This window comes from Streptomyces sp. YIM 130001, from assembly GCF_003574445.1.
GTDB lineage: Bacteria > Actinomycetota > Actinomycetes > Streptomycetales > Streptomycetaceae > Streptomyces.
In genome coordinates, this window is record NZ_KZ984567.1 from 1 (window position 1) to 57671 (window position 57671).

Consider the following 57671-nt stretch of genomic DNA (forward strand, 5'->3'; position numbering starts at 1 on the left):
CCCCCGGCGGTACGACCGCGACAGGCCGGCCCTCCCCCAGGTTTCCCGGCGGAGCGCCACCCCTCCGGCGCCCCACACCGACCACGAACGCACCCGGAAGGTCAGGGGCTGAGCGTTCTCATCTGATGGGAGTGACGAGGTCGAGTGCGTGGTCGGTCGTGACCGGTAGTGATCTGCTGCTTGGGTGTCGTTGCTCCAGCCGACGAGGTTGGCCAGGGCGATCGCGAGGTTGCGGAAGGTGGCCAGGGCTCGGGGAGCGTTACGGCAGGCGTCCTCCTGGAGGGTGGTGTCGCGGATGTGGTGCAGGGCCTCCACTTGCCAGTGTCCGCGTACGGCTGCGGCGAGTTGAGCTGCGGTGGCCTGCTCGGCGGCCAGGCCGGCGACGGCGTAGACGCGCTCGATGGTGACTTTGCCGGTGCGGATGTCGCGTCGGCGGCGGACGATCTGCAGTGCCTGAACGGCGTGCGGGAAGGCGAGCCCGGCGACGGTGGCGGCCTTGAGCCGGCGGATCTCGTCGCGGCCGTAACCGGCTTGGCGAGTCTTGTCCAGCAGCGGAACGTCCCGCCAGGGCAGCTTCTTCACCGCTGTCGGAGGCCGGGGTGGTTGGCCTTGACGACTGCGATGTAGTGGGCCTTCTTCGCCTCGATGAGGAAGCGCGCGTGATCGGTCTGTGTCAGCAGGGCGTCGAACGTGACGACGGTACGGCGAGGTGGAGCGGAGTGAGCAGGGGCCGGAACGCGGTGATCTCGTTGCTCTTGGAGTCGACCTGGCGCTGGGCGATCACGGCGCGTTCGCCGTGCACGACCGCGGCGAGCAGGTGGACCGCGGTGCGGGTGGCGGTGCGCGAGCCACGCAGGGTCTTGCCGTCCACGGCCAAGGCCCGCAGTCCTCCGGTCGGTTCGGTGTGACCGACGAGCCAGTGACCGATGGCGTGGTCCAGGGCGTCGGAGTCGATCCAGGCGAGCAGGCGCCCCAGAGTGCAGGCGCGGGGCACCCTCGCTCCCAGGCCGAAACGGGCGCGGATATCGGGCGGCGCAGCAGCTACGAACCGGGCGATCGCCGTCAGCGTGGCCGCGCCGCCGAGGACCGCGACGGTGCACAGCGCGAGCAGGACACCGAGCCGGTAGCGCCGGCCCTGCCGTCGGCGCGGATCCGGAAGCGTTTCCAACACCTCCGCGAGGACGGCGAGTTCCGCCGGATCAGTGGCCGGGGAGTCCGCACGGCGGGCACGGTGGCAGGACAGGACTTCGATCGTGGAAACTGACATCCGGACGCGGCCCCTGAACGATCAACGGCTTCAGACACCTTGATCATCAGCGGTCGCGTCCATCGTATGACTGCCGGGCCCACCAGGCCGAACACACACGATCACGGCCGACCACTCATCTCGCCACGCGAGAACCCTTCAGCCCTAGGGCAGGGACGGCCCCGGATGCGGCCCGACCACCTACTGGGCGCCCAATGCCCGTGTCGTTCCCTCCTTGCCCCTCCTCGTATCCAGCCTTGACCGTGCGCTTCTCCTTCCACAGGTGGTAGAGGGCAATGGCGAGGATCGCGGTGCCGACCAGGTTGGCGACGAAGTGCCACCACACGCGATAGGTCACCAGCGCTGGGCCGGGATCAATTGCACCGAACCAGGTCGACAGACCGATCGCCCTACTGGCCCCCAGGGCCACTGAGGCCGTCAAAACGATGTGCTCAATACCGTGAATGCCCTGCATCCAGACGCCCATCTTGGCCCACGTGCGAGTCTTGAGGTGCCCGGTGGCTCGGCGGGTGATCTGCACGATGCCGACGAGGCCGGCAAGGAAGATGAAGTTTCCGGTCAGGTGCAGGATCTCCATGCCCAACTCGGGCTTGGTCGGGTCCACCTGGCCCATGCCACGCGCGAGGCTGTTCGCCCAAGGAGTCATCCAAGAAGGAGCGTACGGGTTCGCCACCCAGTATCCGGCCTGGGCGACGTGCTCCTGAAAGTGGCCTATCTGACCGACCACACCAAGACCGATGACGGCGACCGCGGTCTTGTGCAGCCAGGAACGGACAGGTCCACGGTTTGCATAGGCGAGTACGACAACTGCCGCCCACATGGCCACGGCCCAGCCGATGAACACGACGGCACCCCAAGTGTCCAGCAAGGACACGGCACCGCCCATCTCGTGACTGCCATGGCCTGCGTGTACAGAGGGCCCGTGGTCCATAGGTGGACTCCTTGTCCAGGTCGCGGTTGGTACTTCGACTTATGGTCCGCCACCGTAGGAATCCCCATTCCCCAGAGGCCACTCCACGTGTGCTGTGTTCATCCACAGGCACGGCAGCGCTCTGAAAGGGATGACCGTCGTTGCGGAACGCAGAGCCACGGCAGGTACTCCAGGTGACGTGTACGAAAGGCCCGCTCGCCGCCCTGCTGCTCCTGTTGTGCCGCCGAGGACCGCGACGGTGCACAGCGCGAGCAGGACACCGAGCCGGTAGCGCCGGCCCTGCCGTCGGCGCGGATCCGGAAGCGTTTCCAACACCTCCGCGAGGACGGCAAGTTCCGCCGGATCAGTGGCCGGGGAGTCCGCTGGCAGGCACGGTGGCAGGACAGGACTTCGATCGTGGAAACTGGCATGCAGACGCGACCCCTGAACGCTCAACGGCTGCAGACACCTTGATCATCAGCGGTCGCGTCCATCGTATGACTGCCGGGCCCACCAGGCCGAACACACACGATCACGGCCGACCACTCATCTCGCCACGCGGGAACCCATCAGCCCTGCGCAATCCGTACTCGCGACGGCATCCTCAGCGCGGCGGCAGCCGAGTTCGAGCGCCGAGGCTATCTGGGCACCCGGCTGCAGGACATGGCGTCCTGCCTGGGCATCAGCAAGGGAGCGCTGTACTTCCACTTCCCCTCCAAGCAGGCCCTCGCGACGGCCGTGGCGGCGCGGCAGCACGACCTGGTCCCACGCCTCATCGCCCGGTTGCGACCGCGGCACGAGAAGGCCACGGAGGTGCTGGTCGCCCTGGCCGGTCAGGTCACGTGGCAGCTGATGCACCGACCGGACGTGCACGCCGGGCTGCGGCTGATCGCCGAGGACCAACTCGTGGGCCACAACCGCCCGGCCCGCACCGAGGACTTCGTTCATCCGTACAGCGCCTGGGCCGGGGCGATCGACGAGCTGCTGCGTGAAGCCGGCGGGCAAGGCGACATCCGCCCCGGCATCGATACGTCCGCCGCCGCGCGCAGCATCATGTGCGCCTTCGCCGGATTGCGTCAGGTGCTTCCGGAAGCCTGCCGTGTCCGCCCCCATGAATCCGGCACCTGGGCCGCCGCGCCGCGGCAGTTCCTGCAGTCCCTTCTCCTGGTGCGGGAGATCGGCACGGTGGAAGACGTGGGCGTCGACTGAGGCCGTCATTCTGGCGTGCGGAACCGCCCGTCCTTTTCCGATGCCGACCGCAGGGAGTTCCGTACATGGCAGTCAGCACCCGCACCCGCCCCACTCATGGACCGCGAGGTCCTGGGCCGGCTGAACAGCAGCGGGCACCGGACAGCGTTGAACGTGTACCTCTTCATCGTGCTGGCCCACTGGGCCGAACACCTCGCCCAGCCGGTACAGATCTACGTCTACCACTGGCCGGTCAGCGAAGCCGGTGGCGTTCTCGGCATCTACTTCCCCTGGCTGGTCACGTCGGAGTGGATGCACTACGGCGATGCCCTGCTCATGCTGGCGGGGCTGATGCTGCTCCGCCTCGCGTTCACCGGGCCCGCGCGCACCTGGTGGAACTTGTCGCTCGGCATCCAGGTGTGGCATCACCTCGAGCACCTGCTGCTGGTTCAGGCCCTCACCGGGGCATTCCTGCTGGGCCGGCCGAAGCAGACCAGCATCATTCAGCTGGTCTTCCCGCGGGTGGAACCGCACGTGTTCTACAACGCACTCGTCTTCGTGCCGATGGTCGTGGCCATGCTGCTGCACCGGCGCCCCGCGGCCCCCGCGCACGCCGTACGGTGCGGCTGCGCGCGCCCGCCCGTGCGGGTGGGGCAGCCGGCGTGACCGCGCGTGCCGTACCGTCGCGGCGGATGACCGTGGGGCTGCTCTACCGCTCGCTGCCCAACATCGGCACGGCGCTGCGGGCGGCGACGGGGGACAGCCGGCCCGGGACCTTCACGGCAGAACGGCTGGACTGTGTCCAGCATCCCGGTCACGAAAGCTGCAGCTGGTCGGGCACCTTCCGGCCCAGCGAAGGCGGCGCCGTCAAGCGTGCCGCCTTCGCTGGGCTGCGGCCGCGGCAGCATGCGGCCGGGCGAGAAGCGGCCGGCGATCGACATCGGTCTGCGGTCCAAGGTCTGCGATCCGCAGGGCTCCAACGAATGGATCTTCACTGCGGCGCTCCTGATCGCGGGCCTGGGCATCCTGGTCTTCCTGGCACGCAGGCACCTCATGCCGCCGCCGGAGAGGCCGGAGCCTCCGCAGAAGGCGGAGGAGCAACAGCAGCCGGAAGCAGCGGAGCAGATGCCCGTGAGCGAGATCGCCGGAGGTGCGGGGGAGCACCGTCGTCATCGGTGACTCCCCGGCCAGCCTGCGCATGGCACCGTGCGTTGCTCCGCGGCGAGAGGCGGCGGTACCGCGCGGGCGGCTCAGGAAGCCAGCGCCGCCTGCCGTCCGGGCATGTTCAGCGTGCTGTGCATGTACGCGGCGGTGACCAGGGTCATGTGGTGGTGCCAGCCCGGGTAGGACCTGCCCTCGAAGTCCTGGAGGCCGAAGTCGCTTTCCAGGTCCCGCAGCGCATGCCGCGTGCGCGACTGCACCATGGCAATCACGTCCTCGCCCCTTTGCTGCACCATGTTGGTCAGCCACAGGGCGGCGGCACGCGGCTGCCGTTCACCACGCACGGACAGCAGGCGGTAGGTCCGTTGCAGCGGTGGTTCGTACGGGCCGGTGTGCGGCAGGCCCACGAGGTCGGCCTGGACCCTCAGGGGCCTGCCGTGCGGCGAGTAACAGGTAAGCGTTTCGTTGCTGCCGCAGCAGTCCGGATCGGAGAACTTCCCCGCCGGCAGTACGTCGGGCAGGCTCCGGCCATCGTGCCGCTGGGCGTTGAGATGGCGGCCGACCACCAACGGCAGGTTTCCCGGCACGCCTATCGCGAAGTCGCATCCCAGTTGGCTGAGCCCGCGCACCAGCGCTGCCGCGCCGGACTGTGCACTGAGATCGGCGATCACGGGGACGGATGCCAGGCGGGTCCGCCGGCTCATGGCGCGTGCCAGATCAAGGACGTGGCCGTCCAGCCCCTGCGCGGAAGCATCGTCCGGGATACGGCTGCGTGCCCGGCGGTCGTCGTCCCGGATCCACGCTCCAGGTAACAGCAGTCGCCAGTCGACGGGTACCGCCCCCTGCTGATGGACGAGGAACCCACCGATGCCGACCTGGCAGTTCACCGATCTACCGGTCTCGGGGAAGAAGCGCCGGTGCACGCCGCACGAGTGCTCGCCACGCTTGCGCAGGACGGCCACGTCGATCTGCCAGGACAAGGGGGTCAGCCGCTGCTCCGCCCAGCGCATGAGCTCCTGGTACGCCAAATCCCACTCCCAGGGACTGGCGTTGACGAACTGGTGCAGCGACTGCGCGGCCGTCGGCGAGTCCGAGATGGCCGCCGCCAGCCGCCGCACCGACTTCTTGCCAGGGGTGCGCAACAGGCTGACGAGGTAGGCGTGCGCCCAGCGCCGCTGATCGGCGCGGGGCAAGTGCGCAAAGATCTGCTCTGCGAAGTCTAGGACAGATGTTTGTTGCCGGAGCGGGCTTGTTGTGTGCACGGCGCGGTCCCCCAGTTGACTCAGTGATGAAGAGCTGGCCGAAAGAATAACGGCCGACCCCCTTTTTTGAACCGCTCGCGCCGTGGTGCAGACCACTTCGGGAAGTCGCCGGGGCATCCGCGATGGGGGCACGGCAACACGGGTGACAGGACCGGGTAGCTGGTGTCCACACGTAACTGCCAGTGCCCAGGCGGGCCGTGCGGGACGGGCTGCGCCAGGACGACGTCCTCGGGGATCAGTCGCCCCACCGAGTGCGGGGGCAGCGGAGGTGTGAGCTCGGGTGCCTCGGCGAAGATCTGAGCCGCATCTCCCCGTTCCCCGCGCATGCGTCGATAGACGGCCGGGGAGCAGCAGGTGAAACGCGTCGAGGCTACGGCCAGCAGTTCGGCCCCGCGCATGACCTCGAATTCCATGGTGACCTCGGCCGGCAGTTCACGTATCCGGCGCATCTCGGTGGTCTTGACATGCAACTGCAGGTCCGCAGGCCGACGTTCGATCCGGAGAGCCTGCGGATTGACGGCATAGCGGCAGGAACACCTCGGCGACGGAGGCGCGGTGCACATACTCTTAGGGGACGGTGGTGGTCCACGAACACCTGCTCCGGTGCCGGTCGGACACGACCGACGACCACCGATACCCCGGGTTCAACGCCCGCCCCGCTCTTGGGCAACCAGCGAGACGCGTCATCGAGTTGTTCGCGTTCATCATGGCTATCTCGTCATACCTTCGCCGCAGAGGACCCGAGACGAATGCTCTTTTTGATAGCCGCACTACTCGTACTGGGCATTATTGCCGGAGCAGCAGCTCAGATTCCGCCGGTCGCCAGCCTGGTCGCAGGCACCGCGATTGCGGCCTGGCTCCTGGCGTTCTTCATAGGCGAGCGCCGACGGGCAAGGCGGTGATGGCCATGACCATGGAACGCACGCTCGCCACTCCGTCCCTCGACGACGTGTCCGCCGACCCTGAAAAGCCCGCCGGCCGCCGGCCCAGCGGAGCCGACGACTACGCCGTCGCATCCTTCGTCGCGGGACTGACCGGGTTACTGGTGTTCAACCTCGTGCTGGGGCCCTGCGCACTGGTCTTCGGCTCCATGGCCCTGGCCAACCGCACGACCCGCCGCGGTCGCGCCGTGCTCGGCCTCACCCTCGGCGCCGCCGACCTGATCGTGATCAGTGTGCTCGTCACGATCAACGGAACAGTGTCCTGGTCGGCGGACTGACGGTCCCTGCACCACGTCAAAGACGCCGACGCTGTCGCACACCCCGCAGCGGGCCGCATCGGCGACACCTGCCGCGCCCACGGGCTCATCGGCACCGGACGGGACTGCACCGAGGTGACGTTGGCCCCACCCACGCGTGGGATTGGGCAGCACAGCATCCTGATGCGGCCCTGCGGCAATCCCGTTCTCCCCAGACGTTTGTGCCGGTTGGCCCACACCACGGGCGAGCCTTCTCCCGGCGTGCTGAGCCCGACGACTGGCCCCACCGTCACACATGGACTGGCATCCTCACAGCAACCACCGTACTCCCCGGCACCCGACGCCGGCCGGCAGGCCGCGTGACGCCAGGAAAGGGGAGCAGCCACGCACACCTGGGACGTCGCCGCCGCATGCCGTCTCGCCCAGCCCTTCCCGCCGGCGCTGGCCACCGACCCGCTGGACCTCGCTCCGATTCCGGTCGGCGCCTCCGACCGACAGGATCGCTTTGTGCCTGTGCCAGAACGTGGAAATCCATGGGCCGGGGCGGCGGAATGCTCCTCGCGACAGGGCCGCCGTCTCACGGCGCGGGCACGGACGCGCTACGCGAACCGGGCCCTCCATGGCTTCTTGTTGAGCCTCCTGCCGGAGCGAGATCCACAGCAACCGATGGCCAGCGCATCGTCCTCGGAATCAAAGGTTCTGACACAGGCACTTTGCGGGGCCACTCACTGCGCCGCACGTGGCCGGCCCGGCTGAGAAGCCGCTGACCGGAAACCTCGCTCGGCCCACCCGCGACGGGCCGGGTAGCCTGTGTCGCTCAGCCTGTCCACCATCCGCCCCGTCACCGGTACGGAAGCTAAGGTCCCACAACTTCACGCGGCGAAGCCGATGTTGGTGCAGTACTCGTAGGCGCCATAGCCATAGTCGGAGCCGAGGTCGGGCAGGATGCCGTCGGTCCATGCGTCGCCGAGGCCCTGGTCGTCGCCTGCGGCCCAGGCGTCGACGATCGGGTCCCAGTGGCGGACGTTCATGGTGCGGTAGGGCACCACGCGCTGGTGGGGGCGGTTGACCTGGGACTGGTTGAGCGGGTGGATCTCGACGCGGGTGCCGCGGCCGTCGCGGTTGAGGCGTTTGAGGAGGTGGCGGGCGACGTTGTGGCGGCGCACGTCCCGGTAGGTCTGCTCGATGCGGGCGAGGTTCATCTTCGACGGGGAGCGCTAACGTCGAGCAGGCCTTCACGGTGCAGTCGGTGACGGTGAGGCCAGCCTCACGGGCGGCGGCGCGGGCGTGGTCGGTGCGGGTGAGGTAGTTCAGCCGCGCCATCAGGCCGCGCTTGTGCGGTGACGGGGGTGGCGACGCCGCCCGCGAGGTCGTCGAGGCGGCGCGCGACGACGTCGGCGCCCTTGGCGCCGCGGGCACCGAACTTGCCGAACTCCAGGCTCCTGTCGGGCATCTACCGCTCCTATTGTGGGGACGGGTCGGTTCCCGCGGTGTAGGAGTCTTTGACCTTGACCTCGCTGACGCCGCGGCCTTCGGGGAACACATCCCGCCAGGCGCCGATGAGGTGGAGTTCGTCGGTGCCCATCGCGCGGACGACCGTGAGGCCCGCTTCGTGGGCCTTGAAGGCCTTCATCCACAGGTTCGCGAACGCCTGGGAGCGGATGATGTGCATCCAGTCGGGGCGATAGAGCTCCCGGTTGTAGTTCGACTCCCCCATCGTGGACACGAACTTGGAGTACATGGCTTTCACGTACTCGAGTGTCACCGGGTCGTCCTCGGCGAGTGCTCGGTCGCGGGCGTCTTTGAGGGCTACGCGGAACTTCTCCAGCAGGCCTTCGGTGGCTCCCGAGGTGTAGGACTCGTGGATCTCGGGCGGATCGCACAGGCCGTACTTGGGGCCGGACAGGCGCAGCAGGAGGCGCAGGGTGGGTTCGGTGACCCACAGGGGGCCGGGTTCGTCGCGCTGTCCGATCGGGTTGGGGAGCACGGTGTCGTGGTTCCAGGCGGGTGGGGTGATGAGGTGGATACCGGCGCGGCGCCGGTCGTGGGGCAGGCCGGTCGTGTGCTCGAGTTGGCCGAGCGGGAGGTGGGTTTTGAGGGCGGACAGGTAGGCGCCGTTGATGTCGAGAGCGGTGATCTCGTGGGCGCCGGGCGGGAGTTCGGGGCGAGTCCATTTGGGGCGTGCTTCCCAGATCTGGTCCGCGCCGCGGGATGTCTGCTTTTTGAGGACATCCGGGACCCAGGGGTGAGCGATCACGTCGTAGCGGCCGCCCTTACGAGTCTCGTCGAGCAACGCCATCGCGTCCGGGATCGCCTTCTTCACCAGCGCCGCCGTGGCCGCGTCGACGTCACCGTGGTGAGTAGTCAATGCAGCTTGGACTGCGTAGGTGATGAGGTCGGTCGCCTCGTTCGACGGCTGGAAGGCGCGCCGCGTCGACGTCGCAGCCCCCGAACCCTGCGGGTGTCGGCTACGGCCGTTGGCCCCGGGCGTGTGGGCAGTTGTGGGCTGGGTTTCTTGGTGGGGTGCCGGTTGTGCGGGCGGGGTGGTCGGCGCGCAGTCGGCGGGGTCCAGGTGCTGAGGGAAACCAGCCACTCGCCGGTGAGTCAGCTTCCCGCACAGCACACACGACTCTGGGACCGCCAGGTCCTCGACATCGTCGCCGTCGGCGTCGCCGGCGGGTTCCGGCGCGAACTCAACGTCGGATCCCGCCGACGGCATGTCAGGTGTTTCCGGGGCGGGGGGCTGCGGCGGTGTGAGTTTCGCAGCCAGCCCGTCCAACAGGTAGGCGTACTTTGTCCGGATCTCGCCCGACGGGTCCCGGCCCGTCTCCCAGCCGGTGACCGTCGACGGGGACACCCCGACGGCCCGGGCAACCTGCGCCTTGGACAGACCGGCCTGCTCGCGCAACTCCCGGCGGACGTCGGCGTCGGGGAGCTGCGCCTCGGAGCCGACGCCGGCGAGGAGCGAGTCGATCGCGTCGAACTCCCCCATCACCCCTCCTCTTCCGGGCTGGTGCGCTTGGCACGGCGACGCTCGGCGAGAGCGGGCGTCACGGTCTCCTTGACCCGCTGCTCCCCCCAACCGGTGATCTGCGCAGCACGACCGATCCTGCCGTGCACCGGCCGACCCGTCACCGGATCCCGGGCCAAATAGACACGCAGCACGTCAGCCACCCGGGCTTCAGCGGCCCTCAGTCTCTCGACGGCTTCAGCCAGGTCGGCCTCGCACTCCACATACGACATACCGTCGACGATATCCGATTCATAACCGTTCCCAAATCCGTGACAGTCATCATTCTGCAGATCACACAGCATTTCCAAATGCCGCAAACAAAATCGAGACCACCGCTGACCCCGACACCGCCCACGACACCCCCAAGACCGCGTCCGCCCCCCTAAGCCTCGAACTGGACAACACCGACCAGACCTCGTTAACCCCCACCCTGGACATCGCACCCACCTTCCAACAGACCGTCCGCGACAACCAAAAGGCGTTCACCACTCAAATTCGCGCCGAATGTCAGCTGCCGGGCTGTCCGAACGGCTGCGCGCGAACCGCCCGCGCGTCAGGCACGAAAGCACCCTCGAGTCCCACGCACGCATCCTCGTGGACGTTTGACGAGGCGACTGGGCAACCCCTCGGCAGACGCCGACGCACCCGGGCGCGCACGGGCCGTGCACATCCGCGTGCACTCCAATCACATGATGCAGACCTCAACGCGCTGGCGTCGCAGTGCCGCCGGTGACTGTCCGCCCCAGCACATGGCCAGCGTCACAGGCAGGATGGGCAGCGCGAGCGTCGCGTTCCCCGTGGCCGCACATGCCGGCCAGCCTCAGCCGACGCGGCTACGGGGAACACACCGCCCGTACTGCCACTAACACGCGACCAGTGGAACCGTGCGGCCACAACACCAACGCCGCAGCACGACGCCGGACAGGATGGCCGTCCGTGACCGCGGCGGGCAGGGGCGATGCTGGGCATGAGGAGCCTTCCGAGAGGTTCGTGGACTTTCACCCCCACGGTGACGGCGACCGGCACCCATCGGCACAGGACGGCACGGGTTCACCCGTTCACGCCGCAGCGACCGGCTAGTCATTCTCGATCCACTGCTTCCTCAGCCTCGGGATCACGCAGTCACGCACTCGCCCCGCACCAGGCCGGCCTATGCAGCCCGCCGCACGTCAATGGCGGGAGGGGACAGCTCGCGCTGCGAGTGAGCCGCCTCATAGTGATGGTGATGCAACACAGTCGGTAGTGAGCGCCGCGAATGCCGCGTCCGCAGGCAGCCGACTCGATCACTACACGAATCCAGCCGAGCTGGTCCTCTCCCCCACCGCCGCCGACCGCGTCACCGCCCTGGGCCGGGCCCCGATGACTCACCTCACTCACGCCCTGCCCGGCTGGCCCATGACGGCACGGCGCAGGCGCCGTGGCCACCGTCACTTGCTACGACAGGTCCAGCTGGCCTTCACCAGGGCGCCCGGGACACGGAGTGGTGAGTCCGCATCGTGGTCGGGTGGGCCGTCACTGTCAGCGGCAAGTAGGCAGGCCGGGGAAATCATCCATCGTGGGCGTTTTGATCTCCTGGGCCGCATCGACCTCGTTATCTCCCTCCGCTCGCGACGAAGGGGGTTGTGGGGTGCGAGCGGCGATGTGTCCGAGTACAGCGGAAACGAGGAATGGATCGTGCATGCATTCAAGAATGCATGCCGCTCGCAAGATGTGTGCTGTCGAGACGGGTGCGATCAGCGTCAATCACCCTCATGACCTTCCCCCGGTGCAAATACGCGGGAGGCCGCTAGGATCCGGCACAAAATTTCACTATTCACCCTCTTCAGGTGTTGCCGGCGCGCAGTTGTACAGGCGGTCGGCGGTCACCGATCCGCAACGTGCACTCCGGAGCCGACGGAGGAGCGTGCTCAGGGCGGTGTGTTCCATCCGGGCCAGCGGTGTTCCAGGGGTGCGTCGGCTCGGGACCGGATGACCCGAACCTTTGGATGCGGGCTCCTCAGGCGCTCCAGCCGACCAAAATGGCCAGAGCTGTCAGGCCCAGGCACAGCGCGGCGTTGACGATCCGGTGCTCCCAGAAGACCGCGACGAACTCACGGATGGTGGCGCTCGGCCAGAAGTACGAGGCGGTCGGCGAGCCGATGACCTGCCCGCGCACACCCTCCCGGCGGGCGGTCATCGCCGCACGGAAGGCATGAAAGTTGTTGGTCACCACGACGCAGACGTAGCCATCGTCGGCCGCCTCCATGATCCGGCGACTGAAGCGCAGGTTCTCTCCGGTCGTGCGTGACTCCGATTCCTCGACCACGGTCGTCGGGTCCGCGCCCTCGGCAACTAGCCAGCGTCCCATCGCCTCGGCCTCGGGCAGTTCCTCGTCCGGCCCCTGGCCGCCGGAGGTCAGCAGCACACAGGGCTTCGCACCGCGCGCCACCTGGTCCTGCTGGACGCGCAGTCCCCTTTGCAGCCGCGAGGCAAGCAGCGGAGGCACGCGCTCGCCTTCGATGAGCCCGGACCCCAGCATCACCACGTAGTCCACGTCGCCCCGCACTCGGATGCGGCTGTAGAGGAACGCGTACGCCAGAAAGCACAGGAACAGGAATGCCACATAGCCGGTGACCAGTACGACAGCGAGGATGAACGCCTGGTAGGCACGCGACGAGCCGATGTAGTCGGCGCTGACCACCAGAGCCAGCACGGCGAAGATACCCACGCCCGCCAGGCCCGACAGGAGGTTGGCGGGCCGACGCCCCTCCTTCCGGACCATAGTGAGCCCGTTGAGCAGGAGAAAGCAGCCCAGGATCACGATGGCCACGGCGGGCACGACGAAGACGAGGCTGTAGATGAGAACGGCCGCCCTGCCTGGCAACCGGTCCACCTGCGTCAGCAGGGCGAACGACAGGCACAGCACGGTCAGTCCGAGCAGAACCGCGTTGCTGAACTGTCGTCGGTCCCGCCTCACGCCCCAGCAGAACCAGAGGAGGAAACCGGCTGTCGGCACAAAAGCGAGCATCGAGGACCTCGGAGCGTTCGGCCGCGTGATGCGGCGGGAAGGACGAGAACCATTGCGCGGGGAGCACGCAGCTCACTGCGCGGAGCGGCGGTTGCCCTCCACCCAGTCCTCGTTCGTCTGCCAGGCGTACAGCGTGTGTCCCTTCATGGCGACGTAGTACGAGCCACACCGCCCCTGCGCGTCGTCCGTGATCCCGCCGGGGAACCAAGCGGCGTCGATCTCGGGTTCCGGGGTCTTCGCAGCGTCGAGCGGCTGGCACGGTGCAGGCAGCTTGCCGTCGGGGAGTGTGGCCTTGAGGATGCGTTCGCCCCCGGTGGTGCGCATGGCGTACTCGACGGACGAGGCGCCGTCCGGGAGCCAGCGCGGAACGGACTTCCTGTCCGCTTTGGCCTCCTGACCAGTCGCGTAGGAAGACGCCTCCTCGTGCCGGCCCTCGTACCACTGCTTGGCCTCGGGTACGGCCACCGCGCCTGCCACTCCCAGTACGGCCACGACGGCCAGTGCACCTACCAGAACGCCACGCATTGTCTCTCCTGTCCAGAATCAAGAAGTTCCGTTTCATCCATTTTCGTACTTCTTGCCATCTAGAACATCCACCTTCCTGGCGTATGGGGGTAGTCCCCTGGTAGCACGCACCCCTGAGACGCCCCTGACTGCTCGATTCGCGATCGCGCGGCAGGTCGTCCCGCAGGTGAGGTTCTGAGCGACGGGCCTGAACAGCTGGGCCTTCGCCGCAACGAGCTGACACTTCGTGATTGAGGCGCTTGGAGTGCGATGCCATCGGTGACAGGCCTTTCCGAGTAGCGCCGGCGCCCTCCGTACCGCACGTCCGCAGGCTCCGGTGCGGCCCGGACGGGCACCTCGGCATACCGGCGGGAACACGAATGAAATGCAGGGCCCTAGCAGGCTCCGTTTGCATGACGATGCCGGTTACCTGCGCGCTGCACTTCCCCTCCCCCGTCATCTTTCGCGGTCCTGCAAGAGGGCCGCGAAAGGATGACGGGGGCGCTCCGAGGGTCCTGCCCGATAGGCGTCGTCGACCAGGGCTGCGCGGGCGGACCCACCTTGCGGGAGCTGACGGCGCCGGGTCGAATCAGCGGTGACTCGCTGACTTGGGGTCATGGCGCTGAGGCGGCGGGGCGAGATCACCGCCGAGCTGACCGTACTGGTCGGCTTCGATCAAGACGTTGTCGCCGGGACCGCCCGCGCCAGGAACCGCATCGGCGGCCTGCTCACCCAGTTCCTCCTCCCCCCCCAGCCTGGAACGCGTCCTTGGCCCCCGGCTCAGCCACCGGGCGGTGACCTGGCTGCTGGAACGCTACGGATCTCCCGCCGCCCTGCGAAAAGGGCCGGCCGCCGCAGACTCGTTGAGGTGCCCCGGCCCAAGGCCTCACGCATGGCACGGCGGCTGATCGACGACGTCTTCGACGCCCGCGACACCCGCGACACCCGCGACACCCGCGACACCCGCGACACCCGCGACGAGCAGACCGTAGTGTCCCCGGCACCGGCGCCCCGGGCGTCGTGGTCGCCTCGATGGCCCGCTCGCTCGTAGCCATTCACGAACAACGACGGGCTCTGGAAGCCCAGATCGACACCCTGATCTAGGAGCACTCTCTTTCCTGGGTCCTGATCTCGATGCCGGGTATCGCGGTCAGGAGCGCAGTCGTTCTCCTGGTCACCGTCGGCGACGCCACCAGCTTCCCCACCGCCGGACCCGACAGGATTGTCTGTTGCTGTGGCCCAGGGAAATGAGCCGGAAGTATGTGGCCCAGTCGGGAGCAGCTTCTTCCCGTCCTGCGACCTCGCCCCGGCCGGAAGGCTCGCGAACCACACTGCACACCCCTGGAAAGTGGAGGTGCCACAACCGCTGGAGCTGACGGGGCGGTTGTGTGGCGTACGCGTCGTCGGGGGCAGGACGGGGTGAGTCGTTCAACTCGTTCACGTAACTGCCCTGGTTCGGCCGTTCCTTGGGAGCGGCGGGTGGCCGCTAATGGACCGGGGCGCATGTCGCAGGACGGAGCGCGCCCCGTGTCAGGTTCTGCGCATGAAGTGGGGGCTTCGAATGAGCATCGAGCTGTGTCTCGCCGACGGAATCGCCGAGATCGTCCTCAACCGGCCGGACAAGCACAATGCCATGACCCTGGAGATGTACGAGGACTTGGGGCGAGCCTTCGAGCGGGTGCGAGTCGATCCGTCGATCCGGGCGGCCGTCGTCCGCGGCAGCACCCCCGCGGCGTTCTGCGCGGGAGCGGACCGACTCGAGGCGGTACCCGCGCTCGTCGAGGGACGGTGCGACATCTCGGCCTGGGACGGTGCCCATCTCAAGAACACTGATGTGTTCAAGCCGGTGATCTCCGCCATCGACGGCTACTGCTTCGGTGCGGGTTTCGAGATCATGTTGGGGACGGATATCCGTATTGCGGCCAGAACTGCCGTATTCGGGCTGCCGGAAGCCGCGGCGGGGCTGGTGCCTGCGGGCGGGACACTGGTGCGTCTGGTGCGGCAGATTCCGTATGCCCACGCCATGGACCTCCTGCTGAGTGGACGGCGGATCACTGCCGACGAGGCGCTCGCCATGGGGCTGGTCAGTCAGGTGGTGGAGCCCGAGGAACTGCTTGCCACCGCACGGCGACGTGTGATCGCGCTGGGCAGCCTCAGTCAGCACGCGCTGCGTGTCATCAAGGAGTCCGTGATCCGGCTCGGTGATCTGCCTCAGTCGGAAGCGTTCGGGGCCGAAGCCGTGTGCGGAGGCGAGGCCTTTCGAAGCGCCGATGCCGCGGAAGGGGTCGCCGCGTTCGCCGAGCGCCGGGCGCCCCGATTCCCCAGTGTGCTGAACGAGGCGGGCGCACGATGACCGCGAGTGCCGCCGGTGGTGAGGGCGCCATGAGTTACGCGTGCGGTACCGCCACAGAGCCGTTGCTCGGCCACACCATCGGCGCCGATCTGGACGCGACGGCCGCCCGCTTCCCGCACCGCCATGCGCTGGTCGAATGCTGGACCGGGCGGCGCTGGACCTATCGGGAGCTGTGTGCGGAGGTGGACGCCCTGAGCCTGGGCCTGCTCGCGGCGGGTGTCCACAAGGGCGAGCGGGTCGGGATCTGGGCGCCGAACTGCGCGGAGTGGGTCTTCGTCCAGTACGCGACCGCCAAGATCGGCGCGATCCTGACGACGGTCAACCCCGCCTACAAGGCGGCCGAGACAGCCCATGTGCTCCGGCTGGCCGAGGTCGGCACGCTGATCACGGCCCGGGAGTACAAGGGAGCGGATTTCCGGGCCATGGTGGACGAGGTTCGCACTGAACTGAAGGAACCGGTCCGCCTGTTGGTCATCGGCAGCCCTGAGTGGGAGGACCTCCTGGAGCGGGGGCGTGCCGCGGATCCCGGACGCCTGGCCGCGGCACAGCGGGACTGCGCGGCCGACGACCCGATCAACATCCAGTTCACCTCGGGCACCAGTGGCTTCCCCAAGGGTGCGACCCTCACCCATCACGGCATCCTCAACAACGCGTACTTCGTGGGCGGGCTCCTCGGCTATACGGAGGCGGACCGGCTGTGCCTGCCCGTCCCCCTCTTCCACTGCTTCGGCATGGTCCTCGGCACCCTCGCCTGCACCGCGCGCGGCGCCACCATCGTGCTCCCGGCGCCGGGCTTCGACGCCGCCGCGACGCTCGACGCCATCGAGGCGGAGCGCTGCACGTCCGTGTACGGGGTGCCCACCATGTTCCTCGCACTGCTCGCCGATCCGGCGCTCGACCGGCGCGCGCTCGCCTCACTGCGTACCGGAATCATGGCGGGCGCCCCCTGCCCGCCATCGCTGCTCGAACTGGTCGCCTCCCGGCTGGGAGCGACGGGGATCACCACGTCGTACGGCATGACCGAGACCTCCCCGACGGCGGTGCAGACCTCCTTCACCGACCCGCTGAGCCGCCGGGTGGGCACGGTGGGTCCGCCGCTGCCGTATGTCGAGGTGAAGGTCGTCGACCCCGTGGGTGACCGGATCGTGCCGCGCGGGACGGCGGGCGAGATCTGCGTACGCGGCTATCTGGTGATGCAGGGGTACTGGCGGCAGCCCGACCGGACCGCAGAGGCCGTCGACGGCGCCGGCTGGATGCATACCGGCGACACGGGGACCATGACTACGGACGGGTGCCTGGTCATCAGCGGCCGGATCACCGACATGGTGATCCGCGGCGGTGAGAACATCTATCCGCGCGAGATCGAGGACTTCCTTCGGACGCATCCAGGTGTGCACGACGTGGCGGTGGTGGGCGTCCCCGACCCACGGGTCGGGGAGGAGCTGATGGCCTGGGTGGTGAGGCACCCGGGCACCGAACCGCTCACCGCCGACGCAATGCGCGCGTACTGCGAGGGACGGATCGCGCACTACAAGATTCCGCGCTACGTGCAGCTGACGGACGCGTTTCCCATGACCGCCTCGGGCAAGGTCCGCAAGGCGGAACTACGGGCGGCCGCAGCGCAGTTGACCCAGGTGCCCGCCGGTGCTGCCGCACCCCGGGAGGAGGCGTGAAGGCCTGGCGTGTGCACGCGTACGGTGATCCCGCGCAGGTGATGCGACTGGACGACGTCCCCGAACCTCGTCCCGCCGCCGGCCAGGTGCTGCTCCGGATGCGCGCCGCGGCCGTGGACTTCGCGGATTCGCTGCTGTGCCGAGGGCTGTACCAGGAACGGCCGGAGCGTCCGTTCGTCCCGGGCATGGAGATGTGTGCCGAGGTCGTCGAGGCGGGGACGGGCACCGGGCTGCAGAGCGGTGAGCGGGTCATCGCGCACGCGCTTCCGGTGCACAGCTACGCCGAGTTGGCGTGTGTCGATGCCCGCAGCGTGCGGTCCGCCCCGGAGAACCTGGACGATGCGGAGGCCGCGGCGTTCCACTTCAGCTACCAGACCAGCTGGTTCGCCCTGCACCGGCGTGCGGCGCTCCGAGCCGGGGAAACGCTTTTGGTGCACGCCGCGGCCGGCGGCGTGGGCAGCGCCGCCGTACAGCTGGGCAAGGCGGCCGGGGCGCGGGTGATCGGTGTGGTGGGTGGCCCGAAAAAGGTTGAAACGGCGCTGGGGCTCGGGTGTGACGTGGTCATCGACCGCACGAGCCAGGACGTGATCGCCGCAGTGAAGGCGGCCACTGCGGGCAGGGGCGCGGACGTCGTCTACGACCCGGTGGGCGGGCCCGCCTATCACCAGTCGTCCAAGGTGGTGGCCTTCGAGGGCCGGATCGTGGTCGTCGGGTTCGCCAGCGGCGAGGTCCCGACGCCGGCCCTCGGCCATCTGCTGGTCAAGAACTACTCGGTCCTCGGCCTGTATTGGGGCCAGTACGAGCGGCGCGAGCCCACGGCCGTCGACCATGGCCACGCCGAGCTGTCCCGTCTCGCACGCGAGGGCGTGATCAGGCCCTTGGTCAGTGAGCGCCTTCCGTTCACGCAGGCGGCCGACGCCGTGCAGCGCGTCGCGGAGGGGCGTACGACGGGGAGGGTGGTGGTGATGCCGGACTGAGGATGCCGGGACAGGGCGGACTCATGTGACCGTGAAGTCGCGAGCTCGGGCCAGCACTTCGGCCGCCCGGGGCTGGCGGGCGTGCGGCCTCAGATGCTGATGCAACCCTCCGAGAGCCTGTTGCACCGCGGCCGAGCGGACGTATCCGCAGTGCTCGAGGAAGGCGAGCCAGTTCGCGCAGGCTTCCTCCAACTCCCCGCGGCGGATGAGCTCTTCGGCGATCCGGCTGTGTGTGAGGGCGAGCGGGCGGTGTTCGCCCGGGGTGCGATGCCGCAGCGAGGAGGTGAGGGCGCGTCGGCACTCGGCCCGGTGTCCGAGTGCCGCGTGCGTGCCGGCGCGCTGGTAATCGAAGCTTGCCCGGGAGTACGCGCTGAACGGGTCCGGGTGCTCCTCGCTCCGCGCATGCAGCTGCTCGGCCCGGCGCAGGTCCGCCAGCGCTCGGTGCCGCATACCGTCCCGGGCATGCGCGAGCGACCGCTGGGTGAGGACGAACGACTGGACCGCTGCGTCCACGGTGGCGTCCGCCGTCTTCGCTGCCACCAGGTCCGCGGCCGCGTCGGCCAGTTCCACGGCATGGCGAACATGACCGGCACGCAGAGCCAGGGAACTCATCGCGCGCAAGGTGATCGCGCTCTGCCCCCGGTTCTGCGACTCCTGCGCCAGGCGGAGGGCCAGGTGGAAGTAGCGTTGCGCGAGCCCCATCTGGTGCATGTCGGCTGTCATCTCGGCCAGGATGTAGGCGAGTCGGGATGCCATGGTCAGGAGGTCCTGGCGCACTTGGTCTGCAGCTGCGGCGGACAGGAGCTCACCGGTGTGCTCCGCGATGTACGTGGCGAGCGCGAAGCGTGCGCTGCCGCCCCCGTGTTGCTGGTTGACCCCGGCGAAGACGCGCGTCATCTCCTCGAGCACCGACACGTCCGCAGCGGTAGCCCGGTGACGGCCGACCGCCACCGCAGGCGCCGAAACGGGTGAGGCGCTCAAGGTAGCCGGAGCGACAGGAGTGAACACCGCCCGCGCCAGTGGAACCCGCCGTACGGTGTCCACGTCCTCGCGGCACAGGGCGATCAGGCCGGGTACCGCGGCCTCCCCTTCCGGCTGTACGGCCAACGGGTCTGGTGAGCCCCCGCGTTGGGCAAGGCCCGTGTCCACGGGAGTGACGAGTCGCCGCAACTGCCGGGTGAAAGCACCGGCTACCAGTTCGGGAACCGGCGGTCGCGGACGGGAGCCCGCCACCCAATGGGCGACAGAGGTGCGGTCGTATCGGAACCGCCAACCCTGCGCCGAGCCGAGGGCATTGACCGCACGGGCCAACTGCCCGCCGTTCCAGCCCGCTTCGGTGAGCAGCGCGGACAGCCGCTCGTTCACTTTCCGACGCGACATAACCGAATACCTGCCGATGTAGGTGACGTTCTCTCCGTGGGCAACCAGTCATTCAACGGATTTCACTTGGCGGAAATCTGCGCAGTGACTCAACTGCCCTTACGTAGACGGGAAACTCGTCTTAGCTATGCCCGGGAGAGCGTCACTGTGTGCTTCCGGTCGAGGCAATGGCCTGTTCCCGCCGGTAACCACACCTTCTCATTCCCTGAGCGTGCAGCCGGACGCGCAGAAGTGCGCTATTGGATCTGGCCGGATTCGTGCGCCGAATATCCGCGATGTGAGATTGCCCAACGCATCGCCGCGTTCACGAATGCTCAATCGTGCAACGCGTTCACAGAATTGTACGAGAGTCCGCGGATTCCCGAGGGTTTTGTCGGCCATGGTGAGGGAGAACGGACCGAAGCCGCGCGCATTGGCGGAGCCGCGTCGCGGAAGTCGGTACGGGCCCGGATCAGGAAGGCGTACCAGGACGGAGACAACGCACTCACAGGTTAGTCGTCGGCGTAATTGCCACATCGGAGCGGGGTGTTGTGCATGAGGGAACCAAGGCGTCCGATACCGGCCGAAGCCGTGGGGATCAGCGCGATGAGCTGCTACGTGCCGAGACTGCGGGTGGACCTGCAGAGCTGGTGCGCGTGGACGGGAACGAACTGGGACAAGGTGCGTGCGGTCACCGGGCACAGCTTTCGCATGTGCGGTATGCACGAGGACATCTACACGATGGCCGCGAACGCGGTACTGCGCCTGATCACCGCGAACGGCATCGACACCCGGCGTATCGGCTTCCTCGCCCTCGGCACCGAATCGAGCAGCGACAACGCGGTCGGCGCAGTCACCGTCTGCGGAATGGTCGACCGCGAGCTGCGCCGCCGCGGACTGCCGGGGCTGCCGCGCGATCTCGAAGTGCCGGAGTACAAGCACGCCTGCCTGGGCGGCATGTACGCGCTGACCGGGGCCGCCCGCTATGTGCAGTGTGAATCCGGTGACCGCACGGCGATCGTGGTGGCGGCCGACATCGCTGAGTACCAGAGGGGAAGTTCCGGCGAGCAGACTCAGGGCGCGGGGGCGGTCGCCATGCTGGTGGAGCGCGCACCTGCACTCCTGGCCCTGGACCTGGCACACGCCACCAGGTCCGCCGCGTACCGCGGCCCCGACTTCCGCAAGCCGGTCGCACGGCATCACACGGAGGGGTACGCCCCGGCCACCCAACGTCCCAGCGATTTCCCGGTGTTCAGCGGACGGTACTCCACCAGCGCCTACCTCGACGCGGTCACTCATGCTGTCGAGGCGCTGTGGCGCCGGCTCGGCAGCGAGCCCGCAGAGGCATTGCGGGACCTGAGCGGGATCTTCATGCACCGCCCCTATCAGCGGATGCCGCTGCAGGCGCTGTCCTTCTTCTACGTGCGTGCGCTCGCGGCGACGCACACGGAGCGCGAGGAACTAGAAGAGCTGTGCGCGGTGGCAGGGGTGAGCCCCGAGGCCGTGGTCAAGGAATTGGACTCGTCCCCCGATCTGTTCGGATCGGTGCTGGCGGGTGAGCGCCATCCCAACCCCTATCGGGCGACCGTCGCGGTGGGCACCGAGGTACGCCGGCGTACCGGTTTCCAGGAGTTCGCACACACCAGGCTCGACCGGGGTGCGGCGCTCCTCGCACAGGTGGGCAACCTCTACTCGGCCTCGCTGCCCGCCGCGCTGGCCGCGGGACTCGAGACCGCACTGGACTCGGGCGAGGAACTCGTGGGCACCTCGCTCCTGACGGTCGGCTACGGCAGCGGAGATGCGGCACTCGCTCTCCCGGTCAGCGCCGTGCCGGGCTGGCAACACGCCGCCCGCCGGATCGGGTTCGCCCGCGCGCTGCGCTTTCCCGTGGACCTCGACCAGGCGACGTATGAGGCACTGCATGACCGCCGTGAAGTGCCCGGGCTGCAGGTGCAGCCGCTGCAGGAGTTCGTGATCGAGTGCACCGGATCCGAGCACGGACCCGGCTTCCAGGATCTCGCCGTCCCCTACTACGCGTACGAGTACTGAGAGGTGGGGCCGGATGGCATCGCATGAAACGCAGATCCCCGAACACACGCAGGTCCCCGCGCAACCGCACTCCCCCGCCCCGCCCACGCCGGCCGACCTCGCCGCCCGGCGGCGCCGGGAGGCCCTGGAGCAGAAGCACCGCGTGGCGCTCCCCGCCATCGGCCACCACACCACGAGCCTCGAACGGGCCCGCTGCGAAAACCTCATCGGTGCCGTCCAAGTGCCGGTGGGAGTGGCCGGACCGCTGACACTGCACGGCCGGTACGTCCGAGGCGAGGACGTGATCATTCCTCTGGCCACCACCGAGGGTGCGCTGATCGCGAGCGTGTCCCGGGGCTGCCGGGCGCTGCGGGAGAGCGGCGGAGCCACCGTGCTCGCCGAGGACGTGGGCATCACCCGGGCCCCGGTCTTCGCCACATCCGGCATCTCGGACAGTCGCCGGCTCACCTCGTGGATCGAGGCGCACGAGGCCGAACTACGGCAAGAGGCACAGGCAGTCAGCCAGCGGCTGCGCCTGACCGGGATCCGCTGCCAGGCGGTAGGCAGCTCGGTGTACGTCCGCTTCACTTTCACCACGGGCGACGCGATGGGGATGAACCTCGCGACGGTGGCCACCGAACGGCTGGTGCACGGAGTGATCGAACCGGCGACGGGCACCCACTGCGTCGCCCTGTCGGGCAACTACTGCACGGACAAGAAGGCCTCTGCCGTCAACCTTCTCGATGGCCGCGGCAAGCGGGTATTCGCGGAGGCCGAGATCCCGGCCGCGGTCTTGAGCGAGGTACTCAAGACCGACACGGAGCGGTTGTGCGAGGTCCAGTATCGAAAGAACCTCCTCGGCTCGGCCATGTCGGGCACGCTGGGCGGCTTCAACGCGCACTACGCCAACATGGTGGCGGCGCTCTTCCTCGCCACCGGGCAGGACGTGGCACAAGTGGCGGAGGCCTGCCAGGGCATCACCTGCGTCGAGCGCCGCGGCGAGGGCGTGTACGCCTCCGTATATCTCCCCGACGTGCCACTGGCCACCGCCGGCGGTGGCACGGTGCTCGAGACTCAGCAGGAAGCGCTGCACCTGCTCGGCATCGACGCCGCCACACCGACCCCTGAAGGGCATGCAGCGCTGCGCCTTGCAGAAGTCCTCGGCGGAGCTGTACTGGCCGGCGAACTCTCCCTGCTGGCCGCCCTCGCCTCAGGGGCACTGGCCTCCGCACATGAACACCTTGGACGGCCGGTGACACCTCGAGCAACCGGCCTTGGCCCCGAAGGCAGTCGGCGCGATGATGCGCCGAGGCCTTCTGCGGAGTCTGAATCGTCGACGCACGCATCGCCGAACACCGGGAGAACATCGCCGACCCCCGGCGCCTGGCCAGGCTGACCGGAGCAACGACTGCATGAAGCGACCAGCGCCCGGTCCCACGCGCGAGGAAGGCACGGCGCCACTCCGGGATCCGACTCATCGCATCCGAGAGGGAGTTGCGACCCATGTCCACACCCCCTTGTCCAGCAACAGGCACCCGGCGCCACTCCCGCCTCCGGTCATGTTTTCTACGGTCCTGCAACGGGCCCCTGGCCTCCGGGCTCCGGGCTCCGGGCTCCGGGCTTCTCGAACGACGGCAACGCGTGGGCTAGTCGGAACCGTAACGACCGTGACACCGAAGCCAAGCTGACCGTCCACGCCGACTGCCAACCTGTGAACTGACCTGGTCTGTGCGCCGCGACTACTGGATGTGGAGCATTGCCTGACGGCGGCAGACCACGTTGAGGGCGCATCTCGTTACTGGATCGCCCGCCTTGCGGCAGCGGTGAAGGCGCATACGCAGGCGAGCAGGCCACCATCGCGTGCCGAGTTCCCGCCGTTGACGGCGGGAACTCGCTTCTTGTGTTTCCCGAGCGTGAGGCGGCCTATACCCAGGAGCCAGGGCAGGGCCAGGGCCAGGGCCAGGGCCAGGGCCACCGAAGTCGACAGGCCGAACGCTGCGTGGTGGTTGTTGCAGCCCAGGCGATGCACAAACCTCAGGGAGGTGAAAGCCGGCGCGCAGCACGAGCGCGGCCTGTTCACCGTCCACGAACGCCCTTCCCTTCGGGAGGAAATCCTTTCGCGGAATCCAGGGCCCCCACGCTGCCGCTCCGCCGCCGGATTCGGCGTGGGGAAATAACCCGCCCCGGCCCGCCTCCAAAGCGGCACCTCAGCTTCATTCGGCCACTGTGAGAAGCACTCATGGTCACCACCGTCTGCAGCGCGACGCCAGTCTGGCTGTCGGATGCTGAGGCCGTCGATTGCAGGCAGGATGGCCGATGCACCGTCCCGCGCACTCGGAGGAGCTGACGTATGCGCAGCAACCATGGCTCGCTGGTCGTTGGAAGCATGCTCTTGGCTATGACCGTGTCGTGTTCAGTCCCGGCCTCACAATCTCCCGCCCGGACGTCGCATGGTCACGAACGCATCCAGTGGGGTGCATGTGCGCGCGAGGACGTCGGGGACGATGTGCGCTGCGGGACGCTGAGTGTCCCCGTGGACTGGAAAAGGCCCGATGCCGCAACGGTCGACCTGCGCGTCTACCGTGCCAAGTCGCAGGCAACCAGCAAGGGCACGATTCTGAATTTCCCGACCGGGCCGGGTCAAACAGGCGACATTGCGTTCGCCTCGCTCCAGCAGGCGATCCCCGGGTACGACATGCTCTCCTTCGACCCCCGTGGCGTGGGAGAAAGCAGTCCGTTGACATGCAACACCGCAGGGGTGCTTGGAATCCCGACCACCCCTCCGGTCGATCCTCAAAAATTCTCTGCATTCGACAAGAAGCAGAAGGCGTTCTGGTCCACCTGCACCACCGGCAACCGCACTTTGGACAGGCACCTGGACGCCTACAGCACGGCCCGGGATGCCGAGGCCCTCCGCGAAGCCGTGAAACTCGATGCGGTCAATCTCTATGGAATGTCCTACGGCACGCTCGCCGCCGAACGGTACCTCGGGCTGTACGGGAAGCATGTCAGGGCCGCCGTACTGGAAGGCGTCATGAACCCGGCCCAGAGCCGCCGTGAATTCGTCACCACTGCCGCGGCGGGCGCGGAAGCGGTCTTCGACCGATTCAGCGAGTGGTGCTCTACCGACGCCGACTGCGCTCTGCACAACTCAGATGTACCCGCCGCCTTCCGGCAGGCGGCGAGCAACGCCGACGCAGGCCGCATTCCCGGCAAGGACGTCATGGGGCGAACCTGGTCCGCCGCGGGAGTCAACCAGTACCTCGAAGGTGCCCTGGCCGGCCCCTTCGGCGAAGCGGCCCAGGGCTTGCAGAAACTCTCCGAGGGGCGCAGCCCGCTGCCTGGGGAAGCCGAGGACGGCACCGACGAGACGCCTAAGACCCTCCCCTACGCCGACCCGATCGTCTGCTCCGACTTCGCCATGTCCGTCAAAAGCGCCGACCAAGCCCGACTCGACGTGGCCGCAACGCGCAAGGCAGCTCCCGTCGTCGGCTACTCACCCAACTCCAGTCAATACACGTCCATCTGCCTGGCCGGCCCCGCCCCCGTCAAGGAGTCCTCTGCACCCGTCTCGTCAACCAGCAAGCACAAGACGCTGCTGCTGAGCAACAGCCACGACCCGGCCACTCCGAAGGCGTGGGCCGAGAAAGTGGCCGCTCAACTCGGTGAAAAGGCAACACATCTGGTAACCGACAAGGTCGGCCACGGTGGTGGGTTGACCAACCCGAATACCCTTCGCAAGGTCACCGCGTACATGAACCGCGTGAATCCCGCACCTGCTGGGCAGTGAAACTCTCATAGAGAATTTCCCGTCGAAGTAACGCGTACATTCTCGCCAAAATTCCACCGGCGCTGCCTCGCTCCCTGCCGACGTGTTTCACCTTCGAGCGGGACTCCTCGGGCGGCAGCGCGTCGCGCAGCCACTGGCGGAAAGCCTGTGCCGAGACGTACGGATATTCCGCACGCCCTACCCTGAGCTTCTTGACCCGGCCGGTACTGTCCTCCCTGCCCGTTGTTGGGGGGCACCCGCAACGACGTCCAGCACGATCGTGCCTGCCAGTAGCCAACTCCTCGTCCCCTGCTTCGTCGGTGATGAACTCCTCTTCCAGGGCGTCGAGTTCCTCGTCGCCCTGTTGACCGTCGTCCGTACGGCCTGGGGCTGCCATCCGAGCCGTAACCGCTCCTGCAGCACGCCAGCTCGCCTTCCTGACGGAAGCGTACTGACGTCAACTGCCGTGTGTCGGACAGACCCTGATGGTCCATCAAGGCGTACTGGCCGCCCACAACTCGCCCTACTTGACTGAGTACATCGAGGGCGGTCGCGTGACCCCGCCGACGCGCAAGGTGTGCCCCGTCGGGGACGTGGCGGCCGCCTGATCGTCGCGGACGAGCGACGACGCCCGGCGGTCTGCGTGCTCCGGCGGCTGCGATCGATCCCTTCCCCCCTGCATGCCGCGACGCCGGCGGTGGTTCCTGTGCTGTCACGACGTGTACTGCCAGGTCCGGCCACCGGGGAGCCGTTTCGGGCGACGGGACGGCTCGGCGCAGGCGGCCAGGCCGGCCGAGCGGCCTCCTCCTCCCCCGCGAGTAGTCGCACCTCGCCCAGCCGGTCGGATGCCCGGGGGCAGGGTGCATCCATCGGCCCGGTTGCCGGCGAAGTGGTTACGTGGACGGTCGCCGCCGTCCGGTGCCTTCGGCGGGAGACCTGTATGCGCGCTACGACGACAGAGACCAACCCCGCACCTGTCGAGTGCCCGCCGAGCAAACCTGCCGCCCTCGCATCCCGCGGGCTCGGGCGTGCAGCTCCGTTGCTACGACGTCCGCGCACCCCACCGACGAAGGGCGGCGGTGTCGTCCGGATCTTCGTGCGCGATGCCCCGGCTCGGGCCGCGGGTTGGTGGCCGTCCGGTTCGCATGCGGTCTTCTGCACGCCGGAACCGCTCCCGGGCCGCCAACGGTGCGGATTCCCCGTATGGAGCAACCAGATGCGCCCAGTGCCCCGCCCGGTCATCGAGCATGTGCTCCGCTACCCCGCGGCGTCAGGGGCCGTCGACAGCGGCGGTGAAGCCGGTGCCGAGGCGGGGAGCCCGACGGGAAGTGGCGGCGGCAACGCGCGGATTTTGTCGGCTCGTCGTGGTAGCGGATGCCGTGAGCGCGCCGGGCACGGTCGCGCCGGTGCAGCCATGATCGGACGCAATAGCGGGGTGGACCGCCCGCGCGGAAGGAGTGCACGTGGTGACCACTGACAAACAGCAGAACGGCGAACGCCGGCACTGCCTGGTCACCGGAGCCTCCGGATACATCGGTGGTCGCCTGGTGCCGGAACTGCTGGATGCCGGCCACCGCGTCCGCTGTCTGGTCCGTACACCCGACAAGCTCCGTGATCATCCCTGGTCGCAGGAGACCGACATCGTCCGCGGCGATGTCACGGACGCCGACTCCGTCGGCGACGCGCTGCGCGGGATCGAGGTCGCGTACTACCTGGTGCACACGCTCGGAACCGGCTCCGCCTTCGAGGAGACCGACCGTCGCGCCGCTCGCATCTTCGCCGAGCAGGCGCACGCCGCCGGAGTGCAGCGGATCGTCTATCTCGGCGGGCTCACCCCGAGGGGCGTGGACGAGCGCTCCCTCTCCCCGCATCTGCGCTCCAGGGCAGAGGTGGGGCGGGTCTTCCTCGACGGCCCGGTGCCGGCCACGGTGCTACGGGCGGCCGTCGTCATCGGCTCGGGGTCCGCGTCGTTCGAGATGCTGCGCTATCTCACCGAGCGTCTGCCGGTGATGGTGACTCCCAGCTGGGTGCACACCCGGACCCAACCGGTCGGGATCCGGGATGTGCTGCGATATCTCGTGGGTGCGGCCGCCATGCCGGCCGAGGTCGACCGGGCCTTCGACATCGGTGGGCCGGACGTTCTGACGTACCGGGAAATGATGCGCCGCTACGCCGTCGTCGCCGGGCTGCGTCGGCGGCTCATCGTTCCGGTTCCGGTGCTCACCCCGCGGCTCTCGAGCCACTGGGTCGGGCTGATCACGCCGGTACCCGCGTCCATCGCCCGGCCGCTGACCGAGTCCCTGCGCCACGAGGTCGTGTGCCATGAGCGCGACATCGCCCGGTACGTGCCCGACCTTCCGGGCCGGCCGCTCCCCTTCGACGAGGCCCTTGCCCTGGCGCTGCGCAAGGTCAGGGACGCTCAGGTGACCACCCGTTGGTCGTCCGCCGCCGTGCCCGGCGCCCCCAGCGACCCTCTCCCCACCGACCCCGACTGGGCCGGCGGCAGCCTCTATGAGGACAATCGCGAATTGTGCGTCGACGCGTCCCGCGCGTCGCTGTGGAAGGTCGTGGAGGGCATCGGCGGCGACAACGGCTGGTACTCCTTCCCCCTCGCCTGGGCGGTCCGGGGTTGGCTGGACCGGTTCGTCGGCGGCGTCGGGCTGCGCCGCGGGCGGCGCGACGCCGAGCGCCTGCGGGTCGGTGACTCGCTGGACTTCTGGCGGGTCGAGGAGATCGAGCCGGGGCGTCTGCTGCGGCTGCGTGCCGAGATGCGGTTGCCTGGCCTCGCGTGGCTGGAGATGTACGCCGAAACGGACCCCGACGGTCGCACCCGTTACCGGCAAAGGGCGCTGTTTCATCCGCGCGGGCTGCTGGGCCACGCCTACTGGTGGAGCGTCTCGCCGTTCCACGCCGTCGTCTTCGGCGGTATGGCACGCAACATCGCCCAGGCCGCCACCAAGGGCATGAGCGCGCACGGGCGGGCACCGCGCCCTGGACGCACTCGGCCAGGAAAGAGCGCCCGCCATTAGTGCGCACCGCAATCCACAACGCTTCCCACGGAGAGACACATGACCTGCGCGGTCGTCCTGTTCACCTCGGATCTGCGCCTCCACGACCATCCCCCGTTGCGTGCCGCACTCGCGGCGGCCGACGAGGTGATTCCGCTGTTCGTCCGCGACCCCGGTGTACACGCCTCGGGTTTCGACGCCCCCAACCGCAGCGCGTTCCTTGCCGACTGCCTGGCGGATCTGGATGCCTCGCTGCGGCACCGCGGTGGTCGACTGGTCGTGCGCAGCGGTCCGGTCGCCCGGGAGGTCGGCGCGGTCGCAAACGACTGCGGGGCCGCGGAGGTCCACATGGCCGCAGGAGTGTCGGGCTACGGCCGGCGCAGAGAGGAACAACTGCGCGAACACCTCGACGCCCGTGGGGTGGCGCTCCATGTGCACGACAGTGTGGTCACCGCTGTCGCACCGGGCCACCTGACACCGTCCGGATCCGACCACTACGCGGTGTTCACCCCCTACTTCCGCCGCTGGTCCACGGAGCGGCTCCGGGACGTCTGTCCCGCGCCACGCACCGTGCACGTGCCGGAGGACGCCGGAGGGGAGCCCCTGCCCTCGCGCGATGCGCTCCGCTCTCTCTCACCGGGCCTCCCCCGCGGTGGTGAACAGGCCGGCCGAAGGCTGTTCTCCCGATGGGCACGGTCCGGGCTTTCCGAGTACGAGGATCAGCACGACGCGCTGGCCGCCGACGCGACGTCTCACCTGTCGCCGTACCTGCATTTCGGCGCTCTGTCCGCGGTGGAACTCGTGCGGCGGGCCCGCGAGCAGGGCGGGCCCGGGGCGGAGGCGTTCGTACGGCAGTTGTGCTGGCGCGACTTCCACCATCAGGTACTGGCGGCGCGGCCCGGGGCGTCCAAGTGGGATTACCGCACCCGCCACGACCGGTGGCGGGGCGAAGCGGAGGCCGCTGAGGACGTCGCCGCCTGGCGGGAGGGCCGTTCCGGCTATCCGATCGTGGACGCGGCGATGCGCCAGCTGCGCCACGAGGGATGGATGCACAACCGAGGGCGCCTGCTCGTCGCGAGCTTCCTCACCAAGACGCTGTATGTGGACTGGCGGGTCGGTGCCCGGCACTTCCTCGACCTCCTCGTCGACGGCGACATCGCCAACAATCAGCTCAACTGGCAGTGGGTCGCCGGCACCGGCACCGACACCCGCCCGCACCGTGTGCTCAACCCGGTGGTCCAGGGCAAGCGGTTCGATCCGAAAGGGACGTACGTGCGGCGCTGGGTACCGGAACTGCGCGACGTGGAGGACCGGTTCGTGCACGAACCCTGGCGGCTTCCGGAGGAACGGCGCGCTCGCCTCCACTACCCCCCACCACTGATCGACCTCGCCGACGGACTGGCGCGCTTCAAGCACGCCCGCGGTCGCGAATGACAAGGGACGGGCGCGCCATGCAGTGGCTTCTCGCGTCGTGGGCCGACTGGCGGAGCCGTGATCCGCCGCGGCGGGCGGACTCCTGCCGAGGGGCGCGGCGCGGCCGACGGATCGCGACGCTCCTTGCGGCAGGGAGGGCGCACCGCCATGACGCTGCACATGGCGGGCCGCCGGAGTGAGCCTCCGGAGGTCCGCGACGCCGGACAGGGATCAGCGCATCCAGACAGGGGCACCCGGCCGAAGCAATGGAGTTGCAGGAGAGCGAGAAAGGGTTGTGCATGCTGGGACTACGGCTCACCGTGACCGAACCCGTCAGGCCGGTCGACGGCCCGCTCACCGGCCGTGACGCGGCCCGGGCGGTGGAGGCGGAGCTCGAGCGCATCCTCGACGAGGGGATGAGGCACGCCCGCGCGGTGGACCCGGTGTTCGCCCGCGACGTCGCTGACCGTGTCGCTTCTTTGGTCCTGCACGGCGGAAAGCGCCTGCGCACGGCGTTCGCGTGGTGCGGATGGCGTGCCTCCGGCGGATCGGGGGACGCCAGGGCCGTCCTGCGCACCGGTGCTGCCCTCGAACTCGTCCAGGCCTGCGCGCTCATCCACGACGACGTGATGGACGGATCGCCGGTACGTCGCGGCGCGCCGGCCGTGCACGTACAAATGGCGCGCATGCACCAGGCCGACCGTATGACGGGGCCGCCCGAGACGTTCGCGACCTCGGCGGCCATACTCGCCGGAGATCTGGCCCTGGCCTGGGCGGACGACCTGTTGACCGAGACGGCGCTGGGTTCGCCGCACGGCCTGGACCTGCTCCGCGAGTGGCAGGCCATGCGGACCGAGATGGTCGCCGGACAGTACCGGGACATTCGCGCGCAGGCCACGGGCGCGTCCGGCGTCGACGAGGCGGTCGTCATCGCCACCCTCAAGAGCGCCTTGTACACGGTCGAGCGACCGCTCACGTTGGGTGCGTCCCTGGCCGGCGCGGACAGCGCTGCGCTGAACGCGCTGCGCTCCGCGGGGCGTTGTGCCGGCCTCGCGTTCCAACTCCGCGACGACGTGCTCGGCACTTTCGGTGACCCGGACCTGACCGGCAAGCCGGTCGACGACGACCTCCGCACCCGCAAGCTCACTTACCTGCTCGCCGTCGGCTCCCGGCTGGCCGAATCCTCCGGTGACGAAGAGGCCGCGGAACTGCTCGCCCCGGGTTCGCCCTCCGTATCCGACGAGACGGTGCGCCGGATGCGTACGGCACTGGAGCGGACGGGAGCCCGGTCCGTCGTCGAGTCGGAGATCGCTGAGCTCGCCGCGACGAGCCTGCGGCACTTCGATCGGACCGGCGCCACCCCTGCGCTGCGACGGGAGTACGCGGCACTGGTCGAGATGGCCTCCGGCGTCGCGCCACGTCCGACCGGGGAGGCGGCGTGAGGACCGTTCCGGGTGTCACGGACCACGTGGTCGTGGTGGGCGCCGGGCTTTCCGGTCTGGCCTGTGCTCTGCATCTGCGGGGTGCCGGCCGCCGCGTGACGGTCGTCGAACGGGACGACGGCCCGGGCGGCCGGGCGGGCCGCGCTCGCCTGGGCGGCTACGAACTCGACACGGGACCCACGGTCCTGACGATGCCGCACCTGGCGGACGAGGCGTTCGCAGCCGTGGGCGACCGCCTCGACCGCCATGTCGAGCTGACCGCCCTGCATCCCGCCTACCGAGCCTGCTTCGCGGACGGCAGCTCGCTCGACGTGCATACCGACGGCGAGGCCATGGAGGCCGAGGTCAGGCGGTTCGCCGGACCGTCCGAGGCCGCCGGCTACCGCGAACTGCGTACGTGGCTGCAGCAGTTGTACCGGGCTCAGATGCGGCGGTTCATCGACACGAACTTCGACTCGCCCTTCCAGTTGCTGCACCCTGATCTGGCCCGGCTGGCGGCACTGGGCGGCTTTGGCCGTCTGGACCGGCGGATCGGCCGCTTCCTCACCGACTCCCGTCTGCGCCGGGTCTTCTCCTTCCAGGCTCTGTACGCCGGCGTCGCCCCGGCCAGGGCACTCGCGGCGTACGCGGTGATCGCCTATATGGACACCGTGGCCGGCGTCTGGTTCCCCAAGGGCGGCATGCACGCGCTGCCCCGTGGCATGGCGGACGCGGCGGCCGCCGCGGGGGTCGAGTTCCGCTGGTCGAGCGAGGTGACCGCGATGGAGCGGTCGGGGGGCCGCGTCGGTGCCGTCCAGCTGGCCTCCGGCGAACGCGTTCCCTGTGACGCCGTGGTCCTGACGTCCGAACTGCCCGCTGCACACCGGCTCCTGGGACGAGCGCCCCAGCGCCCCGTACGGCTGCGCCACTCACCGTCCGCCGTGGTCCTGCATGCCGGTACGGACCGCACCTGGCCCGGACTGGCCCACCACACCCTGTCGTTCGGAGCCGCCTGGGAGCGCACCTTCGAGGAACTCACCCGCACCGGCGAGTTGATGAGCGACCCGTCTCTGCTGATCACTCGGCCGACCGCGCATGATCCGGGCTTGGCTCCGCCGGGCAGGCATCTGCACTACATCCTGGCGCCCTGCCCGAACACCGAGTTGGGCCCCTCGGGTGCTCAGTGGCGCGATCTGGGGCCGCGCTATCGCGACAGCCTGGTGCGCGAGCTGGAGCGCCGCGGGCTCGACGGGTTCGCGGCCAGTGTGCAGGAGGAACTGCTGGTGACTCCGCTGGACTGGGCGGCGCAGGGGCATACGGCGGGCAGCCCCTTCTCGGTGTCCCACACCTTCGCTCAGACGGGTCCGTTCCGCCCGCGCAACATGGTCCGCGGGCTGGAGAACGTGGTGCTGGCGGGCTGCGGCACCACCCCCGGTGTCGGTGTGCCGACGGTGCTCATCAGCGGCAAGCTCGCAGCAGCACGCGTCACGGGTGGGGCTCCCGTCGAGCGTCGGGTGCGGGCGCGTCCGGCAGCGCGCGGTGCCATCGACCGCGGAGGACTCTCATGACCCGTCGTGAACTGGATGCGGCAGGCATCACCGATCCCGCGCTGCGTGCCGCCTACGCCGAGTGCCGCAGACTCAACGCCCTCCACGGCAAGAGCTACTTCCTGGCCACCCGGCTGCTTCCCGTGGAGCGCAGACCCGCCGTGCACGCTCTGTACGGCTTCGCCCGTTGGGCCGACGACATCGTGGACGAAATCGACCGGAGCCGATCCCTCGAGCAACGCGACCATCTGCTGCGGCGTCTGGAGAGCGACCTCGCGTACGGGCTGCGCACCGGAGCGGGTGAGGAGCCGGTCGTCAGGGCGGTCGCCGACACCGCCGCCCGGTACGACATCGGACACTCGCTGTTCGCGGACTTCCTGGCCTCGATGCGCAGTGACCTGCACGTCACGGACTACCCGACCTACGCCGACCTGCGGGGCTACATGCACGGCTCGGCCGAGGTGATCGGGCTGCAGATGCTGCCCGTCCTCGGAACCGTCGTCCCCCGCGAGGAGGCGGCACCGCACGCGGCGGCACTCGGGGTGGCCTTCCAGCTCACCAACTTCTTGCGGGATGTCGGCGAGGACCTGGACCGCGGCCGCGTCTACCTCCCTGCCGATCTGCTCGCCGCGCACGGCGTGGACCGGCCGCTGCTGGAGTGGAGCCGCCGCACGGGCCGTACCGACCGGCGCATCTCCGCGGCCTTCGCGGCCGCGGAGAACCTGACGAGGAGGGTGTATCTGACCGCGGAAGCAGGCATCCCCATGCTCGACCCACAAACGCGCCCCTGCATTCGCACCGCGTTCACTCTCTACGGAGGGATCCTCGACGCCATCGCGGATCAGGGGTACCCGGTCCTGCAACGCCGTGCGGTGGTCTCCCGCGGGCGGCGCGCAGCGACGGCAGCGGCCGGAGTCGCCCAGATCGCCCGCGCACGATGGCGTGCCGCCCGCATCGAGCGTCGTGCGCACCGCACCGCCGTCGCCCCGCTCCGGTGGAAGGGACCAGTCAAGTGAGTGAGCGAGCCAACCGGGCCCGTTGGACACCGCCCTTGCGCAGGCGACGGCGGTCGGACTGGGCGAGCCAGACACCGACGTGGCGGGAGGCCCGCCCAGCTCTGATCGCCGACGCGCTCAAGCGGGCCACTGCCCGCCCCTGCGGCAACTGGTACGTCGTCGGGGCCTCCCGCGACGTGCGCGCCGGGGGCCGACCCTGCGGCCGCACGGTGGGCGGGGTGGAGATCGTGCTGTGGCGCACGGAGACCGGCACGCTGCATGCGGGTCCGGGGATCTGCCCGCATCTCGGTGCACCTCTGCGGGACAGCCGGGTGGTGTGCGGGACGTTGGTGTGCCATTGGCACGGACTGGCCCTGGACGGTGGGTCGTTCGGGGGGTGGAGCCCCTACCCGGTGCACGACGACGGTGTCCTGGTCTGGGTGCGGTTGGACTCGGTCGGTGGCGAAGAGCCGTCACAGCGCCCGATGGTGCCGGTGCGGCCGAAGGCGGGCGGCTCGGTGGACGCCGTGTTCACCGCCGTCGGGCGCTGCGAGCCGCAGGACGTGGTCGCCAACCGGCTCGACCCGTGGCACGGTTCCTGGTTCCACCCCTACTCCTTCGTCGACCTGACGGTGAAGCGGCCACCGGTGGGTGAGGAGGACGACGTGTTCGTCGTCGACGTCTCCTTCCGGGTGACTGACCGTCTGGTAGTGCCGGTCCAGGCGGAGTTCAGCGCTCCGGGCCCTCGTACGGTGATCATGCGCATCACTGAGGGCGAGGGCGCCACGTCGGTGGTGGAGACGCATGCCACGCCCCTGACCGGGGCGTCTGACGGTCGGCCACGGACCGCCGTGATCGAGGCCGTCATCGCCGCTTCGGACCGCCGTGGCTTCGCGCTGGCACAGACCGTGGCGCCCGTCTTGCGACCCCTGATGCGCCGGACCGCGGGCAGGCTGTGGCGTGACGATCTCGCCTACGCGGAGCGGCGCTGGGCGCTTCGCAGCGTGGGCCGATTCCCGGGGTGACTGCGGCGCGGAGTGTCCCGCAGTTCTCAGCGGTTCTCGATTCGGCTGAGGGCGCGTAGCGCCGCGGAACGGCCGGCTCGGGGAACCGTCCACAGAGTCTGTGCGCGTACGCCCCACTCTGTGAGCAGGGTTCCGGCCGCCAGGAAGCCGGTGGTGGCGGCGCGTTCCATCAACGCCACGGGCAGGTCGCTGCGGATTGCGTCTCCTGCCAAGGTGATCCTCGGGTGGGGAGTGCGCACCGTTGGCCGCCGGGCGTGGGATCCGACCGGAAAGAAGGCGCAGTCGGCTCGCCATTCGTGTCGGGAGTCCAGGATCCGGGCTTCTCGTGTCTCCGGGTACACACGGTGCAGGCTCTCGATCAGGCGGTTCTGCACGGTCTCGGGTGCCGATCCCGCGGCGACCGCGTAGGCGTGCAGTTCCACCACGGCGCCGCCGTTGCGGGAGGCCCAGCGTGCGGCCTCCTCCTCGTAGTGGTTGAGGACGCTGACGTTGTCGAGGCCGTCGTAGCCGCTGGTGCCGAGGAATCCGGGGCGGTCGGCGCGGACCGGCCGGTCGAGCCAGAGCCGGGAGACGAGGAACGGCGGGGCGGTTGCCAGATGGGCGACGTCGTCGCGCCAGGAGGCGGTGCCGAGGTCGGGTGACGCGGCGATCACGTCGCGCAGCGCTCCGGGGTCGAGGGCGAGCACGGCGGCGTCGTACTGGTCGAGGGCGTTGTCGGTGCGCACCGTCACTCCCCCGGCGTCGTCGGGGTGTACGCCGCGCAGTGGTGTGCCGGTGCGGATGTCCGCGCCGAGGCGCTGGACGTAGTCGCCGAGCGGCTCCCAAAGGGCTTGTGGGAAAGGCTCGTTCGGTACGTCGAAGAGCAACCCCTCCGCCGAGCCGAGGAAATAGATGTGGAACATGAGCAGCAGTTCGGCGGCGGAAAGTTCGCTCGGGTCGGCGAAGAAGCTGCGGGAGAAGACCTCGAAGGCGAGGTGATGCGCGGCTTCGGGGAAGCGGACGCGTTCCAGGAACGTCGTGGCGCTCATGTCGTCGAAGCGGTCGTACACCGCGGGCACGCGGACGTCGAGGAGCGGGAGTGCCGCGCGGGCGTCTATCGAGGCGAGGTCGCGCCATCCGAAGGTGGGGCTCGAGGCGGCGAAGCCGAGTGCGCTGAGCGGTGGTGTGCGCGGGACGCGGGCGAAGCTGTCGGTCAGTCCGCCGCTGTGCCGCAGCGGGTAGTCGGGCAGCGGCCGGAGGCGGTCGAGTCCGGGATCGGTGCGCCGCAGCAGTCCGCGCAGGTTGTAGTACTGACGGAAGAAGGCGTGGAAGCCGCGGCTCATGGTCACCTGGGAGCCGTCGGACAGCCGGGTGCGCCAGCCGGCGAGGCGTCCGCCCAGTGCCTCCTCGCGTTCGTAGAGCGTGACGCGGGCGCCTCGTTCGGCCAGCAGGGTGGCCGCCGCGAGCCCGGCGATCCCGCCGCCGGCGACGGCGACGCGGGGTGCGTCCCAGGGGTCGAAACGCTCTCGCCCCGGCGGGGGCACGATGGTCTCCGCCTTTCGGTCCCGTCCTCGTCGGGCGGTCCGGCGGCCGGCGCTCATCGGGCGTCCGCGGGCTGTCGGGTGGCGGCGCCTTGCGAGGCCAGGAAGGTGTGCACGATGCCGGTCTGCCATCCGGCGACGGGGGCGGCCCGTACGCCGGTGAAGCCCGCAGCCGTGAGGCGGTCGGTGAAGGCGGGAGCGGTGTCGAACTCGAGGACGCTGCGCCACAGGTGCCGGTAGAGACTCTGGTCGCCGCTCAATGAGCCCGCGGGGATGATGATGCCGTGGCACACGGCCGTCCACAGAGCACGGTGGGTGGCGGAGCCGCTGAGGCTGTATTCGTGGACGGCGAGCCGGCCGCCCGGTCGCAGCAGCGATCTGACGGCTCTGAGCACGCGGTCCGGGTCGGTGACGTTGCGGAACAGGTAGGCGGCGAACACCGCGTCGTACGCCCCTTCCGTCGTCGTGGCCACTTCTTCGGCTGTCTGGTGCCGGAACTGCACGTGAGCGGGCCAGGGTTTGGCCCGTGCGCGGCGCAGCATGCCGGTGGAGGCGTCGACGGCCGTGATCCGGGCTCGGGGCGCGGCTCGGAGGAGCGCACGGGTGGACGTGCCGGTGCCGCAGCCAAGGTCCAGCACGTGCAGACCGGCGCCTGCCCGGGGCAGCTGGAGGCGTCGCGCCGAACGCAGCAGGTCGGTGCGGTAGCCGGGGTTGAGGGCGGTCAGCCGATCGTAGGTGTGTGAGGCGTGGTCGAAGGCGCGTGCCAGATCCTGGTCGCGGAGCAGTGTCATCGGCGGCTTTCTCCGGCTGATGGGGCGGACGGCGAACGGCGGGGCAGGAACGGCAGTTCGACGGCGGTTCGGAGCATGGGTCCCACGGGGGTACGCAGTCCGATGCTCCATTCCTCCCACAGCGAGGTGTCACCGTCGAGGAAGCGCAGCAGTCGTTCGGGCGGGACGCGGCGGAACAGGTCCGTGAAGAAGTCGGGGCCGTTGATGCGGCCGGTGTCGAGGGCTCGCAGCAGCACGGCGTCCATGGCGAGCGCCCGCCGCCCGTGGGGCGGGGGCGCCGCCATGCGTCCCGCGAGCAGGGCGGAAGCGATCGCCCTGCTCTGGCGCTGCACGGCGGCGAAGGTGTAGCCGGTCGCCGGCCTGGTGGCTCCGCCGGCGGTTCCGATCCGGTGGACGGCCGGTCCGGCCCGTCGGGCGAAGTGCGCGTCGGTCATGGGAATCACGCCCTGCTCCGCCGAGTCGACCGTGTAGCCGTCGAGCCGCAGGGTGTCGCGGCAGTAGCGCACCAGGGCGGCTTCGTACGCCTCGGTGGTCAGCGGCGTCCGCGAGAACTCGGTGTACTCGACGAGCGCACGGTCGGGCGACAGGGGCAGTACGTAGCCGAAGGCGAGCCCATGGCGCGGTTGCGGCACCCGGAAGTCCATGAGGTCGGCGACCTCGGGATCGAACCTGTCCGTCCCGGTGTGCACGTACCAGCCGCGGAAGTGCTGCAGGAGTCGTGTCCGGGCGGGCGGCAGGGTGCGCCTCGGCCGGGAGTCGAAGACCTGTCGCGCGCGGAGCGACAGCGTCGTGCCGTCGGCGCTCGTGCAGTGCACTTCCGCGCCGTCGGCCGTGTCGCGCACCGTGTCGGCCGTCGCGCGCAGGACGCGTACGCCGCAGGCGTCGAGCCGGGAGCGCACCAGCCGTTCGAAGTCCGTGGACCGCAGCATGCGGTACGTCAGCGGCGCGGGGTCAACGGTGACCGCGCGGCCATCGGTGCCGTGCACGCGCAGCCTGGCCCAGGAGGCGCTGACCGCCTCGTCGAGGTCGGAGGTGTCATCGGCCCAGTAACACCAGGTGCGTTCGGGGGGACGCAGGGGTCCGTCGGGGGCCTCGACGAGGGTGACGGTGGGCGAGGTGGGTGCGGTCAGCCGGTGGGCGAGGCTGAGTCCGGCCGCGCCGCCGCCGACGATGACCACGTCGCAGGACTCCGCTGAGGTACGGGCTTGTCGGCTCACCTGGCGGGCCGCTCGAAGAAGGGCGCTCCGTCCGGAGCACTACACGCGACGGTGAGCGCGGCCCGGCGGTTGGCGGACGCTGACGGCAGGGCGGTGTTCCGGGATGTGGTCAGCGATGATGCACAGGCCGGCCGGAGCGTCTGGGTGGGCCTGGACGTTCCGGGCGATGCCTGGGGCGTCTCGTCCCGTGGGCCCGGCGGGCTCGCCGCCACCGCCAAGGCCGGCTCGGCGATGAGCGCACCGCCGGGGGAACCGGCGGTGGCGGCCGTCAGCGCGCGCTCGGCGTTGAGATCCACACTCCACTCCCTCTCACCGGGGGATCATCGGCTCTTCTCGTCGATGGTGTGTTCCGTCCGCCCTGGACGCACGGATGCAGTTTCGGGACTTGTCCGCGGCGGCCGGCACCACCCCTGTGTACCCGACGTGCGGCACGGCATCACCCCCGCACCGCGGATTCGATCGCCGCGACGGCCTCCGCCAACCCTGGTGGGTCTGGCAACCCGGGTGTGGTCTGCCCGGCCCAGCCCGGGCCGAGGGTGAGGACGAGCGGCTTTCTGCGGGCACCACGCACCCCCCATTCGATGGCCGCGACGTGCTGGGCCAGAGGGCGGCTGGCCGTGGTGCGGGACTGGGCCCACAGCCCCACCGCGGCCGGACCGGTCCTGCGGACCGCGACGACGAGGGACTCCACGGGCAGCGAGCCGCCGAACACGCGGATCGGCAGGCCCCGTTCGGCCAGTGCGGCGGCCAGTACCTCGAGCGGCAGGGTGTGGTTCTCCGCGGGCGCGCACGCGAGCACGGTGCTTGCACCGGGACGATCGGCCGGTGCCTGCGGCGCGTGGCGCCTCAGCGTGCCGGAGACATGCCAGGACAGGAAGTGCTCGACCTCGACGTACCGCTCCCCCGATGTCTCCCACTTGCGGCCGACCGCCTGCAGCGTCGGCATGATCACCTTGGTCCAGGCGGCGACCAGGCCGTGCTGCTCGATCGCTCCTGCGAGCAGCTCATCCAGGCCGGCGGCGTCGAGCCGCAGGGCTGCGCGGGCGACCCCCCTGCACTCCTGGCGCGCGTCGCCGAGCGCCAATCCGGTTGCGGCTCGGTTGCGCGCGCGGGCCACCGGCCGCGGGACGAACGCGGGAGCCTGTCCGCGTGGCGATGTCCCCGCGTCGCAATCCTCGAGCGCCATTCGCGCGGCCTCGGCCGGCGGCAGGCCGGTTCCGGTCAGAGCGCACATCCGCTCCAAACGCGCCAGGTCCTCGGGCGTCCAGCGTCGGTGTCGGCCACCGGTGTGCGTGGCAGGTCCGACTCCGTAGCGGCGATCCCAGGAACGGACGGTCGTCGGCGCCACGCCCAGACGCCGCGCCACTTCGCCGGTGGTCAGCCCGCCGCTGTGTCGCACCCACGCCTCGTCGCTCGCATCGACACCCGCTTCCACGCGGCCAGCTTACGACGCACAAACGATGCATGTTGTCGGCGTCGTTCCCGTTTAACAAGACTGGATCTCACGAGCCGAGCCGAGCCGGTGGAGGCGCTCGACGCCGCCCCCACCCCTCTGCGCGACGGTCCACCATCCGCGACAGCGCAGACGGCAGGAGGAGCGAGGCGATGACCACGAACACGCACCACACTCACGTGCTCTCTCCCCCCGCACCGGGGAGCCGGTACGAGGTCGAACTGGCCCGTGGTTTCCTGGCGGCCGACGCGAACGCGTTCGCGTCCGTCTACCGGCACTGGGGCTCGCTGGTCCACGCCATGGCCGCGCGCTCGCTGGGTGACTCACACGAGGCCGAGGACGTGACGCAGCAGGTATTCCTCGGCGCCTGGCGCGGCCGAAACGGCTACCGCCCCGAGAAGGGGCCACTCGGCGGCTGGCTCGTCGGCATCGCCCGCCGCAAGATCGTCGACGCCCTCGCCGCCCGGACGAGGCGCCTGACCCTGATCGACACGGTCTCCCACGATGCGGGCTCTCGGACGCACGACGAAGGCGCGGGAGACGAGGTGTTGAACCGTGTGGTGCTGCTCGACGCACTCACCCGGCTTCCGTACAGCCAGCGCGCGGTGTTGTGCCTGGCCTTCTACCAGGACCTCACACAGGCTCAGATCGCCGAGCGCACCGGCATGCCGCTGGGCACGGTCAAGAGCCACACACGACGCGGCCTTCACCGACTGCGCGAAGCAGTCGAACAGGGCGGCGCCGACGAGACCACGGTGCCGGCACCGCTGGAGAGCTTTACCGCGCCGATCGGTGGCGGCACCCGCGCGTATGTTCCTCGCCGCCACCCTCATCCGTCGTGAGGGCGACATCGTTCCGGCTCGCGGTAGTCATCGGGTACGTCCTCGAATGTGGTGCTCGGCCTGTCCCTGCCGGCGGCACCGGCCTGGGGCGAAAGCTGTCCCGGTGGCGACCGTGCGGGGTCGTCTCGGCGCGACCCTGATGGTGTGGCTGCCGCAGCGCACGGCGCTGACCTCGAAGAGGGCACACCTCCCGCGACGATCAAAGGCGTCCGGCGGGCGGACGGCGACCGGCTCCGGGTTGCTGCTCGCACATGGGGAGCCTCGATCCGGCCACCCCAGCACGATCCTCCGCCACTGCATCGAAGGATGTAGCGCGAGCCGTTGTGCTCCTCCCTACGAGCGGGGGGCATTTCAGGGTCATCCGGGGGCCGACGGGCCGTCGTCGCGGCGCCGGCCGGGCTAGCGTCGGTTTCATGATGGGACTTCGCCACACGTCGTTCACAGCCCCCGCTCGTCGGAGCCGGCGCGGCACGCTCAGCACACTGGTCGCCGTCGCCCTGCTCGCCACCGTCGGCGGCGCGGTCGCCGCCGACGACCAGCCTGCCCCCGGCACCGATACGGCGCCGCGCGCCGAGTCCGGGCGCGGATCGCTGGTGTCCGTCACCCCGCTGGAACGGCAGGACCCAGGTCAGGTCGCTCGCGCGGTCGAGCAGTTCGTCCCCGGCGGCGCGGACACCGCACGGCACGGTGTGGCGGCGTACCGTCTGACATACCGGACCGTCACTCCGGAAGGCCGACCCACCACGGCCACCGGGCTGTTGACCCTTCCCAGCAGCGACACCCGACGGCTGACCACGGTGCTGCACAGCCACGGCACACTGGCGCACCGCGGCGACGCGCCCTCGGTCGAGGGCGCTGGCCTCGACCGGGCGGTAGCGGCGCTGTTCGCCTCGGGCGGCCGCGCCGTCGTCGCGCCGGACTACCTCGGCCTCGGCAAGGGCCCCCGAAGGCACCCGTATCTGGACACCGAGTCGGCCGTCTCCGCCTCCATGGACATGCTGCGGGCGGCCCGTTACGCGGCATCACTGCTGCACAGGTCGCTGAACGGCGACGTATTCAGCACCGGCTTCTCCCAGGGCGGGCAGGTGGCCATGGCCATGGGACGGGCGCTGAGCGAGAAGTCGAGCGGCTTGTGGCGGCTACGCGGACTGGCGCCGGTGAGCGGCCCTTACGATCTCGAGGCCAGCATGCGCAGCATCGACGACGGCCCGACCGATGCGACGACCGTGGCCTACGTGACGTACCTCCTCACGGCCCAGAATCGGCTTCACCCGCTCTACGACGCGCCTGCTGACGTTTTCCGCTCCCCTTACGCGGACTTCGCCGACGAGCTCTTCGACAGTGAGCACAAAGGCGAGGAGATCGAACGGAAGCTGCCGAAGACGGTGCCGGAACTGCTCACCGACACCTGGGCCCACCGCATCAGCCACCCCACGGGCGCCTTCCTGAAGATGCTCCGCACCAACGACACCACCTGCAAGTGGTCGCCGTCGGTGCCCGTGCGGCTGTACACGTCATCCGGGGACACCGACGTCCCGATCGCCAACACCCACAGTTGCCGGAGGCAGTTGGCCGAACACGGGGCACGCGCGGAAGTCACCGACCAAGGAACAGCCAGTCACTTCGAGGCATTTCAGCGTTCCGTGCCGGAGATCGCCCGCTGGATCGCGGCATCCCGGGGCACGGGATGAACGAGGCACACGCCGACGGCGCACCTGCGGAGACCTGTGTGCAGACCTCTGTGGAGGACGTACATCCGAAGCAGAGCCGCGCCAACTCCACGTGACAAGCTAGCTTGCCATATAGACCAGCTGACTGTACTTTCACGGTCATGACGAAACTGAGTTTGCGTGAGTGGGTGCTGGTGGTCGCCGGCACAACGGCTTTCCTCGCCGGAGCGGTGGCAGCCGGTGTGCTGTACGCGCTGGACGAGCTGCCGCCGTGGGCGGGATGGACGCTGGCCCTCGTCGCGATCAGCGGACTGCTCTCGCTGGTCGGGACGACGGTGAGGGCGATGCTGCGCGGAGACACCGAGGGCGTGGAGCGTCAGGACGCGGCCCGGGCATCGATGGTGACCGTAGTCATCATCACCGTCGCCGGACTCGCGTACGCACTCCTGGAGGCGTTCGCCGGACTGCCAAGGCTGACGGCCGCGATGCCGGCCGCCGCAGCCGTCCTGGTGTGGGTCATCGCGTTCACATGGGGACGTCCCAGCGGTGAGAAGGCATGATCTCCAATCGGCTACCCGTACTGCGTGCCGAACGCCGCTGGAGCCAGGCCGAGTTGGCGAAGCGGATCAACGTGTCGCGTCAGACGGTGGTTTCGCTGGAGAACGGCCGGTACGAGCCGACCTTGAAGATTGCCATGCGGCTCTCCGCGGTGTTCGGGCTGGCGATCGAAGAGATCTTCACGGCGGATCCGGCTGACCTCGAGCTCGTCCAAGTCGGCTGACTCATGTACCGGCCGGCGGCGGGGGCCCGGCGACGCCCTTCCCGCCGGTGGACGTGTCCGCTGCCCCATTGCCCGGTACGTCACGCCGCCGCCAGACAAGCCAGACGCCCAGTACGGCAAGGCCACTCGCCGGCCATGTCGACATACTCAGCGGCCCTGCGAACAACGGGTCGACGAGACGATCCGAGATGTGGCGGGTCAGCGGCAGGGCGAACTCGTTGAGCGACACATGTGCCGCCACGGCCGCCCACACCGACCCCGAGGCCAGCCGGACGGCGGCGATCACCGTACCGAGCAGCATGGCGGTCACGACGGCGACAGGTATGCCCAGCAGTACCGGATGGCCCGGGTAGCTCCCGCCGAGCGCGGTCATCGGCACGTGCCACGCACCCCAGACGGCGCCGCCGATCAGCAGGCCGCGCATTCTGCCGTGGCGCAGCAAGCGAGGCAATAGATAGCCCTGCCACCCGAGTTCCTCACCGAAGTACAGCGGGAGCGACACCAGTGCGCTCAGCACGAGCGGCGCGATCGTGGCGGGCCCCGGCAGGCGCTCGGGGAGATACCAGCCGGCGAACGTGGCCAGTGCCAGGCCGGCGGCTGTGAGACAGAGCGGGATCGTGAGCGCGGTCATGGCCCAGCGGATCTCGTGCCGCCACGGTGTGGCCCTGGTGAGTCCGAGTAACCGCACTGCCTCGCGCGCCCCCAAGTGACGTGCGGTGAGAGCGAAGGCGGTCAGCGCCGGCACCAGCATCATGAGGATCATGCACACCGCCGCGAGCCGCGGCGTCCCCTGCCCGGGACCGGCCCGGCGGAGACCGTCGAGCCAGAGCGGGGCCATCGCGACCCACGCTCCGACAAAACTGATCACCAGGAACAAGGCGAGATCCGTGCGCGAACTACTCGATGTGCGGGTTCGTTCCATGGCCGTGACGCTATGAAGCCCGTGGCGCCCGGGGCGATCGTGCACACTCGTCGGCCCAGGGTGTAGCACGCTCCACCGCACCGGAGGCCGATCGCGGCGCGTTCGCCCGTTGAGCCAGGAGGGAATCAGCGCGGGCTCACCATCCTGGCTCGATCTGTCCGTCCGCACGCGACCGAGATGGCCTCGCAGCGCCACGCTCAGGGGCGGACGCCACAACGGGACAGCAGGCAGAGGTTGAAGCCCTGTGTGTTGCTGGGGCCGGCGTTCTGACCACCGGAGGAATGCCCGCCGACCGAACAGGCGGACAGCAGGCAGAAGTTGCCTCCCTGGACTCCTCGGTACGCGGCCGTGTATGCCCCGGACAGCGTGGGCTCGGCGCCGGGCTGGTTCGATCGCGCTGAGTACGTCGGCGAGCCTGCCGCTTCCTGCGGTGCGGCCGCTCCGGCGGAGACGGAAGCCGATATCAACAGCGCACCGGTAGCTACGGACACGGCCCCGATTCGCTGGGCTATGGCAGTCATGTTCATGGGCACTCCAAGACTTTGTGCGGCGAACAGTTCGTCAGGAACTGTTCGGCGCCATAGCCCTGGCGGCTTGGTCGAGTCCTGAACCTCTTGCGCAACGCGGCTGTGCGCGCCGGCGAACTGCAATGCACCGCCGCCGTCGACTGTGCCCTGCGTCACAGCACCAATCCGGGGCCTTTGTGACAACGAACGACTCATGTGAAGCCCAATTGGGGCGACATCGAGTCTCCGGAGGTTGCGGACATGCAGGTCCACTCCGTCGTGCAGGGTTCGCAACCGTGACGCAGCGATCCCGGCCCACGTCGACCGGACCCGGAGCCGGTGCTGCCCCTCGCGCGGATCGGCCGTGCTCCGCCGGTGACGGAGCCGCTCGCGTCAACGGGCCCATACGTTCCGAACTGCTTGTGCGTCGGCCGCCGACTCTCGACCGCCCGAGCTCGCAGGACTTCGACAGACCACAGAGGTGAGAACGCGTGAACGACGCACCGCACAGCGGACCTTCGATGGGGCATCTGCCCCTGACGGCGGCGCAGCGGGGGCTGTGGTTCGCCCAGCGGATAGACGTGCAGAACCCGTCCTACAACATCGCCGAGTACGCGGACATCGACGGGCCTGTCGACGCCGATGTTCTGCGGGCAGCGGTAGAGCAAGCGGCGGAAGAGACCGAGGCACTCCGCGTCACGTTCACCGACGACGAAGGTGTGCCGTTCCAGAGGATTCGGCCCCGCGCCGACATCGACGTCCCGCTGGTCGATCTGTCGGATACCGAGGATCCGCACGGTGAGGCGATACGGCGCATGGAGTCGGCTCTGCACGAGCCCGCCGACATCGTCGGCGGACCACTTGTTCGCATGACCCTGTACCGGCTGACGCCCGCGCGCCACCTCTTCCACCAGCAGATACATCACGTCGCACTCGACGGGTACGGAGCCGCGCTCGCGCTCGCACGTATCGCCGAGGCCTACACCGCGTTGCTGTCCGGCGTCGATTCGCGGCCAGGACCGGGCGGCACTCTCGCGGCGGTCGTGGAACAGGAGACCGACTACCTGGAGTCGCAACAGCGGCGCCTTGACAAGGAGTTCTGGGAAGGCTATCTGGCTGACACTCCCACTCCGACCGGCCTGGGGGACGCACGGCGTCGGCCCGGACATACGGCCCTGCGCGCCAGCCGTGACTTCGACGGCACGCAGGCAGAACGTCTGCGAGCGGCGGCCAGGGACGCCGGCGTCGGCTGGCCGACCTTCTTCATGACCGCCATGGGGATCTACCTCCACCGCAGTCGAGGGCTGAGCGAGGTCGTGCTCGGCCTGCCGGTGACCGGTCGGCGCACCGCTCTGGCGCGGACGACACCGGCCATGCTCAGCAACGTCCTGCCGATGCGGCTGCGCATGTCCCCGGCGGACCGGGTGGCCGACGTCGCGAAGCGGGCCTCGGCGCAGGCGCGTGAAGTCCTGCGCCACCAGCGCTACCCCTCGGAAGACCTGCGCCGAGACCTCGGACTCATCGGTACGGACGTGCCACTGACCGGCCCGTCGGTCAACGTCCTGGCCTTCGACGACACGCTCGGCTTCGGCACTCACCACGCGACCCTGCACAACCTGTCCATCGGCCCTGTCGAGGACATGGCTATCGCCGTTCACGCCTCGTACGCCGACGGTGGCATGCGCGTGGATCTACTGGGCAATCCGGGTCTGCACACTTCGCAGGAACTGGCGGGCCATCACGAACGACTCTGCCGACTGCTCGACGCCTTCGCGGAGGACCCGGACCGCACGGTCGGCTCGTTGCAGTTGCTCGGCTCGCACGAACGACGCGAAGTTCTCTCCCTCGCCGAGCACAGCGCCGCTGATGCCGTACGGCACACCGGCGGCGCTCCCCTTCCCGAGCAGCTCGCCGAGCAGGCCAGGATCTCTCCGCACGAGACCGCGGTCGTCTGCGGCTCGGCGAGACTGACCTTCGCTCAACTCGACACACGGGTGGACGTCCTGGCCGGTGTGCTGGCCGCGACCGGAGCCGGACCGGGCACGCGGGTGGCCGTCGGCCTGCCCCGATCCACCGATCTTGTGGTGGCGATGCTGGCGGCGATGCGCACCGGTGCCGCCTATCTGCCGCTGGATCCGTCATACCCCGCGGATCGGCTCGCCTACATGATCGAAGACTCGCGACCCGTCGTCCTGGTCGCGACGGCGCACACCGCCGATGTCATGGACCCGAGGCGTGAACTGCCCCTCGTCGACCCCGCCCTCGTCGAGCAGGAACCGGACGTCGGCGTACCGTGCCGTCCTGGCGCCCGCGACGTGGCCTACGTGATCTACACCTCGGGCTCCACCGGCCGGCCCAAGGGCGTCGCTGTGGAGCACCGCTCCCTCAGCAACCTGCTCGAGCACCACCGCCGGGAGACGTACGCGTCGGCCGAGCGGAACCTGGGGCGCAGGCTGCGGGTCGCACTCACCGCCGTCACGTCGTTCGACGCTTCGTGGGACCCGGTGCTGTGGATGGTCGCCGGCCACGAACTGCACATCGTGGAGGACGGCGTCCGCCGTGACCCGGAGGCCCTGGTGGACTTCCTGGTGACGCAGCGTATCGACGCCATCGAGACCACTCCCGTCCACCTGCGCCACCTGCTCAGCGCCGGTCTGCTCAATACGCCGGTACACCGGCCCCGGGTCATTGCCCTGGGCGGCGAGGCGGTTGACGAAGGGCTGTGGAACGAACTGGCCGCCGAGGCCGATCTGCTCGTCTTCAACTTCTACGGGCCGACGGAGACCACCGTGGACTCGGTGACCGCCCGCATCACCGGCGAGCAACCGGTCATCGGCCGACCCGTGGCAGGGGCACGCGTCTACGTACTCGACCCGTCCCTGCATCCCCTGCCCCAGGGAGCTGCGGGTGAACTGTACGTATCCGGTGAGGGCGTGGCACGCGGCTACGCGGGCCGTCCCGGACCGACGTCGGAGCGTTTCCTCCCGGATCCCTTCGGCCCGCCCGGAGGACGCATGTACCGCACCGGGGACCTCGCACGTTGGAGCGAAGGTGGTTCGCTGGAGTTCCTGGGGCGCAGCGACCGTCAGGTCAAGGTCCGTGGTCATCGCGTGGAGACCGGCGAGATCGAGTCCACGCTGCGCTCCCTTGCCGGTGTCACCGACGCCGCGGTGACACTCACCGCGTCCCAGGACAGCGCGGAACGGCTGGCCGCCTACCTGGTGCGCGACGAGACTCATCACGCGGGACGGCCGGACGTCGATCTCACCGAGGTCCGTGACGCGCTCGCGGGCACGCTGCCCGAGCACATGGTGCCTTCCGCCTACGCGGTGGTCCCGGCCCTGCCGTTGACTCCCAACGGCAAGCTGGACACCGATCGGCTGCCGTGCGCGTCTCCCGTATCCTCGCGCGGCGGCGATCCGCGTACCCCTCAGGAGGCGCGGATGTGCGAGGTCTTCGCCGCTTGTCTGGATCTGCCCAGGGTCGGCCGGGACGACAGCTTCTTCCTGCTCGGTGGGCACTCACTGATGGCGACACGGCTGGTGAGCCGGATCCGCGGCGCCTTCGGCGTGGAGCTCCCGATCCGCGCCCTGTTCGAGGCGCCGACCCCGGCGTCCCTCGTCGGGCAGCTGGCCACCGCCTCGATCGCGCGACCGCCGATGCGCGCCGTGCGACCGCGCCCCGACCGGCTGCCGCTCTCCTTCGGGCAGCAGCGGCTGTGGATTCTGAGAGAGATGGGCGAGGATTCGGACTCGTATCACCTGCCGGTCGCCCTGCGTCTGTCCGGTCCGCTGGACCAGGACGCACTCGCGGCAGCGCTGGCCGATCTGACGCATCGCCACGAGAGTCTGCGGACGGTCTTCGCCGTGGACGATGCCGGCGTTCATCAGCTCATCCTGCGGCCGGAGTCCGCCCACCCGCCGCTCATGGTGATGCCCTTCACGGGGGCCGGGACGCCGGACCCCGACCGCGCCCCGTTCGACCTGAGCCGCGATCTGCCGCTGCGTGCCCAGCTCTTCCCTACGGCACACAACGAACACACGTTGGTTCTGACGTTGCATCACATTGCCGTGGACGGCTGGTCGTTGGGTCCACTGATGCGTGACCTCTCCACCGCTTACGCCGCGCGCGCTGCCGGCTCTGCGCCGGATTGGCGGCCGCTCGACGTCCAGTACGCCGACTACGCCTTGTGGCAGCGAACGCTGCTGGGAGAACCCCGTGAGGAGGACAGCATTGCCGGGCGCCAGCTGGCCTACTGGTCGTCGGCCCTTGACGGGCTGCCGAAGGAGTTGACGTTCCCCCTGGACCGGCCACGCCCGGCCCAGGGCTCGGGTCGCGGCGGAAAGGTGCCGGTCATGGTCGACGCGGCGACGCACAGCGCCGTGGTCCGCATGGCGGCCGACTGCGGGGTGAGCAGCTTCATGGTGCTGCACGCCGCGCTGGCCGCTCTGATGACCCGGTTGGGAGCGGGTGAGGACATCGCCATCGGGACGCCCGTGGCGGGCCGCACCGACGAGAGTCTCGCCGACGTGGTGGGTTTCTTCGTCAACACCCTCGTGCTGAGGGCCGATACCTCGGCCTCCCCCAGCTTCCACGAGCTCGTCGAGCGCGTGCGGCGTGTAGACCTGGCGGCCTACGCCCACCAGGACCTGCCGTTCGAGCGCATTGTGGAGGAGGCGGCACCGGAACGTGCCCTCTCCCGTCATCCCCTCTTCCAGGTCATGCTCAGCCTCAACAACACGCCTCCGCCCCGTCTCGACCTCGACGGACTCGCCGTCCACCACGAGCCCGCGATCGGCGGCTCCGGAGCCAAGTTCGACCTCACCTGGGATCTGACCGAGCGACACGACGGTGAGGGCGGAGCGGCCGGGATCGCCGGCGAACTCGAGTTCAGCCAGGACCTCTTCGACCGCGACACCGCCGTCCGCTTCGCGCAGCACTTCTCCCGGCTGCTCGTGGCCCTCCTCGCCGCCCCCGACCGCCCCGCCGCCGACGCCGAGTTCCTCACCTCGGGTCAGTACGCGGCTGCCCTGGGCGGTCCACCGCCTGCCTCTCCGGTCCCGACGACCGGTTCCGCCTGTGCCCGCACGGCCCCCGCCGTCGGCCAAGGGCAATCCGTGGGCGATGACTCGACCATCGTGGACATGCTCAGCATGCGCGCTGCCGTACAGCCCAACCGCACGGCCGTGGTGGCCGCGGACGGTCGACTGACCTTTAGCTCACTCATGGAGCGCAGCGAGCAACTCGCCCGCAAGATACAGGACTTCGGTATCGGCGCCGGCGATCGCGTTGCGGTCGCACTGCCTCGCGACACGTCCCACATCGTGGCGCTGCTGGGCGTCCTGCGATCCGGAGCGGCCTACGTACCTCTGGACGCCTCACACCCTCAGTCCCGCAACCAGATGATCCTCGACTCAGCGGCTCCACGGCTCCTGCTGACCACGCCCGTCGTCGCGAGCACCGTGCCGTCCACGACGGAGCGTCTCCTGCTGGATGATCCCCGGACGTGGCAGCCCTCCGACGACAATCCCTCGCCCGGCCCACGGCCGCACGACGTGGCTTACGTGCTCCACACCTCCGGATCCACGGGGGTACCGAAGGGCGTAGCCGTGGAGCACAGTGCGCTGCTGAACCTGTTCACCGGACACCGCGAGCGGTTGATGGCACCCGCGGAGGCCGACAACAACGGCCGGCCGTTGCGTATCGCGCTCACGGCGGCCATGACCTTCGACGCGTCCTGGGACCCGCTGCTCTGGATGATCGCCGGACACGAGCTTCACCTGGTGGACGACGCCACACGACGTGACGCCGAGGCACTGACCGCACTGATCCACGACAACTGCATCGACGTCGTCGAGACCACCCCGTCCTTCCTCGACCAGCTCCGGACCTGTGGACTGTTCGCTCCCGGCCGGCCCCGCATGCGCGTGCTCGCTCTGGGCGGTGAACCTCTCAACGAAGCGCTGTGGCAGGAGCTTGGCGCCCTGCACGACGTAGCCGTATGGAATCTCTACGGGCCGACCGAGACCACGGTGGACAGCGTGATGGGGCGCGTCACCGCCGGAACCCGCCCGCATCTGGGCACCGCCGTCGCGGGGATGCGAGCCCGCGTGCTCGACGCACGGCTGCGGCCTGCCGCCCCCGGTGCGACCGGCGAGCTCTACCTCAGCGGCGCCGGTCTCGCACGCGGTTACGAGAACCAGCATGGGGGCACAGCGACACGCTTTCTTCCCGACCCCTACGGACCCTCGGGAACGCGGATGTACCGCACCGGTGACCTCGTGCGGCGACGGCAAGGACTCCTCGAATATGTCGGGCGGGCCGACGGCCAGGCCAAGGTGCGGGGTTTTCGCGTCGAGACCGGAGAGATCGAGTCGGCGCTCGCCGACCACCCGGACGTGGCGCAGTCAGCCGTCACCGTACGGCCGGACCCGCACGGTGACGGACGTCTGGTCGGCTGGGTCGTCGCCTGCGACGGTCGGACGATCTCTCCCCGGACCTTGCGCGCCTTCGTGGCCGAGCGGCTACCGGGATACATGGTGCCCAGCACCGTCATCGCCGTGCCCGCGCTGCCGCTGACTTCGCACGGCAAGGTCGACCTGAACGCCCTGCCGGTAGAGGATCTGGCTTCGCAGCAACTGCAACCCGCCCACTCGGGAGCCCGGGACGACAGCGAACCGCCGCACTCCGCGCGGGAAGAGATCCTGTGCGCGCTGTTCGCCGAGAGCCTCGAGCAGCAACGGGTCGGCCGTAACGACGACTTCTTCGAACTCGGCGGCCACTCGCTCCTGGCGACCCGCGTCATCAGCCGGATCCGCTCGGCCTTCGGCGTCGAGCTGCCGGTGCGAGCCCTATTCGAATCGACGACTCCGGCGAAGCTGGCCGAGCGCCTGGACTTGGCCGGCACCGCACGACCGGCGCTGCGCCGCACCCGCAGGCCCGCTCGCCCCGCGTTGTCGCCCGCACAGCAACGGCTGTGGTTCCTGCACGAACTGGACCCGGACGCCTCTGCGTACCACATATGCGTCGCCGTGCAGCTACGCGGCACCGTGGACCGTCACGCTCTCCACCGCGCCCTCGCGGACGTGGTGGCCCGCCACGAAAGCCTCCGCACGCGCATCAATTCCGATGAACAAGGGCCATACCAGTCTGTGCTCACTCCCGGCGACGCACGCCCCGACCTGACGGTCACCCCTCTGCCGGAGGAGAGCGTCTCCCAGGCCCTGCGAGATGCCGCCGGCAGGCCCTTCGACCTCGCGAACGAGATCCCGCTGCGCGCCGACCTGTTCCAGCTCGCCGAGGACCGGCACACCCTGCTGATCACGGTGCATCACATCGCCGCTGACGGCTGGTCGATGGGGCCGCTGGCCCAGGATCTGGCCGGCGCTTACACGGCACGGACGGCGGGGCGCGCACCCAACTGGACCCACCTCCCGGTCCAGTACACGGACTACACCCTCTGGCAGCGCGAACTGCTGGGCAGTTCCGACGATCCGGGGTCACTGGTCACCGAGCAACTCGCCTACTGGAAGGCGGAGATGGCCGGGGCGCCCGAGGAGACACCGCTGCCCGTCGACCGTCCCAGGCCCGCCGTGTCCACCGGCCGGGGCGGCACCGTCACGTTCCAACTGCCACCCGGCACGACCGCGGCCCTGTCCCGGCTGGCCAGGGAATCGACCACCAGCACCTTCATGGTCCTGCACACCGCACTTACCGCGCTGCTGCATCGCATGGGCGCCGGCGACGACATCACGGTCGGTACGCCGGTAGCCGGGCGCACGGACGATGCCCTCGACGCGGTCGTCGGATTCTTCGTCAACACCCTCGCGCTGCGCGCCGACGTCAGCGCCGACCCGACCTTCAGTGAACTGCTGGCCCGAGTACGTGACACCGACCTGGCCGCCTACGCCCACCAGGAACTGCCCTTCGAACGCCTCGTCGAGGAACTGGGGCCCAGCCGGTCCCTGAGCCGGCACCCGCTGTTCCAGGTGATGCTCACACTCAACAACACGCAGCCGCCCCGACTCGACCTCCCCGGTCTCCAGGCCGAGATGGAAGGAGTCGACACGGCGGCAGCCAAGTTCGATCTCTCCTTCAGCTTCACCCAGCGTCCAGGGCACGCTCCGGGAGACGACACTCTGGAAGGCACTCTGGAGTTCAGCCGGGACCTCTTCGACGCCGCCACCGCGAGCCGGATCACGGACTGGTTCCTCCGACTGACGGCGCAGGCCTTCGAGGCGCCCGACACTCGGCTGTCCGACCTCGACCTCGTCGACACCGTTGAGCGAACCCGCCTGCTCACGCTGGGCCACTCCGGTACCGCCACCACCGACGCGGCCACCGTCCTCGACCGATTCGCCGAGACCGTGGCCCACTCCCGCAGCGGAGACATCGCGCTCACCGCCCCGGACGACCAGGTGTCATTCGCGGAGCTCGACGCCCGGTCCGACCGGATCGCCGCACTACTCAGGGCCTCGGGCGCGGCTCCCGGCGACTCGGTGGCCGTCCTGCTGCCCCGTTCCGTCGACTCCGTAGCAGCCCTCCTCGGCGTGTTCAAGGCCTCCGCGGTCTGCGCACCTCTGGACGCCGGACTCCCGCAAGGGCGTATCGAAGCCGTCCTTGATGACGCCCGCCCCGCCCTGGTCGTCGCCACCGACGCCACCGCACACCTGATCCCCGACACATGGCCCCGCCTCGTCCTGGACCACCCGGACACCGCTGACCTCCTGCGGGAACCCGCCGCCACCACGGTCCCCTTGACTCCGCCAGGACCAGGCGCCGCCGCCTACCTCATCCACACGTCCGGATCGACCGGCAGGCCCAAGGGCGTGCGCGTCGGCCACGCCTCGCTCGCACGGCTCCTGGAGCACCATCGCCGACACACCTTCGCCGGGGCGGTGCGGGCCACCGGGCGCAGGCGGATGAAGGCGGCCCTCAGCGCCGCGCTGTCGTTCGACGCCTCCCTCGACCCGCTGCTCTGGATGATCGACGGGCATCACCTGTATCTCCTCGACGACGCCACCCGACGTGACAGCGAAGCGCTGGTCGAGGCGGTACGCAAGCAGCACCTGGACGTGCTGGAATCGACCCCGACTCACGTCCGTCAACTCCTGGACGCGGGGCTGCTCGCGCCGGGCGAGCCCCACCACCCGGCCGTCGTCATCCTGGGCGGAGAAGCCGTTCCCTCCTCCCTGTGGACCACTCTGCGTGAGAGTCCGGCCGTCCAGAGCTGGAACTTCTACGGCCCCACGGAAGCCACCGTCGACACCCTGATCGCTTCTGTGCACGACACCGTCCGTCCCGTGCTCGGTGCACCCGTGACCAGCACCCGGGTGGCCCTGCTCGACACGCGCCTTCGGCCCGTACCGGTCGGAGTCACGGGAGACCTCTACCTGGCCGGCGACAGTCTCGCCCACGGCTATCACGGCAGGCCCGCAGAGACCGCGGCGAGCTTCGTGCCCGATCCGTACGGCCCGGCCGGCACGCGCATGTACCGCACCGGAGACCGCGCGGTCCGTGCATCGGACGGCTCGCTCGTCTTCGCCGGCCGCGACGACAGCCAGATCAAGATCCGCGGCTTCCGGGTGGAACCCGACGAAGTCGCCGCGGTCCTCGAAGCACACCGCGACGTCCGCCGGGCCGCCGTCCTGCCCCGACAGCACGGCCCCTCCGGCACGCGACTGGCCGCCTACGTCACCTTCCACGAGAACCCGGACCGAACGGCAACCGCCGCCGCGCAACTCACGGCCGTACGCGGGCACGCCACCCGGCACCTCCCCGCCTACATGGTGCCTTCGGGATGGGTGTCCCTGGACCGCCTCCCGCTGACCCCGAACGGAAAGCTCGACCGCGACTCCCTGCCCGATGCTGCACCGCTGACGCGAAGCGACAGCGCGGGGCGCAGCCCGCGCAACCCGCGCGAGGACATGTTGTGCACGCTGTTCGCCGAGGTTCTGAGCGTCGAGCAAGTTCTCATCGACGACGACTTCTTCGACCTGGGCGGCCATTCCCTGCTGGCGACCCGGCTCATCGCACGCATCCGCGCCACCCTCGGCGTCGACATCACCATCCGCAGTCTGTTCGAGGCGCCCACCGTCGCGCTCCTCGTGGAACGTCTCCTGGACACGGCGACGGACAATCCCCTCGCGACCCTGCTGCCGCTGCGCACCACCGGCGGTCGCCCTCCGCTGTTCTGCGTACACCCGGCGGGAGGGCTCGCCTGGTCGTACGGTGGACTGCTGCCCCACCTGGACCCCGATCAGCCGCTGTACGGCCTGCAGACCCCCAACCTCGACGGCGGCGCCCCGTTCCCCGACAGCATCGAGGCCATGGCAGCGGTCTACGTCTCGGAACTGCGTACCGTCCAACCAAACGGCCCCTACCACCTGTTCGGCTGGTCCTTCGGCGGCAACGTGGTGCAGGAGGTCGCCGTCCAACTCCAGGAAGCAGGCGAACACGTCGCGCTGCTGACCATCCTGGACGCGTTCCCGCTCGCTCCTCTGGATGACCTGGACAGCGCCGACCGTGACACCGTGTTCCGTGCCCTGTTGTCCAATATGGGCGTCGGGGCGGACGCACTGGACGGCAAGGGACCGCTGCAAGCCTCCGGGGTCCGCGAGGAGTTCCGGCGGGTAGGCAGCCCGCTCGGCTCGCTGCAACCGGCCACCATCGACGCAATGGTCGACAATTTCGCCGGCCAGTCCCGGCTGATGAGGAACTACACCCCTCGGACCTTCCACGGCCCTGCACTGTTCTTCACCGCAGTCGAAGGGCGCACCACCGACGTTTTCGGCATCGACCTCTGGGCGCCGTACATCGAAGGACACATCGAGAACCACGACGTGCCGTGCGCGCATGCCCAGATGATGCAGCCCGCAGCACGCGAGCAGATCGGAACGACCCTGGCCGGGGCCCTGCGCGCCGGTCACCCCACCGCACAAGGAGAACAGTCGTGACCAACCCCTTCGACGACCCCCAGACCCACCACCGCGTCGTCGTCAACGACGAGGGCCAGCACGCCCTGTGGCCGTCGTTCGCCGAGGTGCCCGCAGGCTGGGAGGCCGTATTCGGCCCGGCCGAGCAAGCCGCATGCCTGGAGTATGTCGAGCTGCACTGGACCGACCTCACGCCCAAGAGCGCCCGCGTCGCCGTGGCCTGACGCCCCGACCCGATTCACCATGACGAAAGGCAGCGATGACGCAACGGCAGAACGAGCCCGCGATATGTGCCGAGGGGATCACCAAGGCCTTCGGAAGCAAGCAGGCTCTCGCCGGCGTGGACCTCGAAGCGGCCCCCGGCACCGTGCTGGGGGTGTTGGGCCCCAACGGCGCGGGCAAGACCACGACCGTGCGGGTGCTGTCCACGCTGCTACGGGCCGACAGCGGCCGAGCCCGGGTCGCCGGGCACGACGTAATCCTCGAGCCGGAAAGCGTGCGGCAAAAGCTCGGCCTGTCCGGGCAGTACGCCGCCGTGGACGAGAAGCTCACGGGCCGGGAGAATCTCTACCTCGTGGCCCGGTTGTACGGGATGGGCCGGCACGCGGCCCGGCGCCGGGCACGCCAACTGCTCGGCAGCTTCGACCTCCAGGACGCTGCCGACCGCCTCAGCGGCACCTACTCCGGCGGCATGCGCCGCCGCCTCGACCTCGCGGGTGCCCTCGTCGCCCGCCCGGCCGTCGTCGTCCTCGACGAGCCCACCACGGGCCTGGACCCGCGCGGTCGCGCCGACACCTGGGCCTCCATCCAGGAACTCGTGGCGTCCGGCACCACCGTGCTCCTGACCACGCAATACCTTGAAGAGGCCGACCAGTTGGCAGACAACATCGCCGTCATCGAGGGCGGCAGGGTCATCGCCAGCGGCACCGCGGCCCAACTAAAGGCACGCGTAGGCGGCGAGCGCCTGTCCCTGACGGTTCCCGACCCACACCTGCGGACGACGGCAGGTGAGATCCTGGGCTCCCTGGGGCACCACGTCCCCACCCTTGACGCCCGCACAGGGCAGTTCACCGTCGCCTCCGACCACGGCGCCGGGAGCCTCGAGTACGCCCTCGGTTGCCTGCGGCTGGCCGACATCGCGGTGCGGGACGTGGGACTGGCTCCGCCCACGCTCGACGACGCCTTCCTGTCCCTGACCGGCCAGTCGCAGACAGCGTCGGAACCCGCGTCCCGCGGCACCGCCCACCGCACTCCGGAACGGGCCCGATGAGCCACCGCCGAAGGCTCGCGCGAGACGCCTCCATCCTGGCTTGGCGCAACCTGCTCAATTTGCGCCGCACCCCAGGTTCAGTGATCGCCGCGCTCGTACAGCCGGTCATGTTCGTTCTGCTGCTGGCCTACGTCTTCGGCGGCAGCCTCGGCGGAGCCGACTACCGGACGTTCCTGATGGGAGGCATCTTCGCCCAAGCCGTTACGTTCAACGCCGCGTTCACCGCACTGGGCCTCGCCAACGACATGGACAAGGGAATCGTGGACCGCTTCCGCTCCCTGCCCATGCCACGCATGGCAGTGCTTCTCGGCCGAACGATGTCGGACCTGGTCATGAGCAGCGTGACCCTGACCGTCACCACACTGTGCGGCCTGCTGGTCGGTTGGCGTATCGGTGGCTCCGTCACCGACGCCTTCTTCGGCTATCTCCTCGTCCTGCTCTTCGCCTTCGCCATGTCCTGGGTAGGTGCGGCGATCGGGCTCCTGGCCCGCAGCGTGGAAGTCGCCCAGAGCGCCGGCCTCATCTGGCTCTTCCCCGTCACCTTCGTCTCGTCCGCCTTCGTCTCCACTCACACGATGCCCGGCCCGCTGCGCGTCGTGGCGGAATGGAATCCGGTCTCGGCAACCGCCACAGCCGTGCGGCGACTTCTCGGCAACCCACCACCTGACGGCATGCCGATCAGCAGCG

Annotated in this window: 39 protein-coding genes and 3 pseudogenes (1 of these 42 running past the window's edge); 25 read left to right on the forward strand and 17 right to left on the reverse strand. The window is 69.5% G+C overall.

Annotated elements, in window-relative coordinates:
• The 3 genes and pseudogenes from DSC45_RS29395 to DSC45_RS29405 form a co-directional block, all read right to left on the reverse strand.
• Positions 1-582: pseudogene (locus DSC45_RS29395) on the reverse strand (hypothetical protein); the annotation flags it as partial.
• A 91-nt stretch (positions 583-673) separates the two neighbouring features.
• Positions 674-1267: an ISAs1 family transposase gene (locus DSC45_RS29400; protein WP_119295031.1), complete on the reverse strand. Its 594-nt coding sequence runs from the start codon at positions 1265-1267 to the stop codon at positions 674-676.
• A 115-nt stretch (positions 1268-1382) separates the two neighbouring features.
• Positions 1383-2198, reverse strand: a complete 816-nt coding sequence (locus tag DSC45_RS29405; protein WP_240434910.1) for a DUF6008 family protein — start codon at positions 2196-2198, stop codon at positions 1383-1385.
• 579 nt (positions 2199-2777) lie between these two features.
• Between DSC45_RS29405 and DSC45_RS29410 the strand changes: the two genes are divergently transcribed.
• The 3 genes from DSC45_RS29410 (at position 2778) to DSC45_RS36160 (ending at position 4544) form a co-directional block, all read left to right on the forward strand.
• A complete protein-coding gene (locus DSC45_RS29410; protein ID WP_276145479.1) occupies positions 2778-3386 on the forward strand; it encodes a TetR/AcrR family transcriptional regulator in 609 nt (202 codons plus the stop codon).
• A 96-nt stretch (positions 3387-3482) separates the two neighbouring features.
• The gene (locus tag DSC45_RS29415) at positions 3483-4031 is read left to right on the forward strand and encodes a hypothetical protein (protein ID WP_119295033.1); all 549 of its coding nucleotides are present in this window, start codon (positions 3483-3485) and stop codon (positions 4029-4031) included.
• 207 nt (positions 4032-4238) lie between these two features.
• A complete protein-coding gene (locus DSC45_RS36160; RefSeq protein ID WP_205571465.1) occupies positions 4239-4544 on the forward strand; it encodes a hypothetical protein in 306 nt (101 codons plus the stop codon).
• A gap of 71 nt (positions 4545-4615) precedes the next feature.
• Here the strand turns inward: DSC45_RS36160 and DSC45_RS29425 are convergent, their stop codons facing one another.
• Positions 4616-5719: an IS701 family transposase gene (locus DSC45_RS29425; RefSeq protein ID WP_240434911.1), complete on the reverse strand. Its 1104-nt coding sequence runs from the start codon at positions 5717-5719 to the stop codon at positions 4616-4618.
• A 982-nt stretch (positions 5720-6701) separates the two neighbouring features.
• Between DSC45_RS29425 and DSC45_RS29430 the strand changes: the two genes are divergently transcribed.
• Positions 6702-7007: a DUF4190 domain-containing protein gene (locus tag DSC45_RS29430; protein ID WP_240434926.1), complete on the forward strand. Its 306-nt coding sequence runs from the start codon at positions 6702-6704 to the stop codon at positions 7005-7007.
• An 851-nt stretch (positions 7008-7858) separates the two neighbouring features.
• Here the strand turns inward: DSC45_RS29430 and DSC45_RS29435 are convergent.
• From DSC45_RS29435 to DSC45_RS29455, 5 genes and pseudogenes are all read right to left on the reverse strand, one after another.
• A pseudogene (locus DSC45_RS29435) lies at positions 7859-8439 on the reverse strand (transcriptional regulator).
• Positions 8440-8448: 9 nt separating this feature from the next.
• Positions 8449-9978, reverse strand: coding sequence for a helix-turn-helix domain-containing protein (locus tag DSC45_RS29440; RefSeq protein ID WP_119295035.1), 1530 nt, complete (start codon positions 9976-9978; stop codon positions 8449-8451).
• Positions 9978-10301 (reverse strand): hypothetical protein, encoded by a 324-nt coding sequence (locus tag DSC45_RS29445; protein WP_240434912.1) that lies wholly within the window; start codon positions 10299-10301, stop codon positions 9978-9980. The genes DSC45_RS29440 and DSC45_RS29445 overlap by 1 nt, the downstream gene beginning before the upstream one ends.
• Positions 10302-11995: 1694 nt before the next feature.
• Positions 11996-13006, reverse strand: a complete 1011-nt coding sequence (locus tag DSC45_RS29450) for a YdcF family protein (protein ID WP_119295037.1) — start codon at positions 13004-13006, stop codon at positions 11996-11998.
• A gap of 72 nt (positions 13007-13078) precedes the next feature.
• On the reverse strand, positions 13079-13531 hold the full coding sequence (locus tag DSC45_RS29455) for a hypothetical protein (RefSeq protein ID WP_119295038.1): 453 nt from the start codon (positions 13529-13531) through the stop codon (positions 13079-13081).
• A 616-nt stretch (positions 13532-14147) separates the two neighbouring features.
• Here DSC45_RS29455 and DSC45_RS29460 point away from each other — a divergent pair.
• From DSC45_RS29460 to DSC45_RS29475, 4 genes and pseudogenes are all read left to right on the forward strand, one after another.
• Positions 14148-14719: pseudogene (locus DSC45_RS29460) on the forward strand (IS110 family transposase); the annotation flags it as partial.
• A gap of 352 nt (positions 14720-15071) precedes the next feature.
• Positions 15072-15863 (forward strand): enoyl-CoA hydratase/isomerase family protein, encoded by a 792-nt coding sequence (locus DSC45_RS29465; RefSeq protein ID WP_119295039.1) that lies wholly within the window; start codon positions 15072-15074, stop codon positions 15861-15863.
• Complete coding sequence (locus tag DSC45_RS29470) at positions 15860-17536, forward strand: AMP-binding protein (RefSeq protein ID WP_240434914.1); 1677 nt, start codon at positions 15860-15862, stop codon at positions 17534-17536. Before DSC45_RS29465 ends, DSC45_RS29470 begins: the two co-directional genes overlap by 4 nt.
• A complete protein-coding gene (locus DSC45_RS29475; protein WP_119295040.1) occupies positions 17533-18513 on the forward strand; it encodes an NADPH:quinone oxidoreductase family protein in 981 nt (326 codons plus the stop codon). The genes DSC45_RS29470 and DSC45_RS29475 overlap by 4 nt, the downstream gene beginning before the upstream one ends.
• Before the next feature lie 21 nt (positions 18514-18534).
• Here DSC45_RS29475 and DSC45_RS29480 read toward each other — a convergent pair whose 3' ends face one another.
• Entirely contained in the window at positions 18535-19893 is a 1359-nt protein-coding gene (locus DSC45_RS29480) for an NsdA family TPR-like regulatory protein (RefSeq protein ID WP_162929378.1), read from the reverse strand.
• Positions 19894-20427: 534 nt separating this feature from the next.
• On the opposite strand from DSC45_RS29480, the gene DSC45_RS29485 reads away from it, so the two are divergent.
• Both DSC45_RS29485 and DSC45_RS29490 read left to right on the forward strand, forming a co-directional pair.
• Positions 20428-21921 (forward strand): hydroxymethylglutaryl-CoA synthase family protein, encoded by a 1494-nt coding sequence (locus tag DSC45_RS29485; RefSeq protein ID WP_119295042.1) that lies wholly within the window; start codon positions 20428-20430, stop codon positions 21919-21921.
• A gap of 13 nt (positions 21922-21934) precedes the next feature.
• Positions 21935-23296 (forward strand): hydroxymethylglutaryl-CoA reductase, encoded by a 1362-nt coding sequence (locus DSC45_RS29490; RefSeq protein ID WP_119295043.1) that lies wholly within the window; start codon positions 21935-21937, stop codon positions 23294-23296.
• Between the two features lie 399 nt (positions 23297-23695).
• Here the strand turns inward: DSC45_RS29490 and DSC45_RS35910 are convergent, their stop codons facing one another.
• A complete protein-coding gene (locus DSC45_RS35910) occupies positions 23696-23929 on the reverse strand; it encodes a hypothetical protein (RefSeq protein ID WP_162929380.1) in 234 nt (77 codons plus the stop codon).
• A 321-nt stretch (positions 23930-24250) separates the two neighbouring features.
• On the opposite strand from DSC45_RS35910, the gene DSC45_RS29495 reads away from it, so the two are divergent.
• The 7 genes from DSC45_RS29495 (at position 24251) to DSC45_RS29525 (ending at position 35078) form a co-directional block, all read left to right on the forward strand.
• Positions 24251-25690, forward strand: coding sequence for an alpha/beta fold hydrolase (locus DSC45_RS29495; RefSeq protein WP_205571466.1), 1440 nt, complete (start codon positions 24251-24253; stop codon positions 25688-25690).
• A 1445-nt stretch (positions 25691-27135) separates the two neighbouring features.
• Positions 27136-28698 carry an SDR family oxidoreductase gene (locus DSC45_RS29500; RefSeq protein WP_119295135.1) on the forward strand — a complete coding sequence of 521 codons (1563 nt, stop codon included), beginning with the start codon at positions 27136-27138 and terminating at the stop codon, positions 28696-28698.
• A 39-nt stretch (positions 28699-28737) separates the two neighbouring features.
• Positions 28738-30111: a cryptochrome/photolyase family protein gene (locus DSC45_RS29505; RefSeq protein WP_119295045.1), complete on the forward strand. Its 1374-nt coding sequence runs from the start codon at positions 28738-28740 to the stop codon at positions 30109-30111.
• Between the two features lie 278 nt (positions 30112-30389).
• Positions 30390-31532 (forward strand): polyprenyl synthetase family protein, encoded by a 1143-nt coding sequence (locus DSC45_RS29510; protein ID WP_162929381.1) that lies wholly within the window; start codon positions 30390-30392, stop codon positions 31530-31532.
• Positions 31529-33079: a phytoene desaturase gene (locus DSC45_RS29515; protein WP_119295047.1), complete on the forward strand. Its 1551-nt coding sequence runs from the start codon at positions 31529-31531 to the stop codon at positions 33077-33079. Before DSC45_RS29510 ends, DSC45_RS29515 begins: the two co-directional genes overlap by 4 nt.
• Positions 33076-34074: a phytoene/squalene synthase family protein gene (locus DSC45_RS29520; RefSeq protein ID WP_119295048.1), complete on the forward strand. Its 999-nt coding sequence runs from the start codon at positions 33076-33078 to the stop codon at positions 34072-34074. Before DSC45_RS29515 ends, DSC45_RS29520 begins: the two co-directional genes overlap by 4 nt.
• Complete coding sequence (locus DSC45_RS29525) at positions 34071-35078, forward strand: DUF5914 domain-containing protein (protein WP_240434915.1); 1008 nt, start codon at positions 34071-34073, stop codon at positions 35076-35078. Before DSC45_RS29520 ends, DSC45_RS29525 begins: the two co-directional genes overlap by 4 nt.
• A 26-nt stretch (positions 35079-35104) precedes the next feature.
• Here the strand turns inward: DSC45_RS29525 and DSC45_RS29530 are convergent, their stop codons facing one another.
• From DSC45_RS29530 to DSC45_RS29550, 4 genes are all read right to left on the reverse strand, one after another.
• Positions 35105-36658 (reverse strand): FAD-dependent oxidoreductase, encoded by a 1554-nt coding sequence (locus DSC45_RS29530; protein ID WP_119295050.1) that lies wholly within the window; start codon positions 36656-36658, stop codon positions 35105-35107.
• Positions 36655-37389: a methyltransferase domain-containing protein gene (locus DSC45_RS29535; RefSeq protein WP_119295051.1), complete on the reverse strand. Its 735-nt coding sequence runs from the start codon at positions 37387-37389 to the stop codon at positions 36655-36657. The genes DSC45_RS29530 and DSC45_RS29535 overlap by 4 nt, the downstream gene beginning before the upstream one ends.
• Positions 37386-38606, reverse strand: a complete 1221-nt coding sequence (locus DSC45_RS29540; RefSeq protein ID WP_119295052.1) for a lycopene cyclase family protein — start codon at positions 38604-38606, stop codon at positions 37386-37388. The genes DSC45_RS29535 and DSC45_RS29540 overlap by 4 nt, the downstream gene beginning before the upstream one ends.
• A gap of 436 nt (positions 38607-39042) precedes the next feature.
• Positions 39043-40041: a MerR family transcriptional regulator gene (locus DSC45_RS29550; RefSeq protein WP_119295054.1), complete on the reverse strand. Its 999-nt coding sequence runs from the start codon at positions 40039-40041 to the stop codon at positions 39043-39045.
• A gap of 170 nt (positions 40042-40211) precedes the next feature.
• Here DSC45_RS29550 and DSC45_RS29555 point away from each other — a divergent pair, with 170 nt between their 5' ends.
• The 4 genes from DSC45_RS29555 (at position 40212) to DSC45_RS29570 (ending at position 43352) form a co-directional block, all read left to right on the forward strand.
• Positions 40212-40901 (forward strand): RNA polymerase sigma factor, encoded by a 690-nt coding sequence (locus tag DSC45_RS29555; RefSeq protein WP_119295055.1) that lies wholly within the window; start codon positions 40212-40214, stop codon positions 40899-40901.
• A gap of 413 nt (positions 40902-41314) precedes the next feature.
• A complete protein-coding gene (locus DSC45_RS29560; RefSeq protein WP_240434916.1) occupies positions 41315-42592 on the forward strand; it encodes an alpha/beta hydrolase family protein in 1278 nt (425 codons plus the stop codon).
• Between the two features lie 140 nt (positions 42593-42732).
• Entirely contained in the window at positions 42733-43131 is a 399-nt protein-coding gene (locus DSC45_RS29565) for a hypothetical protein (RefSeq protein ID WP_162929382.1), read from the forward strand.
• Positions 43128-43352 carry a helix-turn-helix transcriptional regulator gene (locus tag DSC45_RS29570; protein WP_240434917.1) on the forward strand — a complete coding sequence of 75 codons (225 nt, stop codon included), beginning with the start codon at positions 43128-43130 and terminating at the stop codon, positions 43350-43352. The genes DSC45_RS29565 and DSC45_RS29570 overlap by 4 nt, the downstream gene beginning before the upstream one ends.
• Before the next feature lies 1 nt (position 43353).
• Here DSC45_RS29570 and DSC45_RS29575 read toward each other — a convergent pair whose 3' ends face one another.
• Together DSC45_RS29575 and DSC45_RS29580 are read right to left on the reverse strand one after the other, a co-directional pair.
• A complete protein-coding gene (locus DSC45_RS29575; RefSeq protein ID WP_119295058.1) occupies positions 43354-44274 on the reverse strand; it encodes a CPBP family intramembrane glutamic endopeptidase in 921 nt (306 codons plus the stop codon).
• A gap of 197 nt (positions 44275-44471) precedes the next feature.
• Positions 44472-44795, reverse strand: coding sequence for a hypothetical protein (locus DSC45_RS29580; RefSeq protein WP_240434918.1), 324 nt, complete (start codon positions 44793-44795; stop codon positions 44472-44474).
• A gap of 506 nt (positions 44796-45301) precedes the next feature.
• Between DSC45_RS29580 and DSC45_RS29585 the strand changes: the two genes are divergently transcribed.
• The 4 genes in view from DSC45_RS29585 to DSC45_RS29600 are tightly spaced (at most 35 nt apart) and all read left to right on the forward strand, a layout consistent with a single transcriptional unit that may run on beyond the window.
• The gene (locus DSC45_RS29585; protein ID WP_205571469.1) at positions 45302-55735 is read left to right on the forward strand and encodes a non-ribosomal peptide synthetase; all 10434 of its coding nucleotides are present in this window, start codon (positions 45302-45304) and stop codon (positions 55733-55735) included.
• Positions 55732-55938, forward strand: a complete 207-nt coding sequence (locus DSC45_RS29590; protein ID WP_119295061.1) for an MbtH family protein — start codon at positions 55732-55734, stop codon at positions 55936-55938. Before DSC45_RS29585 ends, DSC45_RS29590 begins: the two co-directional genes overlap by 4 nt.
• A 35-nt stretch (positions 55939-55973) precedes the next feature.
• Entirely contained in the window at positions 55974-56984 is a 1011-nt protein-coding gene (locus tag DSC45_RS29595) for an ATP-binding cassette domain-containing protein (RefSeq protein ID WP_119295062.1), read from the forward strand.
• On the forward strand, positions 56981-57671 hold the 5' portion of the coding sequence (locus DSC45_RS29600) for an ABC transporter permease (protein ID WP_119295063.1). The gene runs 110 nt beyond the window's last position; the window shows 691 of its 801 coding nt (coding positions 1-691); it begins with the start codon at positions 56981-56983; its stop codon lies beyond the right edge, outside the window. The genes DSC45_RS29595 and DSC45_RS29600 overlap by 4 nt, the downstream gene beginning before the upstream one ends.

What these genes read in the sequence shown, in the direction of transcription:
- DSC45_RS29575 (WP_119295058.1), bottom strand. Translation starts at nt 44,274, where the DNA reads ATGGAACGAACCCGCACATCGAGTAGTTCGCGCACGGATCTCGCCTTG.
- DSC45_RS29585 (WP_205571469.1), top strand. Translation starts at nt 45,302, where the DNA reads ATGGGGCATCTGCCCCTGACGGCGGCGCAGCGGGGGCTGTGGTTCGCC.
- DSC45_RS29510 (WP_162929381.1), top strand. Translation starts at nt 30,390, where the DNA reads ATGCTGGGACTACGGCTCACCGTGACCGAACCCGTCAGGCCGGTCGAC.
- DSC45_RS29520 (WP_119295048.1), top strand. Translation starts at nt 33,076, where the DNA reads ATGACCCGTCGTGAACTGGATGCGGCAGGCATCACCGATCCCGCGCTG.
- DSC45_RS29485 (WP_119295042.1), top strand. Translation starts at nt 20,428, where the DNA reads ATGAGGGAACCAAGGCGTCCGATACCGGCCGAAGCCGTGGGGATCAGC.
- DSC45_RS29595 (WP_119295062.1), top strand. Translation starts at nt 55,974, where the DNA reads ATGACGCAACGGCAGAACGAGCCCGCGATATGTGCCGAGGGGATCACC.
- DSC45_RS29505 (WP_119295045.1), top strand. Translation starts at nt 28,738, where the DNA reads ATGACCTGCGCGGTCGTCCTGTTCACCTCGGATCTGCGCCTCCACGAC.
- DSC45_RS29535 (WP_119295051.1), bottom strand. Translation starts at nt 37,389, where the DNA reads ATGACACTGCTCCGCGACCAGGATCTGGCACGCGCCTTCGACCACGCC.
- DSC45_RS29465 (WP_119295039.1), top strand. Translation starts at nt 15,072, where the DNA reads ATGAGCATCGAGCTGTGTCTCGCCGACGGAATCGCCGAGATCGTCCTC.
- DSC45_RS29445 (WP_240434912.1), bottom strand. Translation starts at nt 10,301, where the DNA reads ATGCTGTGTGATCTGCAGAATGATGACTGTCACGGATTTGGGAACGGT.
- DSC45_RS29400 (WP_119295031.1), bottom strand. Translation starts at nt 1,267, where the DNA reads ATGTCAGTTTCCACGATCGAAGTCCTGTCCTGCCACCGTGCCCGCCGT.
- DSC45_RS29405 (WP_240434910.1), bottom strand. Translation starts at nt 2,198, where the DNA reads ATGGACCACGGGCCCTCTGTACACGCAGGCCATGGCAGTCACGAGATG.
- DSC45_RS29480 (WP_162929378.1), bottom strand. Translation starts at nt 19,893, where the DNA reads ATGTCGCGTCGGAAAGTGAACGAGCGGCTGTCCGCGCTGCTCACCGAA.
- DSC45_RS29555 (WP_119295055.1), top strand. Translation starts at nt 40,212, where the DNA reads ATGACCACGAACACGCACCACACTCACGTGCTCTCTCCCCCCGCACCG.
- DSC45_RS29455 (WP_119295038.1), bottom strand. Translation starts at nt 13,531, where the DNA reads ATGCGTGGCGTTCTGGTAGGTGCACTGGCCGTCGTGGCCGTACTGGGA.
- DSC45_RS29580 (WP_240434918.1), bottom strand. Translation starts at nt 44,795, where the DNA reads ATGACTGCCATAGCCCAGCGAATCGGGGCCGTGTCCGTAGCTACCGGT.
- DSC45_RS29530 (WP_119295050.1), bottom strand. Translation starts at nt 36,658, where the DNA reads ATGAGCGCCGGCCGCCGGACCGCCCGACGAGGACGGGACCGAAAGGCG.
- DSC45_RS29490 (WP_119295043.1), top strand. Translation starts at nt 21,935, where the DNA reads ATGGCATCGCATGAAACGCAGATCCCCGAACACACGCAGGTCCCCGCG.
- DSC45_RS29495 (WP_205571466.1), top strand. Translation starts at nt 24,251, where the DNA reads ATGCGCAGCAACCATGGCTCGCTGGTCGTTGGAAGCATGCTCTTGGCT.
- DSC45_RS29415 (WP_119295033.1), top strand. Translation starts at nt 3,483, where the DNA reads ATGGACCGCGAGGTCCTGGGCCGGCTGAACAGCAGCGGGCACCGGACA.
- DSC45_RS29560 (WP_240434916.1), top strand. Translation starts at nt 41,315, where the DNA reads ATGATGGGACTTCGCCACACGTCGTTCACAGCCCCCGCTCGTCGGAGC.
- DSC45_RS29450 (WP_119295037.1), bottom strand. Translation starts at nt 13,006, where the DNA reads ATGCTCGCTTTTGTGCCGACAGCCGGTTTCCTCCTCTGGTTCTGCTGG.
- DSC45_RS29430 (WP_240434926.1), top strand. Translation starts at nt 6,702, where the DNA reads ATGGAACGCACGCTCGCCACTCCGTCCCTCGACGACGTGTCCGCCGAC.
- DSC45_RS29440 (WP_119295035.1), bottom strand. Translation starts at nt 9,978, where the DNA reads ATGGGGGAGTTCGACGCGATCGACTCGCTCCTCGCCGGCGTCGGCTCC.
- DSC45_RS29570 (WP_240434917.1), top strand. Translation starts at nt 43,128, where the DNA reads ATGATCTCCAATCGGCTACCCGTACTGCGTGCCGAACGCCGCTGGAGC.
- DSC45_RS29565 (WP_162929382.1), top strand. Translation starts at nt 42,733, where the DNA reads ATGACGAAACTGAGTTTGCGTGAGTGGGTGCTGGTGGTCGCCGGCACA.
- DSC45_RS29470 (WP_240434914.1), top strand. Translation starts at nt 15,860, where the DNA reads ATGACCGCGAGTGCCGCCGGTGGTGAGGGCGCCATGAGTTACGCGTGC.